This is a genomic window from Streptomyces sp. NPDC000410 (genome assembly GCF_040300305.1).
In the GTDB taxonomy this organism is placed as follows: domain Bacteria; phylum Actinomycetota; class Actinomycetes; order Streptomycetales; family Streptomycetaceae; genus Streptomyces.
The window spans coordinates 54780-110587 of record NZ_JBEPDM010000006.1 but is presented as its reverse complement, the minus strand read 5'-3'; the positions used below and the strand labels follow the sequence as shown (position 1 = coordinate 110587).

At 72.0% G+C, this 55808-nt stretch carries 53 protein-coding genes (2 of these 53 cut by a window edge); 30 read left to right on the top strand and 23 right to left on the bottom strand.

All coding sequences use genetic code 11. The features are described 5' to 3' along the window. The 5 genes from ABT342_RS10370 to ABT342_RS10350 form a co-directional block, all read right to left on the bottom strand. A protein-coding gene (locus tag ABT342_RS10370; protein ID WP_502965506.1) for a threonine aldolase family protein crosses the window boundary here: on the bottom strand, window positions 1-982 show its 5' portion. It extends 89 nt beyond the left edge of the window; 982 of the gene's 1071 nt are visible here — the first part of the coding sequence; its start codon is at window positions 980-982; the stop codon falls past the left edge of the window. Further along, the gene (locus ABT342_RS10365; RefSeq protein WP_351570344.1) at window positions 979-1734 is read right to left on the bottom strand and encodes an SDR family NAD(P)-dependent oxidoreductase; all 756 of its coding nucleotides are present in this window, start codon (window positions 1732-1734) and stop codon (window positions 979-981) included. The genes ABT342_RS10370 and ABT342_RS10365 overlap by 4 nt, the downstream gene beginning before the upstream one ends. A 26-nt stretch (window positions 1735-1760) precedes the next feature. Continuing rightward, window positions 1761-3146: a DUF6421 family protein gene (locus ABT342_RS10360; protein WP_351569942.1), complete on the bottom strand. Its 1386-nt coding sequence runs from the start codon at window positions 3144-3146 to the stop codon at window positions 1761-1763. Window positions 3147-3227: 81 nt separating this feature from the next. Continuing rightward, entirely contained in the window at window positions 3228-4214 is a 987-nt protein-coding gene (locus ABT342_RS10355; RefSeq protein ID WP_351569939.1) for an alpha/beta hydrolase, read from the bottom strand. Next, window positions 4211-5344, bottom strand: a complete 1134-nt coding sequence (locus tag ABT342_RS10350; protein ID WP_351569936.1) for an LLM class flavin-dependent oxidoreductase — start codon at window positions 5342-5344, stop codon at window positions 4211-4213. Before ABT342_RS10350 ends, ABT342_RS10355 begins: the two co-directional genes overlap by 4 nt. 57 nt (window positions 5345-5401) lie before the next feature. Between ABT342_RS10350 and ABT342_RS10345 the strand changes: the two genes are divergently transcribed. Continuing rightward, window positions 5402-6040 carry a PadR family transcriptional regulator gene (locus ABT342_RS10345; RefSeq protein ID WP_351569933.1) on the top strand — a complete coding sequence of 213 codons (639 nt, stop codon included), beginning with the start codon at window positions 5402-5404 and terminating at the stop codon, window positions 6038-6040. A 238-nt stretch (window positions 6041-6278) separates the two neighbouring features. Beyond that, window positions 6279-6962 carry a glycerophosphodiester phosphodiesterase gene (locus ABT342_RS10340; protein WP_351569930.1) on the top strand — a complete coding sequence of 228 codons (684 nt, stop codon included), beginning with the start codon at window positions 6279-6281 and terminating at the stop codon, window positions 6960-6962. Window positions 6963-7069: 107 nt separating this feature from the next. Here the strand turns inward: ABT342_RS10340 and ABT342_RS10335 are convergent, their stop codons facing one another. Then, on the bottom strand, window positions 7070-7621 hold the full coding sequence (locus ABT342_RS10335; RefSeq protein ID WP_351570341.1) for a GNAT family N-acetyltransferase: 552 nt from the start codon (window positions 7619-7621) through the stop codon (window positions 7070-7072). Between the two features lie 46 nt (window positions 7622-7667). Between ABT342_RS10335 and ABT342_RS10330 the strand changes: the two genes are divergently transcribed. From ABT342_RS10330 to ABT342_RS10305, 6 genes are all read left to right on the top strand, one after another. Then, on the top strand, window positions 7668-8054 hold the full coding sequence (locus tag ABT342_RS10330; RefSeq protein ID WP_351569927.1) for a VOC family protein: 387 nt from the start codon (window positions 7668-7670) through the stop codon (window positions 8052-8054). A 118-nt stretch (window positions 8055-8172) separates the two neighbouring features. Next, entirely contained in the window at window positions 8173-8793 is a 621-nt protein-coding gene (locus ABT342_RS10325; RefSeq protein WP_351569925.1) for a DUF5134 domain-containing protein, read from the top strand. An 85-nt stretch (window positions 8794-8878) separates the two neighbouring features. Beyond that, window positions 8879-9814: a M56 family metallopeptidase gene (locus ABT342_RS10320; RefSeq protein ID WP_351569922.1), complete on the top strand. Its 936-nt coding sequence runs from the start codon at window positions 8879-8881 to the stop codon at window positions 9812-9814. Window positions 9815-9847: 33 nt separating this feature from the next. Next, window positions 9848-10525 (top strand): phosphatase PAP2 family protein, encoded by a 678-nt coding sequence (locus tag ABT342_RS10315; protein ID WP_351569919.1) that lies wholly within the window; start codon window positions 9848-9850, stop codon window positions 10523-10525. A gap of 18 nt (window positions 10526-10543) precedes the next feature. Then, complete coding sequence (locus ABT342_RS10310; RefSeq protein WP_351569916.1) at window positions 10544-11242, top strand: HAD family hydrolase; 699 nt, start codon at window positions 10544-10546, stop codon at window positions 11240-11242. A gap of 187 nt (window positions 11243-11429) precedes the next feature. Next, window positions 11430-12098 carry a TetR/AcrR family transcriptional regulator gene (locus ABT342_RS10305; protein ID WP_351569913.1) on the top strand — a complete coding sequence of 223 codons (669 nt, stop codon included), beginning with the start codon at window positions 11430-11432 and terminating at the stop codon, window positions 12096-12098. On the opposite strand, the gene ABT342_RS10300 is transcribed toward ABT342_RS10305, so the two are convergent. Continuing rightward, complete coding sequence (locus ABT342_RS10300) at window positions 12071-13585, bottom strand: LVIVD repeat-containing protein (RefSeq protein ID WP_351569910.1); 1515 nt, start codon at window positions 13583-13585, stop codon at window positions 12071-12073. The genes ABT342_RS10305 and ABT342_RS10300 overlap by 28 nt on opposite strands. A 176-nt stretch (window positions 13586-13761) precedes the next feature. Here ABT342_RS10300 and ABT342_RS10295 point away from each other — a divergent pair, with 176 nt between their 5' ends. Together ABT342_RS10295 and ABT342_RS10290 are read left to right on the top strand one after the other, a co-directional pair. Beyond that, window positions 13762-14436, top strand: coding sequence for a DUF305 domain-containing protein (locus ABT342_RS10295; RefSeq protein ID WP_502965503.1), 675 nt, complete (start codon window positions 13762-13764; stop codon window positions 14434-14436). Between the two features lie 61 nt (window positions 14437-14497). Beyond that, on the top strand, window positions 14498-15859 hold the full coding sequence (locus tag ABT342_RS10290; RefSeq protein WP_351569904.1) for an FAD-dependent oxidoreductase: 1362 nt from the start codon (window positions 14498-14500) through the stop codon (window positions 15857-15859). 26 nt (window positions 15860-15885) lie between these two features. Here ABT342_RS10290 and ABT342_RS10285 read toward each other — a convergent pair whose 3' ends face one another. Together ABT342_RS10285 and ABT342_RS10280 are read right to left on the bottom strand one after the other, a co-directional pair. Beyond that, entirely contained in the window at window positions 15886-16272 is a 387-nt protein-coding gene (locus ABT342_RS10285; RefSeq protein ID WP_502965502.1) for an ArsR/SmtB family transcription factor, read from the bottom strand. Window positions 16273-16319: 47 nt separating this feature from the next. After that, complete coding sequence (locus ABT342_RS10280) at window positions 16320-16733, bottom strand: organic hydroperoxide resistance protein (RefSeq protein WP_351569898.1); 414 nt, start codon at window positions 16731-16733, stop codon at window positions 16320-16322. A 124-nt stretch (window positions 16734-16857) separates the two neighbouring features. Here ABT342_RS10280 and ABT342_RS10275 point away from each other — a divergent pair, with 124 nt between their 5' ends. The 6 genes from ABT342_RS10275 (at window position 16858) to ABT342_RS10250 (ending at window position 22509) form a co-directional block, all read left to right on the top strand. Further along, window positions 16858-17355 (top strand): MarR family winged helix-turn-helix transcriptional regulator, encoded by a 498-nt coding sequence (locus tag ABT342_RS10275; protein WP_351569895.1) that lies wholly within the window; start codon window positions 16858-16860, stop codon window positions 17353-17355. 94 nt (window positions 17356-17449) lie between these two features. After that, window positions 17450-18544, top strand: a complete 1095-nt coding sequence (locus ABT342_RS10270; RefSeq protein WP_351569892.1) for an NADH:flavin oxidoreductase/NADH oxidase — start codon at window positions 17450-17452, stop codon at window positions 18542-18544. Between the two features lie 122 nt (window positions 18545-18666). Beyond that, a complete protein-coding gene (locus ABT342_RS10265; RefSeq protein ID WP_351569889.1) occupies window positions 18667-19752 on the top strand; it encodes a WD40/YVTN/BNR-like repeat-containing protein in 1086 nt (361 codons plus the stop codon). 19 nt (window positions 19753-19771) lie between these two features. Next, window positions 19772-20446: a uracil-DNA glycosylase gene (locus ABT342_RS10260; RefSeq protein ID WP_351569886.1), complete on the top strand. Its 675-nt coding sequence runs from the start codon at window positions 19772-19774 to the stop codon at window positions 20444-20446. After that, window positions 20443-21489, top strand: coding sequence for an N-acetylglucosamine kinase (locus ABT342_RS10255; RefSeq protein ID WP_351569883.1), 1047 nt, complete (start codon window positions 20443-20445; stop codon window positions 21487-21489). Before ABT342_RS10260 ends, ABT342_RS10255 begins: the two co-directional genes overlap by 4 nt. 96 nt (window positions 21490-21585) lie before the next feature. Beyond that, window positions 21586-22509 carry a sirohydrochlorin chelatase gene (locus ABT342_RS10250; protein WP_351569879.1) on the top strand — a complete coding sequence of 308 codons (924 nt, stop codon included), beginning with the start codon at window positions 21586-21588 and terminating at the stop codon, window positions 22507-22509. 233 nt (window positions 22510-22742) lie between these two features. On the opposite strand, the gene ABT342_RS10245 is transcribed toward ABT342_RS10250, so the two are convergent. The 3 genes from ABT342_RS10245 to ABT342_RS10235 are packed head-to-tail and all read right to left on the bottom strand — an operon-like array spanning window position 22743 to window position 25483. Beyond that, the gene (locus ABT342_RS10245) at window positions 22743-23798 is read right to left on the bottom strand and encodes a lactonase family protein (RefSeq protein ID WP_351569877.1); all 1056 of its coding nucleotides are present in this window, start codon (window positions 23796-23798) and stop codon (window positions 22743-22745) included. Window positions 23799-23852: 54 nt separating this feature from the next. Then, the gene (locus ABT342_RS10240; RefSeq protein ID WP_351569875.1) at window positions 23853-23981 is read right to left on the bottom strand and encodes a hypothetical protein; all 129 of its coding nucleotides are present in this window, start codon (window positions 23979-23981) and stop codon (window positions 23853-23855) included. Beyond that, window positions 23978-25483 carry an FUSC family protein gene (locus ABT342_RS10235; protein WP_351570339.1) on the bottom strand — a complete coding sequence of 502 codons (1506 nt, stop codon included), beginning with the start codon at window positions 25481-25483 and terminating at the stop codon, window positions 23978-23980. Before ABT342_RS10235 ends, ABT342_RS10240 begins: the two co-directional genes overlap by 4 nt. Before the next feature lie 261 nt (window positions 25484-25744). On the opposite strand from ABT342_RS10235, the gene ABT342_RS10230 reads away from it, so the two are divergent. Next, the gene (locus ABT342_RS10230) at window positions 25745-26230 is read left to right on the top strand and encodes an Lrp/AsnC family transcriptional regulator (RefSeq protein ID WP_351569872.1); all 486 of its coding nucleotides are present in this window, start codon (window positions 25745-25747) and stop codon (window positions 26228-26230) included. Window positions 26231-26360: 130 nt separating this feature from the next. Here the strand turns inward: ABT342_RS10230 and ABT342_RS10225 are convergent, their stop codons facing one another. Both ABT342_RS10225 and ABT342_RS10220 read right to left on the bottom strand, forming a co-directional pair. Then, window positions 26361-28652: an ABC transporter permease gene (locus ABT342_RS10225; RefSeq protein WP_351569869.1), complete on the bottom strand. Its 2292-nt coding sequence runs from the start codon at window positions 28650-28652 to the stop codon at window positions 26361-26363. A 101-nt stretch (window positions 28653-28753) separates the two neighbouring features. Continuing rightward, window positions 28754-29443 carry an ABC transporter ATP-binding protein gene (locus tag ABT342_RS10220; RefSeq protein ID WP_351569866.1) on the bottom strand — a complete coding sequence of 230 codons (690 nt, stop codon included), beginning with the start codon at window positions 29441-29443 and terminating at the stop codon, window positions 28754-28756. A gap of 220 nt (window positions 29444-29663) precedes the next feature. Between ABT342_RS10220 and ABT342_RS10215 the strand changes: the two genes are divergently transcribed. Together ABT342_RS10215 and ABT342_RS10210 are read left to right on the top strand one after the other, a co-directional pair. After that, window positions 29664-31034 carry a sensor histidine kinase gene (locus ABT342_RS10215; RefSeq protein WP_351569863.1) on the top strand — a complete coding sequence of 457 codons (1371 nt, stop codon included), beginning with the start codon at window positions 29664-29666 and terminating at the stop codon, window positions 31032-31034. After that, window positions 31031-31714, top strand: a complete 684-nt coding sequence (locus ABT342_RS10210) for a response regulator (RefSeq protein ID WP_351569860.1) — start codon at window positions 31031-31033, stop codon at window positions 31712-31714. The genes ABT342_RS10215 and ABT342_RS10210 overlap by 4 nt, the downstream gene beginning before the upstream one ends. A 196-nt stretch (window positions 31715-31910) precedes the next feature. Here ABT342_RS10210 and ABT342_RS10205 read toward each other — a convergent pair whose 3' ends face one another. The 4 genes from ABT342_RS10205 to ABT342_RS10190 form a co-directional block, all read right to left on the bottom strand. Further along, complete coding sequence (locus ABT342_RS10205) at window positions 31911-32177, bottom strand: hypothetical protein (protein WP_351569858.1); 267 nt, start codon at window positions 32175-32177, stop codon at window positions 31911-31913. Continuing rightward, window positions 32174-32518 carry a DUF6247 family protein gene (locus ABT342_RS10200; protein WP_351569856.1) on the bottom strand — a complete coding sequence of 115 codons (345 nt, stop codon included), beginning with the start codon at window positions 32516-32518 and terminating at the stop codon, window positions 32174-32176. The genes ABT342_RS10205 and ABT342_RS10200 overlap by 4 nt, the downstream gene beginning before the upstream one ends. 18 nt (window positions 32519-32536) lie before the next feature. Next, window positions 32537-32971, bottom strand: a complete 435-nt coding sequence (locus ABT342_RS10195; RefSeq protein WP_351569853.1) for a hypothetical protein — start codon at window positions 32969-32971, stop codon at window positions 32537-32539. A gap of 525 nt (window positions 32972-33496) precedes the next feature. Then, the gene (locus ABT342_RS10190) at window positions 33497-33625 is read right to left on the bottom strand and encodes a hypothetical protein (protein ID WP_351569850.1); all 129 of its coding nucleotides are present in this window, start codon (window positions 33623-33625) and stop codon (window positions 33497-33499) included. Between the two features lie 5 nt (window positions 33626-33630). Between ABT342_RS10190 and ABT342_RS10185 the strand changes: the two genes are divergently transcribed. Both ABT342_RS10185 and ABT342_RS10180 read left to right on the top strand, forming a co-directional pair. After that, complete coding sequence (locus ABT342_RS10185; protein WP_351569847.1) at window positions 33631-34215, top strand: DinB family protein; 585 nt, start codon at window positions 33631-33633, stop codon at window positions 34213-34215. Between the two features lie 151 nt (window positions 34216-34366). Continuing rightward, window positions 34367-34768: a transposase gene (locus tag ABT342_RS10180; protein ID WP_351569844.1), complete on the top strand. Its 402-nt coding sequence runs from the start codon at window positions 34367-34369 to the stop codon at window positions 34766-34768. A gap of 344 nt (window positions 34769-35112) precedes the next feature. On the opposite strand, the gene ABT342_RS10175 is transcribed toward ABT342_RS10180, so the two are convergent. From ABT342_RS10175 to ABT342_RS10165, 3 genes are all read right to left on the bottom strand, one after another. Next, the gene (locus tag ABT342_RS10175; RefSeq protein ID WP_351569841.1) at window positions 35113-38130 is read right to left on the bottom strand and encodes a tetratricopeptide repeat protein; all 3018 of its coding nucleotides are present in this window, start codon (window positions 38128-38130) and stop codon (window positions 35113-35115) included. After that, on the bottom strand, window positions 38130-39992 hold the full coding sequence (locus tag ABT342_RS10170; protein ID WP_351569838.1) for an HSP90 family protein: 1863 nt from the start codon (window positions 39990-39992) through the stop codon (window positions 38130-38132). Before ABT342_RS10170 ends, ABT342_RS10175 begins: the two co-directional genes overlap by 1 nt. Before the next feature lie 115 nt (window positions 39993-40107). Beyond that, window positions 40108-41085, bottom strand: coding sequence for a hypothetical protein (locus tag ABT342_RS10165; protein ID WP_351569836.1), 978 nt, complete (start codon window positions 41083-41085; stop codon window positions 40108-40110). 915 nt (window positions 41086-42000) lie between these two features. On the opposite strand from ABT342_RS10165, the gene ABT342_RS10160 reads away from it, so the two are divergent. Beyond that, window positions 42001-43101, top strand: a complete 1101-nt coding sequence (locus ABT342_RS10160; RefSeq protein ID WP_351569833.1) for a hypothetical protein — start codon at window positions 42001-42003, stop codon at window positions 43099-43101. 325 nt (window positions 43102-43426) lie between these two features. On the opposite strand, the gene ABT342_RS10155 is transcribed toward ABT342_RS10160, so the two are convergent. Then, complete coding sequence (locus ABT342_RS10155) at window positions 43427-43849, bottom strand: secondary thiamine-phosphate synthase enzyme YjbQ (protein ID WP_351569830.1); 423 nt, start codon at window positions 43847-43849, stop codon at window positions 43427-43429. Window positions 43850-44290: 441 nt separating this feature from the next. Between ABT342_RS10155 and ABT342_RS10150 the strand changes: the two genes are divergently transcribed. From ABT342_RS10150 to ABT342_RS10135, 4 genes are all read left to right on the top strand, one after another. Continuing rightward, window positions 44291-45463, top strand: a complete 1173-nt coding sequence (locus ABT342_RS10150) for an NAD(P)/FAD-dependent oxidoreductase (protein ID WP_351569828.1) — start codon at window positions 44291-44293, stop codon at window positions 45461-45463. A 21-nt stretch (window positions 45464-45484) separates the two neighbouring features. Next, window positions 45485-46840, top strand: coding sequence for a 2-oxoadipate dioxygenase/decarboxylase (hglS, locus tag ABT342_RS10145; protein WP_502965501.1), 1356 nt, complete (start codon window positions 45485-45487; stop codon window positions 46838-46840). Continuing rightward, complete coding sequence (gene amaB / locus ABT342_RS10140; protein ID WP_351569825.1) at window positions 46837-48369, top strand: L-piperidine-6-carboxylate dehydrogenase; 1533 nt, start codon at window positions 46837-46839, stop codon at window positions 48367-48369. Before hglS ends, amaB begins: the two co-directional genes overlap by 4 nt. Window positions 48370-48435: 66 nt before the next feature. Continuing rightward, window positions 48436-49608, top strand: a complete 1173-nt coding sequence (locus ABT342_RS10135; RefSeq protein ID WP_351569822.1) for an NAD(P)-binding domain-containing protein — start codon at window positions 48436-48438, stop codon at window positions 49606-49608. Between the two features lie 22 nt (window positions 49609-49630). On the opposite strand, the gene ABT342_RS10130 is transcribed toward ABT342_RS10135, so the two are convergent. Beyond that, complete coding sequence (locus ABT342_RS10130; RefSeq protein ID WP_351569821.1) at window positions 49631-51466, bottom strand: ABC transporter ATP-binding protein; 1836 nt, start codon at window positions 51464-51466, stop codon at window positions 49631-49633. Window positions 51467-51572: 106 nt separating this feature from the next. Here ABT342_RS10130 and ABT342_RS10125 point away from each other — a divergent pair, with 106 nt between their 5' ends. The 4 genes from ABT342_RS10125 to ABT342_RS10110 all read left to right on the top strand — a co-directional run. Beyond that, entirely contained in the window at window positions 51573-52031 is a 459-nt protein-coding gene (locus ABT342_RS10125) for a MarR family winged helix-turn-helix transcriptional regulator (protein WP_351569819.1), read from the top strand. Window positions 52032-52197: 166 nt separating this feature from the next. Beyond that, entirely contained in the window at window positions 52198-53403 is a 1206-nt protein-coding gene (locus tag ABT342_RS10120; protein ID WP_351569816.1) for a glycosyltransferase, read from the top strand. A 388-nt stretch (window positions 53404-53791) separates the two neighbouring features. Then, the gene (locus tag ABT342_RS10115) at window positions 53792-55258 is read left to right on the top strand and encodes a Gfo/Idh/MocA family protein (protein ID WP_502965500.1); all 1467 of its coding nucleotides are present in this window, start codon (window positions 53792-53794) and stop codon (window positions 55256-55258) included. 192 nt (window positions 55259-55450) lie between these two features. After that, a protein-coding gene (locus ABT342_RS10110; RefSeq protein WP_351569814.1) for an ABC transporter transmembrane domain-containing protein crosses the window boundary here: on the top strand, window positions 55451-55808 show its beginning. It continues 1496 nt past the right edge of the window; only the first 358 of its 1854 coding nucleotides appear in the window; its start codon is at window positions 55451-55453; the stop codon falls past the right edge of the window.

Genomic DNA, 55808 nt, shown 5'->3' with positions numbered 1-55808 from the left:
CGGCCGCCTCGTCCCAGAAGTAGAAGCGGAAGCGCTGCTGCAGCCGCCTGCTCACCTCGTGCGGAAGGCGCGCGAAGACCGCGTTGGCCTGGACCGGGTAGAGGATCTCCACCCCGTCCACCGACCGCACGCCGTCGGCGAGCCGCCGCGCCATGGCGTTGGAGTGCCGGGCGTTGCGCAGCCACAGGTCCTTGGCGAGCAGCGCCTCCAGCTGGACGGAGACGAAGCGCATCTTGGACGCGAGCTGCATGGAGAGCTTGCGCAGATGCTTCATATGGCTGACGGCGTCCGGGTTGAGGACGACGACGGCCTCGCCGAAGAGCATCCCGTTCTTGGTGCCGCCGTACGAGAGGACGTCCACGCCGACCGCGTTGGTGAACGCGCGCATCGGCACGTCCAGCGACGCGGCGGCGTTGGCTATCCGGGCGCCGTCGAGGTGCACCTTCATTCCGAGGCCGTGCGCGTGCTCGACGATCGCGCGGATCTCGTCCACCGTGTAGACCGTGCCCAGCTCGGTGTTCTGGGTGATCGAGACGACCTGCGGCATGGCGCGGTGCTCGTCCTCCCAGCCCCACGCCTGCCGGTCGATCAGCTCGGGCGTGAGCTTCCCGTCCGGCGTCGGTACGGTCAGCAGCTTGAGGCCGCCCATCCGCTCGGGCGCGCCGCCCTCGTCCACGTTGATGTGCGCGGTCTCGGCACACACCACCGCGCCCCAGCGGTCCGTCAGCGCCTGGAGCGCGACGACGTTGGCTCCCGTTCCGTTGAAGACCGGGAAGGCCTCGGCGGACGAGCCGAAATGGCTGTGCATGATCCGCTGTAGATGGTCCGTGTACGCGTCCTCGCCGTAGGAGACGTCGTGGCCTCCGTTGGCGACGGCGAGCGCGGCCAGCACTTCCGGATGCGCGCCCGCGTAGTTGTCGCTGGCGAAGCCCCGGACGGCGGGGTCGTGGTGCCTGCGGGCATCGGTCTTCGAGGGGATCACGGCTTGGGGGTCAGCCACAGACGCTGTCCATTCACTTCCGAGGCGGGCCGGTCCCAGACTCCGGCAATGGCCTCGGCCAGTTCCTTGGCGTCCGTGAAGCCCGCGAACTTCGCATTCGGGCGCTCGGCGCGCATGGCGTCGTGCACCAGTGCCTTGATGATCAGGATGGCGGCCGCGGCGTTCGGGCCCTGATCGCCTCCAGCCTTGCGGAACGCGTCGGCGAGCGCCAGGGTCCAGGCCTCGGCGGCCGCCTTGGCCGCGGCGTACGCGGCGTTGCCCTCGGTGGGCTTGCTGGCACCGGACTGGCTGACCAGCACATAGCGTCCCTTGTCGCTGCGCCTGAGCGCCTCGTGGAAGGCGAGCGAGGTGTGCTGGACCGTGCGGATCAGCAGTTTCTCCAGCAGGTTCCAGTCGGCCAGGTCGGTCTCGGCGAAGGTCGCGCTGCCGCGCCAGCCGCCGACGAGATGGACCAGGCCGTCGATCCGGCCGAACTCCTTCTCGGTCTGGGCGGCCCATTCGCGGGTGGCGTTCAGGTCGAGCAGGTCGACCGTGTCTCCGGTGACGGTCGCGCCGCCGTGCGCGTACCGGGCGGCGTCGACGGCTTCGGCGAGACGCTCGGTGTCCGCGTCGGCCGCCACGACGGTCGCTCCGGCCTCGGCGAGGCGCAGCAGCGTCGCACGGCCCGCCGGGCCGGCGGCACCGGCCACCGCGATCACGGCACCGTCCAGCACCCCGTTGTTGTTCAGGTTCATCTTGGTGGTCTCCTCCGTACGAGAGCTCACGCGGCGGCGCCCGCGGTGATCCCCTTGGTGGAGGCGATCACGTCCTTGAGCTTCTTGGAGAGCGCCTCATAGAACATGCTGAGCGGAAACTCGTCCGGAAGCACGTCGTCCACGAGCTTGCGCGGCGGCAGGGAGAGGTCCAGGGCGTCCGGGCCCTTGGCCCAGCGCGAGCCCGGGTGCGGCGCGAGGTAGGTGGAGACCAGGTCGTACGCCTTGAACCAGTGGACGAGCTTCGGGCGGTCGATGCCCTCGCGGTACAGGGTCTCGATCTCGGCGCAGAGCTGGTTGGTGACCTGCGGGGCCCGGTCCCAGTCGATCTTCAGCGTGTTGTCGGTCCAGCGGACGACATCGTGCTTGTGGAGGTACGCGAAGAGCAGCTGGCCGCCGAGGCCGTCGTAGTTGCGCACCCGGTCGCCGGTGAGGGGGAAGCGGAACATCCGGTCGAACAGCACCGCGTACTGGACGTCGCGGCCGTGCGCGTTGCCCTCGGCCTCCAGCTTCACGGCCTCCTTGAAGGCGGTGAGGTCGCAGCGCAGCTCCTCCAGGCCGTACATCCAGAACGGCTGGCGCTGCTTGATCATGAACGGGTCGAAGGGCAGGTCGCCGCGGCTGTGGGTGCGGTCGTGGACCATGTCCCAGAGCACGAAGGCCTTCTCGCAGCGCTCCTGGTCGTGGACCATCGCGGCGATGTCCTCGGGAAGCTCGACGCCGAGGGTCTCCACGGCCGCCTCGGTGACGCGGCGGAAGCGGGCGGCCTCGCGGTCGCAGAAGATGCCGCCCCAGCTGAACCGCTCGGGGGCCTCGCGCACGGCTATGGTCTCCGGGAAGAGCACGGCCGAGTTGGTGTCGTAGCCCGCGGTGAAGTCCTCGAAGGTGATGCCGCAGAAGAGCGGGTTGTCGTAGCGGGTGGCCTCCAGCTCGGCGAGCCACTCCGGCCAGACCATGCGCAGGACGACCGCTTCGAAGTTGCGGTCGGGGTTGCCGTTCTGCGTGTACATCGGGAAGACGACCAGGTGCTGGAGGCCGTCCACGCGGTTCGCGGCGGGCTGGAAGGCGAGCAGCGAGTCCAGGAAGTCGGGCACGCCGAAGCCGCCGTCCGCCCACTTCTTCAGGTCGCCGACGAGCGCACGGTGGTACGGGGCGTCGTGCGGCAGCAGCGGGGAGAGCTCCTCGACCGCCGAGGTCAGCTGCTCGACCGCGTAGGCGGCCGTGGCGGGCACCGGGGCGTCCTCGGCGTCGAAGTCGATCGAGCCGTCCTTGGACTGCCAGGGCCTGATGTCCTCGACGGCACTCTTGAGCGTCAGCCAGGCGGGGTGCTCGACCACCCGCACGGCAGTAGTGATGTCCCTGCCGGCAGCGTCCTGCACAAGAATTTCCGTCATGTCACTTCCTCCACGGGAGAACCTCGCGTCAAGACACCGTATCCATGCGAGGTTCTTCCGTACAAGTGCGACCGTGGGAAATTATCCTGCGCAACCCCCTTGGTCACCGCAGATTTTGCTGTCACGTACGGCTGTTGAGGCGATAGCTGTGGCCAGTCCGTCCAGTGCGCGACGGGCGTCAGGGAGTGCACCGCTCAGTGACAGAAAGCCATGGAACATCTGCGGAAAGTGTCCCTCGCTCACCCGGACCCCCGCATCCCGCAGCCGCGCGGCGTACGCCCGGCCCTCGTCGCAGAGGGGATCGCAGCCGGCCGTGACGATGTGCGCGGGCGGCAGACCGTGCGGGCGGGCCCGCAGCGGCGAGACGAGCGGGTCGAGCGGATCGCCGTCCGGGCCGAGGTACTGGGCCCAGAACCACCTCAGGTGGGCGGCGGTGAGGTAGTAGCCGCGCGCGTTCCTCCGGTACGAGCCGGTGTCCATGGCGGCGTCCGTGGCCGGGTAGACCAGCGCCTGGAGTGCGAGCGCGGGGCCACCCCGCTCCCTCGCCAGCAGGGCGCAGCCGGCGGCCAGCGTGCCGCCGGAGCTGTCTCCCGCCACGACCAGCGCCGCCGGGTCGCCGCCGAGCTCCCCGACGTGGAACGCGGCCCAGCGCAGGGCCGCGTACGCGTCCTGGAGCGGGGCGGGGAAGCGTGCCTCGGGGGCGAGCCGGTAGCCGACGGAGACGATCACGGCCCCCGCGGCGGCGCACAGGGTGCGGCAGGTCCGCTCGTACGTGTCGAGGCCGCACAGGGTGAAGCCCCCGCCGTGCAGGAAGACGACGGTGGGACACGACGCGGCCCGGGACACGGGCTCGTAGATCCGTACCGGGACGTCCGGTGCGCCCGGCGGACCGGGGACCGTCCGGTCCGTCACGGCGCCGACCGGCGGCAGCGGCGCGGGCGGGACCGGGGCGGCGGCGAGGATGCGCCGGGCCTCGACGGCGTCGGTGACCGTGCCGCCGACATCGGGGAAGACGGCGCTCATCGCGTCCACGTACGGGCGGGCTTCGGGCGCGAGGCGATCGGTCATCCCCGGGCCTCCTCGCGCGCGAAGTGCGGGATGACCTTCTCGCCCCACTGCCGCAGCGTCTCCAGGCAGGCCTCCTGCGGCACCGTGCCCATCTGGATCAGGCACATGATCTCGTCGGCACCCGCGTCGCGCAGCCGCTCCACGTAGGCGATCGCGTCGTCCGCGGTGCCGTAGGCGTGGTCGGCGTTGAAGGTGGCGGTGGAGGTGGGACGCACGGGGATGTCGTGCTCGTGCAGACGGGCGACGACCTGCTCGGCGGCCCTGCGCATCTCGGCGGCCTCGTCCGCCCCCTCGCCCACCGCCTCGTCGGGTATGCCCGCGCCGCCGTACCAGTGCCCGATGGACTGGGCGAAGAACCGCTGCCCGCGGATGCCGACGCGCCGCGCCTCCTCCCGGTCGTCCAGCACGATCGTCGGACAGAGGACGGAGAAGTGGTCGTTGACCTCGGTGGAGACGAAGCGGGAGCCGTCGCGGGCGGCGACGGCGGCGTCGTACGCGGTACGCATCCCGGCGATCGCCTCGGGCCCGGCGAAGCCCATGACCAGGGCACCGATGCCGAGATCCGCGGCCTGGGTGAGGGTCTCGGTGCGGCTGCAGGCGAGGAAGAGCGGCGGATGCGGCAGCTGGCGGGGGCGGGGCAGGATCGGATGCGGATCGATCCTGATCAGCTCGCCGTGGTACTCGAGCTCGTCCTCCTGCCAGGCCTTGCCGATGATCCGCAGCGCTTCCTCCACCTCCCGCGTCGTCCGGCTCTTGTCGACGCCGCACAACGAGGTCTCCTGGTCGGTGCCGCCACGTCCGGCCCCGAGGTCGAGCCGCCCGCCGGAGAGCAGGTCGAGCATCGCGGCCCGCTCGGCGACCCGGGCGGGATGGTTGAAGTTGAAGGGCATGCAGACGACGCCGTGCCCGACGCGGATGGTCGTGGTCTTCGCCGCCACCCAGGTGAGAAAGATCTCGGGGGCGGACATGTGGGCGTACCACTTGAGAGAGTGGTGCTCGACGGCCCAGATCCGGTCGAAGCCCATCTGCTCGGCGAGTACGGCCTGTTCGACGCAGTCGCGGATGACCTGGTGCTCGCGTTCGACGGTGGGATCGGCGAGCTGGGCCTCGAAAATGACGGAGAACTGCATGACGGGGCCTCCCAGGGGGCTTGCGTCCTGTGCGCTGCCGTTATTTCAATTCGCTATATGACTAGTCGTCAGGTCCCGAAGAAGCAAGACGTACGACAGCACCCGTCCGGAGCGGAGCTTCCCGCGACGGCCTGGGCCGTGCTCGGGCTGCTCTCGTTCCCCGGTGAGCGCACCGGTTACGAGCTGAAGAAGTGGGCGGACGCCTCCCTGCGGTTCTTCTACTGGTCCCCGGCCATCAGCCAGATCTACGCGGAGCTGCGCCGCCTGGAGGGCCTCGGTTACGTCACCTCGCAGCGCTCGGGCCCCGAGGAGCCCCGCGCCAAGCGGCGGTACGCGATCACCGAGGCGGGCCGCACGGCACTCGCGGAGTGGGCCGGTGGCGGCGGGGACGCGGGGCCGCCCGTCCTCAAGCACCCCCTGGTGCTGCGGGTCTGGCTCGGCCATCTGGCGGCGCCGGAACGGCTGCGCGCGCTCGTCGGTGACCACATCGACCGCACGGAGGCGGAGCTCGCGGAGGTGCGGGCCGCACTCGCACGGGCCGAAGGCGTGGACGAGTGGGCGCATCCGCAGGTGGCGCTGCGCTGGAGCGAGCGGCACCACCTCGCCGAGCTGGAGCTGGCACAGGCGCTGCTGCACGATCTGGACCGGCTCGAGCAGCGGCGTCAAGGCCCGGGGGACGCGCCCACGGACGAGTGATCCGATCCGCCGCCCCAACGCCGGAACCGCCCGTTCCCACGGGCCTGGCGGCCTGCTGCACGACCCGTTACACCTTGGAGGTGGGCCATTAGGCTGCGGCCGTGCCGCGCGGGGCGAGCGAGCCGAAGGGGCGCGCGGGCGTCGACGCACTTCCCCCTAGGACTTCGTCCTGGGAGGACCCCAAGAAGCGCCCCGGAGGCGAGCCGAGCCCCAAAAATACGACGGAAGCGAGAAGATCTTGAGTTTCCTCACCATCGGTCATCGCGGAGTCATGGGTGTCGAGCCGGAGAACACCCTCCGTTCCTTCGTCCGCGCCGAGCGCGTCGGCATGGACGCCATCGAGCTGGATCTTCATCTGAGCAAGGACGGCGCCCTGGTCGTCATGCACGACGCGGAGGTGGACCGGACGACCGACGGGACCGGCCCGATCGCCGACAAGACCCTCGCCGAGCTGCGGGAGCTCGACGCCGGTCAGGGCGAGCGCGTCCCTGTCTTCGAGGAGGTCCTGGACGCGGTGGGCGCGCCGCTCCAGGCGGAGATCAAGGACGTCGCCGCTGCGCGGGCGCTCGCCGCGGTGATGCGCAAGCGCGATCTCGTGGGGCGGGTGGAGGTCTCGTCCTTCCAGGACGAGGCGATCGCGGAGATCACCTCGCTGGTCCCGGGCGTACGCACGGCTCTGATCGCGAGCCGCTGGGGCAGCGACATCGTGGACCGGGCGCGGGCGGTGGGCGCCGCCACCCTCGCGCTGAACATCCGCAGGCTCACGCTGGAGACCGTGGAGCACGCGCACGGCGAGGGCCTGAAGGTCATCGGCTGGGTGGTCAACACCCAGGACCATCTGCGGCTCGTGCGCGCGCTCGAACTGGACGGCGCGACCACCGACTTCCCGGAGATCCGCCGCACCGGCCGCTTCACGGCCTGACCGGCCCAGGGGGTGTCTTCTGGATCTTGCCGGGCTCGGCCTGATCCACAAGACACCCCCGAGGGCTTGTCTTCTGGATCAGCCCGGCAAGATCCGAAAGACAGGCCCTAGACGAGCTCCTTCACGAGCAGCTCGAACTGCAGGTCGTCGCGCTGCGGCAGGCCGAAGCGCTCGTCGCCGTACGGGAAGGGCGTCATCTTTCCCGTACGGCGGTAGCCACGCCGCTCGTACCAGGCGATCAGGTCGTCGCGTACGGAGATCACGGTCATGTGCATCTCGGACACGCCCCAGGAGGCGCGGGCGACGCGCTCGGCCTCGGCGATGATCCGCCGGCCGAGGCCGCCGCCCTGGAGTCCGGGGCGGACGGCGAACATGCCGAAGTAGGCGGCCTCGCCACGGTCCTCCAGCTGGCAGCAGGCGATCAGTTCACCCTCGCGCTCCACGGCGAGCAGCCTGCTCCCGTCCGCGGTGATGACGTCCCGCACACCGTCCGGGTCGGTCCGCTGCCCCCGGAGGATGTCCGCCTCCGTGGTCCAGCCGGCCCGGCTCGATTCCCCCCGGTAGGCGGACTCGATCAGCTCGACGAGCGCGTCCACATCGGCGTCGGTGGCGTCGCGGTAGGTCAGGCGGGCCTCGTCCCGCGGCGGGGCGGTGTCCATGGCGTGGATCTCCGATCTCTCCTGCGTGCCGTCTACTGTGCTGACCATGATGCACGTGCTCAGCAGCCGCACTCTGCTGCGTCCCACCGACCCCGAGCGGTCCCGGCGCTTCTACGAGGACGTACTCGGCCTGCAGATCTACCGCGAGTTCGGCACCGGGCCCGAGCGCGGGACGGTCTACTTCCTGGGCGGCGGATTTCTGGAGCTCTCCGGGCGCTCGGACACCCCGCCCGCGCCCGGCCTCGCGCTCTGGCTCCAGGTCTCCGACGTGAAGGCGGCGTACGGCCATGTGACGGCGCGCGGGGCGACGGTGGAGCGGCCGCCGCGCAAGGAGCCCTGGGGGCTGATCGAGATGTGGGTGAGCGATCCGGACGGGGTGCGCATCGCCGTCGTCGAGGTGCCCGAGGACCATCCGCTGCGTTACCGGCCCTGAACACCCCCGCCGCATACGAGCGCCCCGCGCACGCCTGTACGTACACCTGTGCGCTCGTATGCGCCGTGCCGGGCACGGGAATCCTCCACCCGACACCGTCGAGCGGGGGAGGTGCGCGGTGCACGGACCCGCGGGGCCCGGCTGGTTGCTCGTGGCGCTGTGCGCGGCGTCCGGCGCGTACTGCCTGCTGCGGGTGCGCAGCTGCGTGGGCGCGGCGCGCGCGGCGGCGCGCGGTGAGGCGGTGATGGGGCTCGGGATGGCCGCGATGGCCGTGCCGGCCGCCGTCGTACCGCCGCCGGCGTGGGCCTGGCTGCTGTACGCCGCCGTGTTCGGCGCGGCGGGGCTGCACGCCCTGTGGGCCGCGCGCGGGGGTGCGCTCAGGACTCCGGGAAGGACTCCGGGAAGGGCTACGGGATCGGCTGCGGGCGCGCCTGTGGGCGCGGCGCATCATCTGCATCATCTGGTCGGGTCGCTGGCCATGGTGTACATGGCGGTGGCGATGGCTCCGGGCGCCGACGGGGCGCACACGGGGCACGCCGGGCCCGGTGGAGTGCCGCTGCTCACCGGGGCGTTGCTCGTCTACTTCACCGTGTTCGTGCTGCGTGCGGGGGCCAGGCTGGTGCCGGTGGCCGGGCCCGCGGGCGGCGCGGCCGTGGCGTGGGGGGCGCGCCCGGAGCTGGCTCTGGCCTGCCGGTTGTCGATGGGGGTGGCCATGGTCGCCATGCTGCTCACGGTGTGAGACGCGGCCGGTGAAACCGTGGCGTACGTCACTTGCCGTGCGCGTCCATACCCGGGGGTAGCGCCGCGCTCATAGGGTGGAGACCATGATGGTCTCCCTCGCGCTGCTGTCGCTCGGCGCACTGGCCGCCGTCGTGGCCCCGCGGCTCATGTCGCGGGCCGACTGGCCGGAGCGCGAGCCGGTGGTGGCGTTGTGGGTGTGGCAGTGCGTGGTGGCGTCGGTGCTGTTGAGCTTCGCGCTCTCGATGACGCTCAGCGCGGCGGCGGCCTGGCAGGCGGTCCGGGGCCATGTGTTCGCGCCCGCGCCGCGCGCTGTGGTGGAGGCGTACGCCCTCGGCGCGTACGGGCCCTGGTCGGCGGTGCTGGCCGTGCTGCTGGCCTGCGGCGGGCTGTGGACGGGCGCGATGCTGACCCGGGAGATCCGCCGGGCGAGCGTACGGCGCAAGCGGCGGCGTGACGAACTCCTCGTGCGCTCCCCGGTGTTGCCGGGCGAGGACCCGGGCAGCGAGCCGCTGATCGTCCTGGAGGGTGAGCGACCGGACGCGTGGTGGATGCCGGGCGCGGCCCCGCAGCTGGTCATCACGACAGCCGCGCTGCGCCGCTTGAAGGGCCGTCAGCTCGACGCGGTGCTCGCCCATGAGCAGGGGCACGCGCGGGCCCGCCACGACTGGCTGCTGCACTGCTCGGCGGCGCTGGCCAACGGCTTTCCGCAGGTCCCGGTGTTCGCCGCGTTCCGCGACGAGATGCACCGACTGGTCGAACTGGCGGCCGACGATGTGGCCTCGCGCCGGTTCGGCCGGCTGACCATCGCGCTGGCGCTGGTCGAACTCAACGAGGACCGGGGCGTGTTCGGCCCGGGACCGGCTCCGGACGCCCAGCTGCCGCAGCGGGTGAACCGGCTGCTGGCCCCGGTTCCCCGGCTCACGCCGGCCCGCCGGCTGCGGCTGACGGCGGCGGCCGCGCTGGTCCCGGTCGTTCCTCTGCTCGTGGCGTTTGTGCCGGGACTGCGCGCCCTGGGATAGCCCGGGCCGCTCATGGTCGGCAAGATCTCCCTCATGCCCCCACCCACAGGTGCTCCCCGGCCGCGCAGTCCCCTCCCCTCCCCCGCGGGTACCGCCGCGGTGACGGCCGTGCTCTCGGCGCTGCTGCTGGTCCTGGTCGCGGTGAGGCTGGGACCGCTGGTGTCCTTCGACCGCGCGGTCGCGGACGGGCTGCACCGCTCCGCGCTCGCCGAGCCCGGGTTCACCCGGGTCAACCGGGTGTTCAGCGACTGGGTGTGGGACCCGTGGACGATGCGTCTGGTGGCGGCAGCGACCGTCGTCCTGCTGCTGTGGCGGGGCCTCGGTCTCCTCGCGGTGTGGGTGGCGGCGGCCAGCGCGCTGGGCACAGGCCTCCAGCAGGCGCTGAAGTCGCTGGTGGGCCGCGAGCGGCCGGTCTGGCCGGACCCGGTGGACTCCGCGCAGTACGCCGCGTTCCCGTCCGGGCACGCGATGACGGCGGCCGTCACCTGCGGGCTGCTGCTCTGGCTGCTGGGGCGGCGGGGCGTGGGGCCGCGCCTGTGGTGGGCGGCGGTGCTGTGTGCCGCCGTCTCGGTGCTCGGTGTGGGCTTCACCCGGGTCTATCTCGGGGTGCACTGGCCCACGGACGTGGTGGCCGGCTGGCTGCTCGGGGTCTGTCTGGTGGCGTGCGCGATCGCGTCGTACGGCCGGGTGGCCTTGAACCGGGAGGGCTGAGCCCGCGAGGATCGCCGTATGGCCATCAAAGGCGTGCTCTTCGACTTCTCAGGAACGCTCTTCCGGATCGAACCCGTCACGTCGTGGCTGCGGGCGGCCCTGGACGAGACGGGCGTATCGGTCGGCCGGGCCGACTTCGAACGGTACGCGCGCGAGCTGGACGCGGCCGGCGCCCTGCCCGGCGGGTCCACCCCGCAGGGGATCCCCCGGTCCCTGGCCGGGCTGTGGTCCACCCGGGACGAGGACGCGGCGGGGCACCGCGCCGCCTACACGGGGCTCGCCCGCCGCGTCGACCTGCCGGATCCACGGCTGTACGACGCGCTCTACGAGCGCCACATGGCGCCGTCGGCGTGGCGGCCGTACCCGGACGCGGCGGAGGTCCTGGGTGCGCTGCGGCGGCACGGGGCAGGTGTCGCGGTGGTGAGCAACATCGGCTGGGATCCCCGGCCGGTCTTCCGCGCGCACGGGCTCGACGCGTTCGTGGAGGCGTACGTGCTCTCGTACCGCCTCGGCGTCCAGAAGCCCGACCCCCGGCTGTTCCGGGCGGGCTGCGAGGCGCTGGGGCACGATCCGCGGGAGGTCCTGATGGTCGGTGACGACCGGCGCGCGGACGGCGGGGCGGCGGAGCTGGGCTGCGCCGTGCACTTCGTCGACCATCTGCCGGTGGAGGAGCGGCCGGAGGGGCTGCGTCCGGTGCTCGGGCTCGTCGGCGTGTGAGTCACCGCTCGCCGGCGTGTGAATCACCGCGCGCACAGCCCGGCACGGCGGGGAACGCCTCCTTGGCCGGGCGATCCCCCGCGTCGCCCGGACAAGTCGGCCACCCCCGCTGACCAGGCACGGAAGCGCCCCGCAGCGGGTCGCGCTGAGTATACTGGCCGAGAGCCAGTCAACGCAGGAGTCAAGCATGTCCCCCCGGAGCGCGTCGGTCAATGAAGAGCTCCGTCGCCGTTCGCGGGAGCGGCTGTTGCAGGCGACCGTGGAGCTCGTCGCGGAGCGGGGTTACGAGGCGACGACCCTCGCGGACATCGCGGACCGGGCGGGGTCGGCGCGGGGGCTGGTCTCGTACTACTTCGCCGGGAAGCGGCAGCTCTTCCAGTCGGCCGTGCACCGTCTGATGCATCTGACGCTCGAAGCGGCACTGGAGCGCGAGCCGCGCTCGGACGACGGCCGGGAGCGCCTCGCGCGGGCGATCGACGCGATCCTCGGGCTCGCCGTGGAGCGGCCGGTACTGATGCGCGCGCACATGGCGGGCATCCTGCAGGCGGAAGGTTTCGTGCAGTGCGGTGAGCAGCAGCGGCTGGCGTTCCTGCTGCGCGACACGATCGAGCGGTACGGGTCGACGAACCCCGACGCCGACTATCCGCTGCTGCGCGCGCTGCTGATGGGCGCGGTGGTCGCGGTGCTGCTGCCGGGAGCGCCGATGCCGCCGGCCCGGCTGCGGGCGGAGCTCTTCCAGCGGTACGGGCTGGACTGGGAGCTCGGCGTCCCGCCGGGCGGAGAGCCGCCCGGCGGGACGCGTCACGACGCGTGGACCGGTGACGCCGATCAGTCGTCGTCGAAGTCGTCGAAGTAGTCCGGCTGTGTCTGGACGTTGAGCTCGTCCATCCGGATCCGCTTCGCCGGGTCCGTGCGACGGTCGTCGAGCTTCAGCACGTCGAAGCCCTTGGCGATGTCGTTGGAGTAGATGTAGCCGTTGTAGTAGTAGGCCGACCAGGAGCCGCCGGTCGAGATCTGGGTGGCGGAGAGGGGACCGCGCTCGAAGTAGGCGATCTCCTTCGGCTTGGCGGAGTCGGTGAAGTCCCAGACCGAGACGCCGCCCTGGTACCAGGCCTGGACCATGAGGTCGCGGCCCTTGACCGGGATCAGCGAGCCGTTGTGGGCCACGCAGTTCTCGGTGTCCGCCTGGTGGCGGGGGATCTTGAAGTAGCTGCGGAAGACCAGCTTGCGCTTGTCGCCCTTGCCGACGATGTCGTAGATGCCGTCGGCGCCGCGGTTGGGTCCGATCGCCGCGTTGCAGGTGGCCGCGCCGCCGCCGCCGAGCTCGTCGGTGAAGACGACCTTGTTGGCCTTCTGGTTGAACGTCGCCGAGTGCCAGAACGCGAAGTTGACGTTGTCCTGGACCTGGTCGATGACCTTCGGGTTTTCGGGGTCCTCGATGTCGAACAGGATGCCGTCACCCATGCAGGCGCCCGCGGCGAGGTCCTTGGAGGGCAGCACGGTGATGTCGTGGCAGCCGGTCGTCTTGGAGACACCCGGGTTGGCGGGGGCGCCCGGGTTGCCGCCGCCGTCCGGGCCCTCGCCCGGGAAGAGCACCGGGAAACCGACGATCGCGGCCTTCTCGGGTGCCTTGCGCGGCACCTTGATGACGGTGATCCCGTCGTGCGGCGGCTGGCAGTCCGGGAAGGCGGCGTTCGGCGAGTACGAGGAGACGTACACGTACACGTTGCGGCGCTCGGGCACCAGGGTGTGGGTGTGCGAACCGCACGCGGTCTCGACGGCGGCGACGTACTTCGGGTTGCGCTTGTCGCTGATGTCGAAGATCTTCATGCCCTCCCAGGAGGACTTCTCCGTCGCCGGCTGCGTGGTGCTGGCGCAGGAGTTGTCGCTCCGCGAGGAGTCGGTCGAGAGGAAGAGCAGGTTCCCGGAGACCGAGACGTCGTTCTGCGATCCCGGACACAGGACCTGGGCGACGGTCTTCGGGGCCTTCGGGTCGCTGACGTCGAAGATTCGGAAACCGTCGTAATTGCCCGCGTAGGCGTACTTGCCCTGGAAGGCCAGATCGGAGTTGGTCCCCTGGAGGGCGTCCTTGGGGATGTTGGTCAGGTGCTCGATGTTGTCGCTGTGGACGACCTCGTCCACGCCGGGTATCTCACCGTTGGCTATCGCGGCCGCGGCGTCGGCCTTCTGCGCCGAGGAGACGGTCCCCTGGTTCGGGGCGTCTCCCGGGTCGGGCGTGGCGGCCGCGGGTCCGGCCGCCAGCAGTGTGGCCAGCAGACCGGCCGCGGCTGCCGCCACGACCGGACGTCTGCGCCGCACGCGGGTGGTGTGCAACGAGATCACTGCGTCCTCCCTTGTATCCGTTCGCAGTTGAACGGTTCACGGACCCCGGCAGTATCGTCCTTTGCATGCCCATTCCAACAGATGGAAACGGAGCTGTAATGAAAGATTTTGATCACTAGGCCTTCCAACCGTGCTAGTACGGTCACCGACGACCCCAAGTAGTGCAGGAGGTTGCTGTGTTGCCGCACCGTAGATCCCGTTCCGTCCGCGGGTACGCCGTCGCCGCCGCGACCGTCGCCGCCGTACTCGCCCTGGGTGCCTGCGAGTCGGGGTCCGGCACCAAGGCCGCGGCCGACGGCGGGCCCTCCGTGGTGGCGCCCGGCAAGCCGGGCGAGCCCGCGAAGACGCTGTCGGCCGAGGAGGCCAGGAAAGCGGCGCCGGACGACACTCCGAACTCGGCGGACTTCGGCTACACCCGGATGATGATCACGCACCACGGCCAGGCCCTGGAGATGACCGCCCTCGTGCCGGACCGGGCCGGCACGCCGCAGATCAAGCGGCTCGCGGAGCGGATCGCCGCCGCGCAGGCGCCCGAGATCGGTGCGATGCAGGGCTGGCTGAAAGCGCACGGCGGCGGGAGGCAGCAGGGCGGCCAGGGCGCGCACGACCACGGCGACGGCCACGGCGCGATGCCCGGGATGGCCACCAAGGAGCAGCTCGCCCAGCTGCGTGCCGCCAAGGGCAAGGCGTTCGACGAGTTGTTCCTCAAGCTGATGATCACCCATCACCAAGGGGCGCTGACGATGGCCGCGGACGTCCTCTCGGAGGGCAACAACGTCCTGGTGGAGGAAATGGCCAACGATGTGATCGCGCAGCAGACGGCGGAGATCAACCGGATGCGCGGGATGTGAGCCTCCCCGGCCGCCCCCGCTGGTGCCATGCTGGAAGCACCCTGCGGGAAGGAGCGCGGCCGTGCTTCGTGTCGCCGTTGTCGGATCCGGCCCGAGCGGGGTCTACACCGCTCAGGCCCTCGTCCAGCAGTCCCTGGTCCCCGATGTCCATGTCGACGTACTGGACCGGCTCCCCTGCCCCTTCGGGCTGGTGAGGTACGGAGTCGCGCCCGACCACGAGAAGATCAAGTCCCTGCAGAACAATCTCCGCGCCGTCCTGGAGGAGGAGCGGATCCGCTTCGTCGGCAATGTGGAGGTCGGGACGAGGGGGCTGGCGCCCGCCCGGCTGCGGGAGCTGTACCACGCGGTCGTCTACTGCGTCGGCGCCGCGAAGGACCGCAGGCTCGGTGTGCCCGGCGAGGACCTGCCCGGCAGCTACTCGGCCACCGACTTCGTGTCCTGGTACAGCGCCCATCCGGACGCCGCGGGCAACGGGTTCGCGCTCGCCGCCCGGTCCGCGGTGGTGATCGGCGTCGGCAACGTGGCCGTCGACGTCACCCGGATCCTCGCCCGCGGGGCGGCGGAGCTGCACCCGACCGACGTGCCGCACACCGCGCTCGGCGCGCTGGCGGACAGCCGGGTGCGCGAGGTGCACATGGTGGGCAGGCGGGGCCCCTCGCAGGCGAAGTTCACCACCAAGGAACTGCGGGAGCTCGGCGCGCTCCCGGACGCCGCGGTCGGCGTGGACCCGTCCGATCTGGAGCTGGACCCCGGGTACGCCGATCCGGCCGGTCTGCCCGCCGTGAACCGGCGCAATGTCGAGGTCGTACGGGCCTGGGCGGCGGCGTCCGGCACTCCACCCGGCCGTTCACGCCTCATCCGGCTGCGGTTCTTCCTGCGCCCGGTGGAGCTGCTGGCGGACGGCGGACGGGTCGGGGCCGTACGTTTCGAGCGGACCGCGCCCGACGGCACGGGTGGGGTGCGCGGCACCGGGACGTACGAGGACATCGAGGCACAGCTGGTGCTGCGGGCGGTCGGCTACCGCGGAGTCCCCCTGGACGGGCTGCCGTTCGACCCCCAGCGCGGGACGGTGCCCCACTCCGCGGGGCGGGTGCTGCGGGAGGGCGCGCCGTCGCCTGGCGAGTACGTGGCGGGCTGGATCAAGCGCGGGCCCACCGGGGTGATCGGCAGCAACCGGGCGTGCGCCAAGGAGACGGTGACGTCCCTGCTCGCGGACGCTCCCGAGCTGCTGTCGGCACACCGGATCGAGGGTGAACCACTCGCCCTGCTGCGGGAGTTGGGCCACCACCCGGTGGAGTGGCCCGGCTGGCTGGCGATCGAGCAGGCGGAATCGACCCTCGGCCGCTCCCTGGGCCGCCGCTCGGTCAAGATCCCGGACTGGGCGGGCCTGCTGTCGGCGGCGCGGGGGGAGGCGGTGGCGTAGGGGGTGGGGGCGCCCCCACCCCCGGGTCAGACCGCGCCCAGGCGCTCCGCCTCCGACCGCGCCGCGGCCAGGAGGCTGTCCAGGAGGCCCGGGTACAGCGCGTCCAGGTCCGCGCGGCGCAGGCCGTTCATCTTCGCCGTGCCCCGGTACACCTGCTCGATCACCCCGCTCTCGCGCAGCACCCGGAAGTGGTGCGTGGTCGTCGACTTGGTGACGGGCAGGGCGAAGTGGGAGCAGGACAGTTCTTCCCGCACCGCCGCCAGTTCGCGCACGATCCGCAGCCGCATCGGGTCGGCGAGCGCGTGGAGCACGCCCTCGAGACGGATCTCGTCACGCGTGGGATGCGCGAGCTCGCGGGGGTTGGTCGCGGTCGTCTCGGTGGTCACGGTGGCTCCACTTCTCGGGGCTTCCATGGTACGAGATCCGTCGTATTTTGACGCACCCCGTACGAGGCGGGCGACTACTCGACGATCAGCTCGACGGCGATGTTGCCCCGGGTCGCCTTGGAGTACGGGCACACCTGGTGGGCCTGCTTCACGAGCAGCTCGCCCTGCTCGCCCTCGAGCGCGGCGGGCAGCTCGATCCGCAGCGTGACCGCGAGGCCGAAGCCGCCGTCCTCGTCCTTGCCGATGCCGACCTCGGCGGTCACCGAGATCTCGCTCGTGTCGACCTTCGCCTGGCGCCCGACCAGGCCGAGGGCGCTCGCGAAGCACGCCGCGTAACCGGCCGCGAACAGCTGCTCGGGGTTGGTGCCCTCTCCGTTGCCGCCGAGGGCGGTCGGCGCGGCGAGCGGCAGGTCCAGGCGGCCGTCGGAGCTGACGGCGCGGCCCTCGCGGCCGTTGGCGGTGGCGACGGCGGTGTACAGCGCGTTCATGGGTTCCATCCCTCTGTCGATCGGTCCTGCTGGCAGTCCTGCCGTGGGCCGGACAGCAGTAACTACAGCACACAATTAAGTTGTGCACAACTCAATCGCCCAAGAGGTAGGTACGCTGGACCCCATGGAAACGACACCGGACGCCATGCCGAGCGAGGAGATCCTCCGCCTCGACCACCAGATCTGCTTCTCGCTGCACGCGGCCTCGCGCGCCTTCAACGGTGTCTACCGGGCGGTCCTGAAGGACCTGGAACTCACCTACCCGCAGTACCTGGTGATGCTGGTCCTCTGGGAGCACGGCGAGCTGCCCGTCAAAACGATCGGCACCCGCCTCCGCCTGGACTCGGGCACCCTTTCGCCGCTGCTCAAGCGCCTGGAGGCGACCGGCCACGTGGAGCGCCGGCGCAGCACCGAGGACGAGCGCTCCGTCACCGTACGGCCGACACCGAAGGGCGCGTCCCTGCGCGAACAGGCCGCCCTCGTCCCGCGCCGGATCGCCGCGGCTACCGGACTGACCCTGGAGGAGCTCGGCGACCTGCAGTCCCGGCTGGCCGCGCTCACGGCGAAGCTGGACGCCGCCGACCTGGACTTCGACCCGGCGGCGGGCTGCGGAGGCGCGTAGCGGAGCTTGGCCACTTGTACGAGAACCATCGTAGTTTGACATCTACCATACTACGACGAGTATCGTACGAGCATCCGCTTCAGCACCGCCCCGAATGGAGTCCGCCGTGAGCGTCGCCTTGTTCGAGCCGTACACCCTGCGTTCCCTGACCATCCCCAACCGCGTCTGGATGGCGCCGATGTGCCAGTACAGCGCGGAGGCGTTCGGTCCGAACGCCGGCGTCCCGCACGACTGGCACTTCGCCCACTACGCCGCTCGCGCCGCCGGCGGCACCGGGCTGATCCTGGCGGAGGCCACCGCGGTCTCCCCGGAGGGCCGGATCAGCCCCTACGACCTCGGCATCTGGAACGACACCCAGGTGGCGGCCTTCCGCAGGATCGTGCGCTTCCTCAAGGACCAGGGCACGGTCCCCGGCATCCAGCTCGCCCACGCCGGACGCAAGGCCTCCACGGACCGGCCCTGGAAGGGCGGCGGCCCGGTCGGCCCCGACGCACACGGCTGGCAGCCGGTCGCGCCCAGTCCGGTGCCGTTCGACGACGGCCACCCCGTGCCGGACGATCTGACCACGGATCAGATCGCCGACATCGTGGCCAAGTTCGCCGCCGCGGCGCGCCGCGCCCTGGACGCGGGCTTCGAGGTCGCCGAGGTCCACGGCGCGCACGGCTACCTGATCGGCGAGTTCCTCTCGCCGCACAGCAACCACCGCACGGACGAGTACGGAGGTTCGTTCGAGAACCGCACCCGGTTCGCTCTCGAAGTCGTCGACGCCGTACGGGCGGTGTGGCCGGACGAGCTGCCGCTCTTCTTCCGGATCTCGGCCACCGACTGGCTCGACGAGAACGGCTGGACCGCCGACGAAACGGTGCGCTTCGCCGCCCTCCTCAAGGAGCACGGCGTCGACCTGCTCGACGTCTCCAGCGGCGGCAACGCCCCGCGGGTGCGCATCCCGACCGGCCCCGGCTACCAGGTTCCGTTCGCCGCCCGGGTCCGGGCGGCGACGGGCCTGCCCGTCGCCGCCGTCGGCCTCATCACCGAACCCGAGCAGGCGCAGAAGATCGTCGCCAACGGCGAGGCCGACGCGGTCCTCCTCGGACGCGAGCTGCTGCGCAACCCGTCGTGGGCGAGGAGCGCGGCGCGTGAGCTGGGCGGCGAGATCCGGGTGCCGGACCAGTACCACCGCTCCGTCTGATCGTCCCGATCGCCTCACGCGGCCGGGCCGACCTGCGCAAAGGCCCGGCCCGGGGGCCGCTGTCAGTGGGCGGGTGCAGACTGGCCCGTATCCGCGACAACGGCGTCCTGGAGGTGTCGGCGATGACCGGCGTTCTGCTTGCTGTAGGCACACGCAAAGGGCTCTTCATCGGCCGCGGGCGCGGCGGCCGATGGGATTTCGACGGTCCGCACTTCAACGCGCAGGCGGTGTATTCGATCGGGATCGACACGCGCCGTCCGGTGCCACGGCTGCTCGTCGGAGGGGACAGCTCGCACTGGGGCCCTTCGGTGTTCCACTCCGAGGACATGGGGGCGAGCTGGATCGAGCCGAAGCGGCCCGCGGTCATGTTCCCCAAGGACACCGGCGCGTCCCTCGAGCGGGTCTGGCAGCTGCACCCGGCGGGCCCCGCGGCCCCGGACGTGGTGTACGCGGGGACGGAGCCCGCCGCGCTGTTCCGCTCCGAGGACGCCGGTGAGACGTTCGAGCTGGTGCGGCCGCTGTGGGAGCACCCGACCCGGTCGCAGTGGGAGCCGGGCGGCGGCGGCGAGGCCGTGCACACGGTGGTCACCGACCGGCGGGACGCCGACGCCGTGACGGTCGCCGTCTCCGCGGCCGGGGTGTTCCGCTCCCGCGACGGCGGCGCCGACTGGGCTCCGTCGAACCAGGGCGTGTCGGCGGTCTTCCTGCCCGATCCGCATCCCGAGTTCGGCCAGTGCGTCCACAAGATCGCGCAGGACGCGGACGATCCTGACCGGCTGTACCTCCAGAACCACTGGGGGGTGTACCGGAGCGACGACGCGGGCGCCCGGTGGACCGACATCGGCGACGGCCTCCCGTCCGACTTCGGGTTCACGGTCGCGGCGCACCCGCACCGGGCGGACACGGCGTACGTCTTCCCCATCAACGCCGACGAGGACCGGGTGCCCGCCGGCCGCCGCTGCCGGGTCTACCGGACGAGCGACGCGGGCGGCAGCTGGGAGCCGCTGTCGGACGGCCTGCCGGAGGGCGACCACTACGGCACGGTCCTGCGCGACGCACTGTGCACGGACGACGCCGACCCGGCGGGGGTGTACTTCGGCAACCGGAACGGCGAGTTGTTCGCGAGCGCCGACGACGGGGACAGCTGGCAGCAGCTCGCCGCGCATCTGCCGGACGTGCTCTGCGTCAGGGCGGCGGTGGTGGACTGAGCCAGTAGAGTGACGCTCCGTGGCACGACCCTTGAAAGAAATCGTAGAGGCGGGGTGGGCGGACGCCCTCGGCCCCGTGGCCGAACGCATCGCCGCGATGGGCGACTTCCTCCGTGCGGAGATCGCCGCAGGACGCACCTACCTGCCGGCGGGAGCGAACGTACTGCGCGCGTTCCAGCAGCCGTTCGACGAGGTCCGCGTCCTGATCGTCGGCCAGGATCCGTACCCCACGCCGGGGCACGCGGTGGGACTGAGCTTCTCGGTGGCGCCCGATGTCCGCCCGGTTCCGGGCAGCCTGGAGAACATCTTCCGGGAGCTGGGCTCCGACCTCGGACTGCCCCGGCCGTCCAACGGTGACCTCACACCGTGGACCCGGCAGGGAGTGCTGCTGCTCAACAGGGCGCTGACCACGGCTCCCCGCAAACCGGCGGCACACCGCGGCAAGGGCTGGGAGGAAGTGACCGAGCAGGCGATCCGGGCACTCGTCGCGCGGGGCAAGCCGCTGGTGTCCGTGCTGTGGGGGCGCGACGCGCGCAATCTGCGGCCGCTGCTCGGTGATCTGCCCGCGATCGAGTCGGCGCATCCGTCGCCGATGTCCGCGGACCGCGGGTTCTTCGGCTCCCGCCCCTTCAGCAGGACGAACGAGCTGCTGGCCCGTCAGGGGGCAGTGCCGGTGGACTGGCGACTGCCATGACCGGCGGTCCGGGGCCGGACTGGGTGCTGGGGGTCGACTCCGGGGGCTCCGGGCTGCGCGTCGCCCTCGCCCGCGCCGGGGCTCCGTCCCGCGCCACGACGACGGCGTCCCGGGAGCCCGTCCGCACCGGCCCCGGCGGAATCGATGCCGCGCATCTGCTGGAGCAGCTGCTGCCGATGGCACGCGCGCTGCTGGAGCGGGCCGGGGAGGCCGGCCCGGGCGGGGAAGCTGCCCCGGGCGGCTCCTTCGGCCTCGCCGCCGTCGCCATCGGGGCCGCCGGAATGGCGACGCTCGGGGACGAGCTGCGGGCCGTGCTGCCCACGGCGCTGGAAGAGGCGCTCGGGGTGCGGCGGGTGGCGCTCGCCGCCGACGCCGTCACCGCGTACGCAGGGGCGCTCGACGGGCGTCCCGGAGCGGTCGTCGCCGCCGGGACGGGGATGATCGCGCTCGGCACGGACCTGGTGAGCTGGCGTCGCGCGGACGGCTGGGGGCATCTCCTCGGCGACTGCGGCGGCGGGGCCTGGATCGGCCGGGCGGGCCTGGAGGCGGCGATGCGCGCCCATGACGGGCGCGCGGGCGGTTCGGCCGCGCTGCTGGAGCGGCTGGAGGCGGTGTTCGGCCCGGCCGGTGAGCTGCCGGGGCTGCTCTACCCGCGCTCCGACCGGCCCGCCGTGCTGGCCTCCTTCGCGCCCGAGGTGGCCCGCTGCGCGGCGCACGATCCCGTCGCGGAAGCGATCCTCGCCGAGGCCGCGGGCCATATCGCCGCCGCGGCGGCCGCGGTGTGCCCGCCGCCCTCGGCCGGGCACTGCGAAGTCGCCCTGACCGGCGGCCTGTTCAAGACCGGCGACCCCCTTCTCGTACCGCTGCGCGAGGCCCTCTCCGTACAACTCCCGCACGCCCGGCTCGTGTCCGCGGCGGGCGATCCGCTCGCCGGCTCACTGACGATCGCCGCCGCGCTCGCCACCGGTTCGCTGACGCTGCCCCGGGACCCCCGCATGCTCCATGTGACGGCGCCGCCGCCTGGTCCAGACCGGGACAGCTGACCGGGTAACGAACTCATCGGATAAATACGGACAGATACCGCTCGACCGCCCCCTCCCCGAACAGCCGAGGTGGCAAAACCAGTAGCATGCGGCGCCATGAGCTCCCCCACTGGGCCCGCATCCGGCCTGCCCGTACGAATGCCGCGACCCCGCCAGCCCGGTCGGCACCGCCGCCCGGAGCCCGTGGCGGCTCCCGAAGGCGCGCCCGCGCTGATTCTCGCGGTGCCCGGCACTCCTTCGCCCTCGATACGCGGTCTCGCCGAGGAAGTCGTCAGCATTGCCCGGTCCGAGCTGCCCGGCCTCGACGCCTTGATCGGCTACCTCGACGGTGACGACGCCGAGTACCCCACGCTCGGGAGCGTCCTGGCCCATGCGTCCGCGCTGCGGACCGAGCGGTACGAGCTGGCCAGGGCCGCGGGCCGCGAGGTCGCCGAGCCCGAAGGTCCCGCCTCCGTCGTGGTGCCGCTGCTCGCGGGCCCGGACAGCTCTCTGACCCGCCGGATCCGCCAGGCCGTCATGGACAGCCGTACGACCGCGGAGCTGACCGACGTCCTCGGTCCGCACCCGCTGCTCGCCGAGGCCCTGCACGTACGGCTGTCGGAGGCCGGTCTCGCCCGCGCCGACCGCGCCCGGCTGTTCACGGTCGCCACGGCCGCCGACGGCATCGTGCTGGCCACGGTCGGCGGCGACGAGGCCGTGCAGGCCGCCGGGATCACCGGCATGCTGCTGGCCGCCCGGCTCGCCGTGCCGGTCATGGCCGCCGCGCTGGACCAGGAGGGCGCCATCGCCGCGACCGCGGACGAGCTGCGCGCTTCCGGCTCCGCCAACCTGGCAGTCGCCCCCTACCTGGTCGGCCCGGAGCTGCCGGATGGCCTGCTCGCCGCGGCCGCCGCCGAGGCGGGCTGCGCGGCGGCCGAGCCGCTGGGCGCGTACCCGGCGATCGGCAAGCTCGTGCTGTCGAAGTACACGACCGCGCTGGGCATCCCGGCGCAGCCGCAGCACGGGGCGCAGACCGGCTGAGCCGGTCGCGTCCGTACGACCGGCCGTAACACGGAAGGGCCCGCGCCTCGGTGGCGCGGGCCCTTCCGTGTCACGGCCGTGGGCGGATGCGTCACGACAGTGCGCAAGGTGTCGCGGTCGTGGGCGGTGCGTCACGGCCGTGGGCGAGCCCGCCGAGCGAGTACGCGTGCGTCACCGTCGTGGGCGGGTGCGTCACCGTCGTGGGCAAGTGCGTCACGGCCGTACGCGAGGAGTCAGGCGAAGATCACGCAGGACGCCGCCGGGGCCTCGATCGACCCCGATCTGCGCGGCACCCCTGTCACCGGGTCGACAGCGAACCAGGTGACGTCCCCCGAGCGTTCGTTGGCGGCGTACAGCCTGCTCCCCGTGGGGTCGAGGGCGAGATCGCGGGGCCAGTGACCGCCGCAGGGCACGGTGGTGACCAGCTCGGCCCGCTCCCCGCCCGCGCTCAGCGCGAGGACCGCGAGGGAGTCGTGCCCCCGGATGGCGACCCACAGGAACCGTCCGTCGGGTGCCACGACCACCGCGGAGGGGTAGGCGGAGCCGGTGTACCCCTCGGGCAGGACCGGGGTCACGCCGAGCGGTTCGAGCACACCCGCACCGGAGTCCCACCGGCAGACGGTGACGGCCGGTTCCAGTTCCCCCAGCACGTACGCGTACCGGCCCGACGGGTGGAAGGCGAGCTGACGCGGGCCCGTACCCGGGCGCAGCGCGGTCTGCCCGTGCTCGACCAGCCCTCCCGTGTCCGGGTCGAGCGCGCAGACGTGCACGGAGTCGGTGCCGAGGTCGGTGACGAGGATCCAGCGCCCGGTGGGGTCGGGCAGGACCTGGTGGGCGTGGGGTTCGCGCTGCCGCTCGGGATGGGGTCCGCGGCCCTCCTGCCGCAGTACGCGGGCGGGGGCTACCGGCTCCCCCGTGGGGCCGACGGGGAGCACACTGACGCTGCCGGAGGTGTAGTTGGCGGTGAGCAGACGGCCGGCCGCGACGGCCAGGTGCGTCGGCCCTGCCCCGCCCACCGCCACGGGTGCGCCGATGAGCCGGGGCGGCTGCTTGTCGTCGCTGACGCGCAGGGCGCCGACCGCTCCTTCGTCCTGCTCCGAGACTGCGTAGAGGACCGGTCCTCCATCGGCGGCGCCGAGTGCGAGATACGAGGGATTCGCGACGGCCCCGGTCTCCGCGGTCTCCGTGAGGGCCCCGGTCCGGGCGTCCACGGCGGCGGTGATGATCCCCCGCCCGCCCGCCGAGGTGAACGATCCGATGAAGGCCGACCCGGCGCGTGTGTCGCCCACAGCGCTTCCCCTTTCGACGGCTGCTCTCCGTTGCCGCCGACGGTAGCAGCCGGTCTAGACCAACCAGGGGCGGTCCGCTGTCACGAGCCGTATCAGCCCCATGTGCCTCATGTGCCTCATGTGCCCCATGAGCTGCACGAGCTTCATGAGCTCCACGAGCCGCACCAGCTTCACGAGCTTCATGAGCCGACCAGCGGGGAGCGGCGCGGGGTGGCGCGCAGGGGCAGGTCGAGTTCCGCGAGCAGCCCCTCCAGGCCGTGCAGATGCGCCAGCGCCCGCTCGGCGACGAGCGGCACGGGGCCGACAGCCGCCGACGTGCCGCGCCCGGCCCCCCGCGCGCCGCCTGGCGAGGTCAGAGCCTCCACCGCCGCCTCGACGCGCCAGCAGGCGGCGGCGAGCCGGGCGTCGTGGCCGGCCTCGGGGTCGGCGGCCACGGATGCCAGACCGCGTACTTCGCGGGCGCATTCGTCGAGGAGTTCGAGCACGCGCAGCGCGCGGGCCTTACGGGCACGGAACGGGCTGAGCGGATGGACCAGCGGCCCCAGCGACAGCCGCACGCGCGCGAGCAGCAGCTCCAGTTCGGCCACCCTCGGGGTGGGGTCGGCGAGGGGGGATCCGGCCAGACGTGCGGCGGCCTCGGCCGTGCACGCGTGCACGCAGCGCAGGGCCCGCTGGATCCAGGCGTCGTTCGTGGCGTGGGTGGTGACGGGCAGCACGAGTGTCACCGCCAGTGCCGCGCACAGCGCTCCGACGCCGGTCTCGGCGAGCCGCAGCACGAGCAGGCTCGGGTCCAGAACGCCCAGCAGGCCGTAGAGCAGCCCCGCCATCAGCGTCACCGCGAGCATCATCCAGCTGTAGGAGACCGGGGCCGTGTAGAAGATCCCGAAGACGCACAGGGCGACCAGGGCTGCGGTGGGCAGGGGCGCGCCGTGCAGCGGGATAGCGATCAGCAGTCCGGCGGCGATGCCGGTGAGGGTGCCGAGGACACGGCGGAATCCGCGGACGAGCGTCTCGCCGCGCGAGGTGGTGTTGACGAAGATCCACCAGGCCGTGCCGACGGCCCAGTACCACCGCTCCTCGGACAGGAGCTGTCCGATCGTGAGGGCCAGGGCGCAGGCAGCCGTGGCCTGGAAGGCCTGCCGGGTGGTGGGTCGGGCCAGGCCCTGCCCCGGCAGCGGCGGGGGCGCCGCGGCCGGCGGGACGCGCCGTTCGAGGGGCCACAGCAGAAAGCGCACGGCTCCGGCGGCGGCCAGCGCCAGGCCCACGGCGGCGTAGAGCTCGGGCAGCTGCCCGGGTACCGCGTGCAGGAACTGGGTCACGAAGAAGTTCATGAACGCGAAGATCCCGAGCGCGTGCCCGCGCGGGCCCCAGCGCCGGGCGTAGACCCCGCAGAAGACGACGAGAAGGAATGCCCCGTCGCGGGCGAGGTTCACGCCGTGCAGGGTGGTGGCCAGGGCGAGGACGGGGAAGCCGGCGGCGGGGAGCAGGGCGGTGGTCGCCGCCTGGCCCCGAACGGTGGCGTCGGTGACGGTGAAGAGGGCGAGCAGGGCGGCGAGGCCTCCGGTGATGGAGGCGGTCAGCGAGAACCCGGCGATTTCCGCCACGGCCACGGCGAGGCCGACACCAATGACGGCACGGAGCGCGTTCCTCAGCCGCACTCGCCCCGGGTCCGGAGCCACGAACATCCTCTTCACGGCGGTCGGCCGCCCCCTTGTCGGTTCCCACGCCGGCAGCGGCCGCCCGGGGTGGTGGGCGCGCCGAGGCACGACGAAGGCGCCGCGCTCCGGATCCGGCTTCGTTGCCGTCCGGCGCTGCGCGGCGCCGTTGTACATGGATACTGCACAGATAAGCATCCGGAGAGGTACTGGCTCAACCAGAGCCTCGTCGAGTGAGCCATTGGTACAGTCGAGGGAGAAGCAATCGGGCCGGGAGGAGGCCGATGGACGATGGCGGTCGATGAGCTCGACACACGTATCCTGCGGCTGCTGCTCGAGCAGCCCCGCACCAGCGTGCGCGAGTACGCGCGGATCCTCGGCATCGCCCGCGGCACGCTCCAGGCCAGGATCGACCGGCTGGAACGGGACGGTGTGATCACCGGGACCGGCCCGTTCCTGTCGCCCGCCGCGCTCGGCCATCCGGTGCTGGCCTTCGTCCATATCGAGGTGACCCAGGGACATCTGGACGAGGTGGGCGACGCGCTGGCCGAGGTGCCCGAGATCGTCGAGGCGTTCTCGATCACCGGTGGCGGGGATCTGCTGACCCGGGTGGTGGCGCGGGACAACGGTCACCTGGAGGACGTGATCCAGCGCCTGATCAACCTGCCGGGCGTGGTGCGTACGCGTACGGAGATGGCGCTGCGCGAACGCGTGCCGCACCGGATGCTGCCGCTGGTCGAGTCGCTGGGCCGGGCGGCCCGGCGCGGTACGCGCTGACGTCCGCGCCGCGACCGGCTCAGTCCGTACGCCTCAGCCCTCAGTCCGCGCACCTCACTCCGGACGCCTCAGTCCGCACACCTCGTTCCGTACGTACGCCTCACTCCGCGCCTCATTCCGTACGTCCACCTCACTCCGCCCGCAGCGCCCGCGCCGTGTCCGTCCGCGCCGCCCAGCCCGCCGGCAGCAGCGCGCCCGCCATCGCGATCACCACCCCTGCGGGCGCCAGCAGCGCCAGCAGCGGCGCTCCGTACACGTCCAGGGCCACCGGCGGGATCGTGGTCCCGATCGCGTCGCCCATCGCCGGAGTCACCCAGTGGTGCAGCGCGACGCCCAGCGGGACGCCGATCGCCCCCGCGACCAGTCCGATGACGCCCACCGCGGTGAGGACCTGCGCGACCGTCTGCCGCGGAGTCATCCCCAGGGCCTTGAACACCCCCAGGTCGCGGACCCGGTCACGGGTGTCCAGCACCACCGTGTTGAGCACACCCAGGCAGGCCACGGCCGTGAGCATCAGGGTGAGCATCGTGATCAGCGCCTGCATCGCCAGGATCACGCTCGACTTGCCGCTCTCGGTGACCGCCGCCTCCGCGCCGAGCGGTTCCAGGGCGGTGTTCAGCTCCTCGGCGAAGCGCTCCCCGTCCGTACCGGACGTGAGCTCCACGCTGAAGTCGCCCGGCAGGAACCGGGGCTTCAGCTCCGCGATCGACGAGGTGTCGGTGCGTATCGCCATACCCTGGTCGCCCAGGTCGAAGATCTCGCCGACGATCCGCAGGCGGACCGTACGCCCCTGTTCGGACACGGCGACCGTCTCGCCCACCCGCACGCCCGCGGTGCGCAGGAAGCGCGTGGGCGCGACCGCCTCGCCGCGGGCGGTGAACCAGCGGCCGGACACCATCGTGCAGCGGCAGCCGGAGGCGTCCCCCTCGTACGCCACCAGGGTTGCGCCGCCCTTCAGACCCGCCACCGCCACCTGGGTCTCCGCGATCCAGTAGAAGGACTCGGTCTCCGGACGGGCTTCGATCACCGATTTCACCGCCGCCGGGTCGGCCGGCTCGCGAGGTGCCGCCGGTGCCGCCCCGCCCGGTCCCTCCCCGGGCGCGGCCAGCGTCCGCACCGTGACATCGCCGCCCCGGCTCGGGGACCCCTCGGTCTTGACCGTGACCAGCGTGCTGCCGAGGCCCACCGCGAACGTCACCGCCAGGGCGCCGAACGCGATCGCCGCGGCCATCGTCGCCGAGCGTGCCGGGCGGCCGAGGGGGCTCGCCAGGCCCAGGGTGACCGGACGCGGCAGCGGCAGCCGGCCCAGCAGGTTCCGCACCCGGCGGCCCCGTGCGCCGCCCGGGGCCCGGCCCATGCCGATCACCTCCGCGGTGCGCATGCGCGCCGCCCGCAGGGCGGGGCCGAACGCGGCGGCGGCCACGACCAGCAGCGCGCCGGCCGGCACCGCGACGTCCACCCAGACGGGGATCAGCACCGCCGCCGTCCCGTACGTCTCCGCCACCTCCGCCATCAGCGGCACGGCCAGCACATTGCCGAGAGCCGTGCCGAGCACCGCGCCCACCGCCGCGGGGATGAGCGCCTGGGCCATGTAGGCCCGTCCGACCTGCCGCGGCGTGAAACCGAGGGACTTCAGGATGCCGATCCGCCGGGTCGCGGCGCCGACCGCGCCGCTGACCACGATGCCGATCACCAGGACCGACAACACCAGACCCAGCACGGCGAAGGCGGTGACGAAGGGGATGTACGCCGCGGTGTCCTCCTGGGCCGTCTGCCGGACGTCGAGATACGACTGGGTACCGGCGATCGCGCCCGGCGGCAGGAGGGCGGCGATCGCGTCACGCCCTGCCTCGACATCGGCGCCGGTGGCGGCGTCGTCGAGCCGGTAGAGCATCTGGTGGCCGGGCCGCGTCGCGGACAGCGCGGCCACCTGGGCGGGTACCACCCAGGCGTCGGCGCTCGCGCCCGCGGACTCGGCGATCCCGACCACGGTGAGCTCGTTGTCACCGGTCACCATGCGTGTCCCGGGCCCCACACCGGGCCCGCGGGAGCCCGCCTCCAGGACGATCTCGCCGGGCGAGCCCGCCCATCGGCCCTCGACCAGGCTCACCTCGTCCACGGGGCCGCCGGGCGACGCCCGCCCGACCACCGTCAGCGGCGGCGGTGCGAAGCCGGGCGGTTCGCCCTCCGTCGCGTTCAGGCGTACGGAGGCGATGGCGAACGGCCCTGCCGCGGCGGCCACTTCGGGTGCCCGCGCGGTGGCCGCCAACCGGTCCACGCTCACCGCCGAGCCGCCGAACTCCACCGTCAGGTGCGCCCCCCGCTGCTGGGCGAAGGCCCGGTCGAACGGCGCCTGGGAGACGACCAGGAGCCCGACCGCCAGCACGGAGGCGGCCACCGACAGCAGCGTCGTGAGGACCATCGCCACACTCTGCAGCCGACGGCGCCCGACCCCGGCACGCACCACCCGGCCCAGGGCACCGCGTGACGCCACGGACCGCCCGCTCATCCCGCTCGTCCCGCTCATCGGGTCACCGCCGGGACGTCCCGCGCGATGCGCCCGTCGACGACCTCGATCGTGCGCGTCGCGCACGACTCGGCCAGCGCCAGGTCATGGGTGACCAGCACGATCGTCTGCCCGTCGGAGTTCAGCTCACGCAGCAGGTCGCGTACGTCCGCGCCGGACACGGTGTCCAGCGCGCCCGTCGGCTCGTCGGCGAGCAGCAGCGGCGGACGGTTCATCAGGGCCCGTGCGATCGCGACGCGCTGCCGCTCGCCGCCGGACAGCCGTCCCGGATACGCCCGGGAGTGCCGGTCGATGCCGAGATACGCGAGCAACTCGGCGGCGCGGGCGGCTGCCTGGGCACGCGGCATGCCGGAAAGCTGGGCCGGCAGCAGCACGTTGTCAGTGACCGTCAGGTCGTCGAGGAGGTTGAAGAACTGGAAGACCATCCCGATGCGGGATCGCCGGTACTTCGCGGAAGCGCTCTCGCTCAGCCCGTCGACACGCAGTCCGTCGACGGTCACGCTGCCCCTGCTCGGCCTGTCGAGGCCGGCGATCAGGTTGAGCAGCGTCGACTTGCCGCTGCCGGAAGCGCCCAGGACGGCGAGCGCCTCCCCGGCGCGCACCTGGAGCGTGAGCCCCTTCAGCACGGCCGCGCCCTCGTCGTACTCCTTGGTCACGTCGCGTATGTCGATAAGGGGTTCGGGCATGGGTGCTCCAAGAGTCGGGTCGGGTCGTCTCAGATCGGATCGGATCGGTGCCCCGACGCTAGGAGCGAGCGCGCCGGGCCCGCGTCGGCCACGGTGCGGAAGATCCGTACCGCGCGCGGACGAGGCGCCGGTCCGTCATCCCTGCGACGTACGCCCGTGGTTCACGGCGCTGCGTCCCGGGGCTGATCCGGCGCGTCCCACCGCTTGGCACACTGATCCGATGCTCAGGAGAGAGGCAGTCATCCGCTGGGCCCGTGGCCTGCTCACGCGGGGTGTACCCGTCCTGCCGGCCCGCTGGTCGTGGGCGGCGGACGCGGCGATCGCCCTGGTGTTCGCCGTGGGCACGGTCGTCGGCGATCTGAACCGGTCGTACGTGGAGGTGCGGCCGGCAGGCGATGCCCCGATACCGGCTCCCGCTCCGATCCCGCCGCCTCCCCCGATACCCGGTCCCGGTGAGATCCCTCCGCCTCCCCCGATACCGGCCCCCGGCGAGATCCCGCCACCTCCCCCACTGCCGTATCCGGTATCCGCCGTCGAGCACACGCTGCCCCCTGTCGAGCCCTGGGAGCTGGCGGTCGCGGTCCTGACGGCCCTGCCGCTGGTACTGCGCCGCCGGCACCCTCTCGCCGTCCTCTGGGTCGTGATGGGCTCGACGGTGCTGCTGCACCAGTGGGGTGACGCCGCCGCGGACGCGACCGCGTTCACGTTCGCCTCCGGACTGATCGCGGCGTACAGCGCGGCCGTGCACAGCCCGCACCGGAGGGCCGTCGCCGCCTCGCTGTTCGCCGGAGTGGTGCTGTATGCGGTCTTCCCGCTGGTCCCCGAAGTGGACCAGGGTCTGATCCCCCTCCTCGTGCTGCTCCCGATCAGCCTGGCCTCGCACGGCTTTCACACCTGGCGGCAGCGTGTGCGGACACTGGAGGAGGAACAACGGGCGGCACTGCGGAGGGCCGTGGAACAGGAGCGCGCGCGGATCGCCCGGGAACTGCACGACGTGGTCACCCACAACGTGAGCATGATGACGATCCAGGCCGGTGCCGCGCGCAAGGTTCTGGACACGGCCCCCGAGCAGGCCCGGGAGGCGATGCTGGCGGTGGAGAGCGCCGGGAGGTCGGCGATGTCCGAACTGCGCCATGTGATGGGCCTGCTCACCATGGCCGCCGACGGCCCCGGCCCGGCCACCGACGTGAACCTGGCCCCGCAGCCGGGTCTGGACCGGCTGGAGGAGCTGGCCGACCGGACGCGGAGCGCCGGCGTACCGGTGGAGCTGACCGTGCGGGGCACCCCGGTCGAGCTGCCGGCCGGGGTGGACCTCGCGGGCTACCGGGTGGTGCAGGAAGCGCTGACGAACGCGGTGAAGCACGCGGCGGGGGCGAGCGTGTCGATCGTCGTGGAGTACGCGCCGGGCGAGCTGCGGGTGGAGGTGTCCGACACCGGTGGACCGCCTCAGGCGCCCGCGGGTTCGGGCAGCGGACGCGGGCTGATCGGCCTGCGCGAACGGCTCACGATCTACGGCGGTACGCTGCGGACGGGCAGACGTCCGCACGGGGGCTTCGGCGTCCGCGCGGTGATTCCGGTGGAGGAACCGTGACCGACACACCCAGAGTGGTGATCGTCGACGACCAGGCCTTGGTGCGCACCGGCTTCCGGATGATCCTCGCCGCCGACGGCATCGAGGTGGTCGCGGAGGCGTCCGACGGGGACGAGGCGATCGCCGCGGTCCGCCGCACCCGGCCCGACGTGGTCCTGATGGACATCCGGATGCCGGGCACCGACGGTCTGGAGGCCACACGCCGCATCCTTCAGGACGACGGAACACCGCCGCGCGTCATCATCCTCACCACCTACGACCTGGACCGGTACGTCTACGCCGCCCTCAGCGCGGGCGCGAGCGGTTTCCTGCTGAAGGACGTCACCCCCGAGCAACTGGCCGCGTCGGTCCGCCTGATCCGGACCGGCGACGCACTGCTGGCCCCGGCCGTCACCCGCCGCCTGGTCGAGCGGTTCGCCTCGGCCGGCGACCGCACGGCGCCGCTCCACCGTGACCTGTCCACGCTCACCCCGCGCGAGCTGGAAGTCCTCGAGGCCCTGGCCCGCGGCCACAGCAACGCCGAGCTGGCCGCCCGCTTCCACATCGGCGAGGCCACGGTGAAGACGCATGTCGCCCGCATCCTCTCGAAGCTCCGGCTCCGCGACCGCGCGCAAGCGGTGATCGCCGCGTACGAGACGGGCCTGATCACTGCGGGTTCCGGCGGCACCCCGCCCTCCTAGCGGCCTCCCCGCCCTCCTGGCCGAGGAACGAGAGGCGCACCTGCCGCTGCGGGTTGTCCCTGTTCGTGTCAGCAAACCTCCGCAAAGACAACCCACAGCGTACGCCTTCGCATCTCGCCTCACCCGGTCTCTCCGCGAAGGGCTGGGCTCCTGGCGCGCGACGCCCCCGTGGCTCTGCTCGGGGTCAGGTGTCGAGTTACTGCGCTCCGAAGTGCTGTGCGCGGAGGACCAGGACGACATCGTCGCGGTAGTCCTCCTGGTACCAGACCATCACGGCGCCCTCTGCGAACGTCCTGACGCCGGATGCCGACTCGGTGATGTCGAAGGGCTTACCGATGCGACGGACTCCCACGGCGTCGGCGATCCGCTGCGCGATCGCCTCGACCTCCAGCCGCTGGGCCATGTCCAGGCCGCCGACGACGTTCTCGGCGTCGGGTTCGTACTCCCAGGTCCAGTCACTCACGCGGCGACAGCCTCGGCGAGGATCGAAGCCAGCTCACTCGCGGCAGCGCGGCGCTCGGCGCGGTCGCCCGACTGGCTGACGATGCGCTCGCACTCACGGAAGCGGGCAAGGCGTTGCGGGTAGCGGGCGACTCCGACCCATGACCACCAGTGCTCGACGAAGGCGCGGGGCGGTGTGAGGGTGTACTCGTCGCGGGCCTGGCGCATCGCTTCGTCCCACTGCTGATCGAACGTGGCGAGGACACCCGGGTCGAGGCGTCCGACGGCAACGCGGAGCGCGGCCGGGGTCTTCTCGGGCATGGGGATGAGGGGGCCGGTGGGCTCTGCGGCACGCTCGGTCATGACGGACTCCGTGAGGTGTCAGGCGGCGGAGTGGAGCAGGGACGGGGTGACGGCGCCCGCGGCTTCGTCGCGCGGCTCGGTCCGCTGCTGGGCGCGTGGCGCGGCGTCGAGACCGGCCGAGACACGTCCGGCGACGGTCTCACGCAGCAGCAGTTCGCAAAGGACGCTCATTGACTGGATGCCCTCCTGCGCTCGGCGCTCGTCGGCGTGGGCCCAGGCGGCGTCTCCGATGGCGGCAAGGTGCCCACTGCGTCCACCCGCGCGAACGTCCCCCTCCGGAAGGGGAACGTCGACGACGCCGGCGGCATACCGGTCCAGAAGGACAGTGAGCAGGTGACCGACGGTCAGGGCATCGCCGGCGGCGATGTCGTCGGCGCTGTCCCAGGTGGCGTCATCCACATAGGGGCGACGAGTTGTGCGGGCCAGTGTGGCCCGCTTCCTGCGGGGTGGCATACCCGGCCTCCGTAGGTGTCCTTCAACGGCTCGTAGGCCACCCTAGCGCGACCATGGCTGTTTCTCAGACCCAGTCTAGAATTATGACCACATCTGAACTTCAGTTCCACACGTCCGCACCTGCGACGCCCCGAACCCTCGACTGCGGGCTGGAGCAGGCCCGACTGGACCTGCACGCCACGCTCGGCGAGCCCGACGACAAGAGCACGCCGAAAAGCAACATCGAGACCTGCACGACGCCGGAGTCCGGGTCGGCGAACTGGCGGAGTCCACGGAAGAGCCCCTCCTGCCGTGGCACCTGGAGAAGACCGACGCCCTCTCGCGGATCGCAGCGGAGGTGCGACACCTGTCCCGATTGCCCGATTCCGGTGACGTCTGCCGGCTCACCGTGCCGTGACGCACCCGAGCACGCCCGGACCGTCAGTTGGTGCGGCCGCAGATCCGGCCTGCACCGAGGAACGACAGCCGCACCTGCCGCTGCGGGTTGTCCCTGTTCGTATCCGCCAACCTCCTTTGGAGGTTGTCTCACGTGGCAAGTTTCGCGAGCTTCTTGTAGCAGGTCAGGGCGGCGGTCATGGCCAGGCCTCGGCTCTGTCGGCCGTTGCGGACCACGTACGGGATCTTGAGACCACGAGCAGCCCATGGCAGGCTCATGCCGCATGATCGATGCATTCGCGAAGGACAACCTGCACGGGAGACTGCGGCGGGACCGCAAGGCGCTGCTCTGGAAACTCGACGGTTTGTCCGAATATGATGCCCGCCGACCTTTGACAGCGACCGGGACCAACCTCCTCGGCCTGGTCAAGCACGTGGCCACCGTCGAGGCCAGGTACTTCGGCGAGGTCTTCGACCGCCCTTCCCCGGAACCGCTGCCCCGGTGGCAGGACTCCAACGGCAGCGATCTGTGGGCGACCGAGGACGAGACCCGCGATCAGATCATCGGGTTCTACCGGCGCACGTGGGAACACTCGGACGCGACGATCAACGAGCTTCCCCTCGACGCCCCCGGCCACGTGCCGTGGTGGCCGGAGCCTTATCCCAACACGAACCTGTTCGCCATCATGGTCCATGTCCTCGGCGAGTCCATCCGGCATGCCGGGCACGCCGATATCCTGCGCGAGGGCCTCGACGGCCGGACCGGGTTGCGCGCCGAACACGAGAAGCAGATCGACGAGGAAACCCGTGCGGCCTACCGCGCGAGGATCGAGCAGGCCGCCAGGTCGGCCGCACCGATCAACGCTTAGAGGTTGTCCCACGTGACGTGATGTTCGTGCGGCATGAGGCGACCTCGACGATCGTCGACGCGGCCTCCGTTCGCGCCAGAAGGGGTATCGCCGACCGGGCCGAACCCGGTCGATCGCGGCAAGAAGGGCAGCAAGCTGCACGTGCTGTCCAATGCCCAGGACATCCCCGCTCACCGTCGCCGTGTCCGGCACGAACATGCACGACAGCCTCGCCCTCAAGCCGCTCATCCGCGGCAGACCCGCCGTCCGGTCCCGCCGGGGACCACGGCGGCGCCGACCCGTCAAACTCCGCGCGGACAAGGCGTACTTCTCCGCCGAACACCTGGCCTGGCCGCGCGAGCGCGGGCTCGTCGCGCGCATCGCGCGGCCCGGCATCGAGTCCGGCGAACGCCTCGGTCGGCACCGCTGGAAGATCGAACGGTCGATCGCTCGGCTCTTCGGCTATCGCCGCCTCACCGTCCGATACGAACGAAAGGGCTCGCACTTCCTCGCCTCCCTCGGCCTGGCCGCCGCCCTTACCTGCTACAAGAAGCTCGCGAAACCTGCCACGTGAGACACCCTCGAAGGACAACTCAACGCGTAAGCTCCGCCCGGACGTCGGTCGACCGCGGCTCTGAGGAGAAGACACTCCCGCCTTCGGGGAGACGGTGTCCTACCGCGTGCTGTGGCGTCGGCCAAACACCCGCCCCTCGATGTCCTCCAGGACACGGACGATGTTGCACCTCGCCGACCTCGTGATGTGCCACTTCCTGCACAGTTGCGGCCTCTCGTGATCGTTCGCGATCGATCCACCGGACAAGGCACGCTGTCCGCGGGCTCTGACATCGGCCGCAACCGCCCCCGGGGCCCGGCCGTAGTGCACGGCCGGGCCCCGGGGGCGGTTGGCGCGACGCCGGCTCAACGGCCTTCCGTCAGCCGCGACATGTAGTCCTGCCGCAGCGCGTCGAGGATCTGCGCTGCCTCCGAGAGGCCAGCCTTCTGGCAGCGTGCCGCCGCCGTCGTCAGCCGGGCGATGGCCTCCTTGAACCGGCGCAGCGCGTTGCCCTCGATCAGCGCGGCGATCCGGACCGCCTCGGCACGCGCCGACTCGCCCTCCTCGCCGCCCTGTTCGTGGGCGGCGACGGCGGCCTCGGTCTCGGCCAGGGCCTCCTCGAACCGCTCCGCCTCCGCCAGGACGCGGCCCCGGCGGTAGTGCACGGTGCCCCGCTCGAACCAGGGCACGAAGCCCTCCGTGCCCTCCGGCACGGATGCCGCCAGCGCGTCCGCCTCGGCGAGATGCTTCAGCGCCGTCTCCAGGCCCTCCAAGCCCTGCGTGTTCATGACCAGACGCGCAAACTCGCGCATCATGTGCATGAGCAGGGACGGGTTCGGCGCCTGCGCGTGCGCCGCCAAGGCCCGCTCGTACGCCGTGCCCGCCGCGTCCCAGCGGTCCGCCAGAGCCAGCGCGATGGCCGTGTCAGCGGTCACCATGGTCTGGATGGGGGCGTCGTCCTCCCAGCCGGAGACAGCGTCCGCCAGCCGCAGAAACTCCTCGGCCGACGGCAGGAACTCCTCCAGTTCCCGCAACCCGCGCGCCAGCATGAGCCGAGCCTGGGCGACCGTCCGCTCGTCGAGCGCGGCCGCCGCTTCCTCGGCGACCAGCGACTCCAGGACCGCGACCGCGTCGGCCTGCTGGCCCGTCCGCGTCAGAACGTCGACCAGCTGCAGCCGCACGTCCGCCGCCTCCTCGGACACTCCGGACTGGTCGAACCGCGCGGCCGCCTCCGACAGGTGGCGCACCGCGCCCGCGTGGTCGCCCAGGTGCGAGACCGCGTGGCCGAGCATCGCGTACGCCGGCGCTATCGGGAAGTCCGCGTCGTCGTACCGCACCGCGTCCGCGATCGCCTGGTGCAGCAGCTCCACCGCCTCCTGCGGTCGCTGCTGTGCCATCAGGATCTGGGCGAGCAGGGCACGCGGGCGCGAACCGCGCCACGGCCGGTCGGCGGCTTCCAGGTCCTTCAGCGCGGCGCGCAGCCCCTCCTCGGCGCGCACGAGGTCGCCGTGGCGGCCGGCCACGTCCGCGGCGAACTGCCGTGCGTTGGCGACCTGGTGAGGGACGGACAGCCGCTCCGCCTCGGTGTGCAGGGCCTGGACGCACGCCTCGAAGCGCTCGACGGCGCCTGGGGAGGCCTCCGGACCACCGCGGCCCAGCTCCCGGTAGGCCGCGTACGTGCGCGCGTAGTACACCGTGAGGTACGCCAGCTTGCGCTCCTGCTCCAGGTCGTCGCAGGCCGCCGCCTCCGCCGCCCCGAGGGCCTCGCCCGTGAACGGAACCTCGGTGCACAGCCGTTCGGCCTCGCGGAGGAGTTCGTCGAGGGCATCCTGGATCCCGTCGGAGTCCAGCCGCTCGGCTCCCCCGGCCGGCTCGGCGCCCCCGTCGGCCGACGGGTTCGTCCAGGCCAGGGCGCGGGCCCGCGTGGACAGCGCCTGCCACGGCATGCCGAGCCGCTCGTACAGCTCCGCGGCCTTGCGCGCCTCCACGGTGGCCTCGTCGTCGCGGTCCGCCATCGTCAGCTCGCCCGCCCGTTGCTCGGCGAGTTCCGCCCGCAGCAGCTCCTGCGGGCCGAGCACGTCGTCGTGCACCGCGCTGCCGTCGGCCAGACGCTCGGCGATCCGGGTCCACAGCCGGGCGTCCCCGGGGTGACCCGCGCTCGCCATCCGCCGTGCCTCGCGCACCAGAGTCACGAAGTCCTCGGGGATCGCGACGGCGGCGGGAGCCGCGGTGGCGAGAGCCGTCACCGGCGCAGCCGCGGCCGTCGCCGGGCGGGCGACGGCCGTCCTCAGGCCCAGCGGCAGCGGCGCGTCGAGCAGCGGACGCTGCGACAGACGCTCGCGGCGACGGTCCCCGACCGCCGTCGTGCCGTTGCGGGCGTTGAACGCCGCCGTCAGCCGGTCCGCCTCGGCGCGGACGTGCGCGAGCAGTTCGTCCGCCGTCCAGCTCCGTCCCAGCGGGCCCGCGACGACCGTGTCGGCGTGCCCGTCCTCGACGATCCGGGCGAGCAGCAGCTCGATGCCGGTCAGGAAGTCCAGATGGGCCAGCGGAGCGCCGGTCGCCTCGAACAGCGCCCGGTTCTCGGCGAGGATCTCCAGGCCGCGTCCCTCGTTGCGGGACAGCACGCAGAACTCCAGGTGCCGGCCGACCCAGGCCTGCATGCCGGTGTTGCCGCGGACCCGGCGGTAGCCGGTCAGGTGGTGCGAGCGGGCCTCGTCGAGCCGGCCGAAGCGCAGTAGCGCTCCGAGCGCCAGCGCCTGGCTCATCTGCGGCTCCTCGGTGCAGCCGATCGCCTCGTCGAGGACCGGCCGCAGCGTGTCGAGCGCCCCGGCGTCGTCGCCTCCGTTCATCTGGTGCGCGGCCAGGTGCCGGGTCTCGCACGCCTCGCAGTCGCTCAGCTCGGTGCGCGGCCGGGTGACCCACAGGTCGTACGCGTCGGCGACCCCCGCGCCCGTGTGGGCCGCGACGTGGTAGCGCATCGCCGCCACGGGCTGCATGCCGTGCCCGGCCTTCTCGTACCGGCGCAGTGTCTCGTCGATCCAGCCGCGGATCGAGGCCAGCGACACCTCAGGCACGTCGAGCAGCGAGGTCGCCACCCACTTGAACCGCCAGTAGACCTGGTGGGCCTCCCCCTCGCTGAATTCCTCGGGAGACTCGTCCCACAGCTTCAGCAGCCGGCCGAAGACGACCGGCGACTTGCGGTACTCGCCGGTGAACTCGTACGCCGTCATGAGCTCCAGCAGAGCGGTGACCAGGACGTCCGGCTTCTCGAACTGACCGGCCGCTTCGACGAGTTCTTCGGCAGTGACGGTGCGCTGCGGACCGTGCGGGCGGTCGTGGTTCTCACGCAGTGCCTCGATCACGGCCTCGGGGGTGTCCAGCATCAGATGTCCTTCCGGGGCCCGGAGCCGTCCGCGTCCGTGCCGGGGTTGTGCATGGCGTGGGTGAGCAGGCCGATGAAGGCCCGGTTCAGCAGGGCGCTCTCGCTCGCCTTCAGCGGGCGGCGGCTGAGCAGCAGGGCCTGCCCGTACAGTGCCTCGGCGGTGGTGACGGCCAGACCGCGCTCGGAGATCGTGATCGCCTGGCGCACCAGCGGGTTGAGGTGGTTCAGGACCAGCTGGGCGCGCGGCGTGTCGTGCCGCAGAGAGCCCAGGATGTCGGCCCACAGACCGTCACTCTCGGCGGCGAGGCTCGACCGGGTCCGCTCGTGGCGCGCCTCCCGGTTGTCGAGCAGCAATGCCGGGGCGGTCACCGGCTGGAAGTCGCGCAGCACGACGTCGCAGTCGTGCACGCCGATCGTCTCCCGGGCGACGAGCAGGAATGCCGCCGCTCGCAGTTCGGCCGTCGGGTCCACCGCGTCCAGATGGGCGGTGACCGTGGCCGGGTCGAGGTCGCTCACGGAGGTGCCGGGACGGATCTCCGGCAGCCGGTGCACGAGATCGCGGTCGTAGGTGTAGCCGCCGTTGACCACGCCCAGGCCGGCCGCCGCGGCGATCGGGGCGACCTGCCGGAACTCCTCCACACTGCGGGTGACCAGCAGCGTCGCGTGCGTGCGTGCGAACTCCTCGAGCGTGACGTTGCCGTCGGTGGTCTCGAACGGCAGCCACGGCAGCACCACCCGCAGCAGCTCGTCGTCGTAGCGCGCCAGCGCCTTCACCGCGAGATGGTGGGTGTCGATGAACCGGTGCAGCAGCGCCGGGTCGCTGGCCGCGAGCCCCGTGAGCCAGTCCCGGATCCGGTCGCCCAGGGCGTCCCGTACGGCAGACAGCGTGCCGTCCTCGTACAGCGACTCGCGCGAGGCCGTCGGTCGCAGGCTCGTGGTGTCGACCACGCAGCGCACGAAGAACGCCCAGTCCGGCAGCAGCTCGGGCGCCTGGTCGGTGAGCAGCATGCCCTTCAGGTGCACCCTGTGACCGGCGCGCTGCGCCGGGCTCACGGCCGTCGGCAGCACGTACGCGACACCGCGCAGCCCGGCCGCCGGAAGGTCCAGCTCGATGGTGTCGAGCGGGGTGAAGTCGAACCGGTCGCGGCAGTACGCGGTCAGCGCCTCGCGGTGGGCGAGCGGGGAGCGGTGGGTCCGCTCCCACGGCGGCGTGTCGTTGATCCGCTCCTTCTCGCCGTGCGGGCCCACGACAGTGACCTCGTACCGCAGCAGGCTGCCGTAGTGCCGGGCCAGGTCGACGACCCGCCGCGGGCTCGTCCACTCGGCGTTGTCGGCCCGGGGGACGAGCCGCACGGTGGTGCCCGGCTCCGGCACGGCCGAGGATGGCAGCGTACGGATCGTGTACCGGCCGTCGGAGTGACCGCGCCACTCGACCGCGGGCGCCGCGGGGTCGGCCGCGGACCGGCTGAGCACGGTGATCTCGTCGGCGACGACGAAGCACGCCAGCAGGCCGATGCCGAACTGGCCGATGAACTCGCCGCGGGCGGACTCGAGTCCGGCGCCGTCCAGGGCGCCTTCGGCAGTCCGCTTGGAGCTGCGGCCGATGGTGGCGAGGAATCGGTGGACGTCGGCCTCGGTCAGTCCGATGCCGGTGTCCGTGACGGTGAGCGTGTCACCGGTGCGCACGGTGATCGTGCGGGGCGCATCCGGGGCGACGGCCTGACGGGCGGTGATGGCGTCCACGGCGTTCTGCAGCAGCTCGCGCAGATAGACGCGGGGACTCGAGTAGAGGTGGTGGGAGAGCAGGTCGACCAGGCCGCGCAGGTCGACCTGGAAGGTGTGGGCGGTCTCGGAAGAGGACACCGGACGGAATCCTTCACTGGGGCGCCCGCGCCGGCGAACGGCACGGACGGGAAGATGGGCGAAAGAGAGGGCAGGGGCGGGCGCGGCGCTCGTCTCGGCGTACACGCCCTGCGGGTCAGCGCCCGGCGGCCGAGCGGTGCTTGCGGTAGGCCGCGACGGGGTCGGAGCCGTTCAGGTAGTCCCACGGGGACTCCGTGACCCGCCCCTGCGTGGCCTGGAAGCACTCCCGGGCGGACACCCGGTCCCCGGCCAGCGAGAAGGCCATCGCGAAGCTGTTCAGCAGCTCCAGCCAGGAACCCTCCCGCACGAAGTCCGCATGCCGGTACGAGTGGTCCGCCGCCTGCCTCAGCGACTCCGCCACCTCGGGCCGGCGCATGTACGCGGCGTCCGGGCCCGAGTCGAGGGACAGCCACTCCTCGATGTGCGCGTCCGGCACCAGCCGGCCCAGCGGCGTGCCGCCGGGAGCCTTGAACGCGGACTCGCGGGCGAAGGCGTGCATCTCCTCGTGCGACCCGCCCCACTTCTTGCAGATCTGCTGCAACCGCTGCGTGTGCGCCCCCAGGTGGTAGGGGTCCCGGCGCACGGTCGCCTCGAACCGGCGGCGCGCCGTGACCTGCCCGACCTGCAGACCGCGGCCAGTGACTTGGAGGACGTACCAGGGCGAGGTCCAGCCCGGCTCCAGCTCGGCAGCCTCGTACAGCCACTCCTCGGCCTGGCGCAGCCGGGAGTGGAAGACCTCGAACTGTTCGCGCGAGACGTCCTTCGCGCGCGCCGAGGTCCGGGCCTCCCAGCCCCAGTTGACGTAGCGGATGCCCGCGACGGTCAGCGCCAGCGCCGACTCGGGCTCCGTCTTCAGCACGTCGCCGATCCACCGCTCGACGCCGGCCGTGTCGCCGACGGCCCACAAGAGCCCCGTACGGTCCTGGCTCTCCGGTCGCGCCTCCAACTGGCCCCGCACGGCGGCCCAGTCCGCCGCGGCGGCCGCCTCGCGCACCCTCGCCACGTCCGGATCGCTGGCGTCCTTCTCCAGCCGCGCCCCGGGCCGGCCGGTCCACCGTCCCAGCGTGGGCCCCCAATCTCGGAGCAACGCCATTGTCCCCACCCCTTGGTGTCTCTCACAGGGAGGCAAGTGACCACCCCCCTCGTGGAGGTAGTGACTATCACGCGCGACTGACATTCGCACATCCGTTTAGTGACGCCTGGCCGTTCGCCGATCCAGAAGAGGTGGCCGGCGCCGAGGAACCCACCGGGACGCTTGTGCCATGGGCCACCACGTCCGCGGTCGGCGCGATGCCGGCGGTACGGACGAGTGTGGCGCAGACCGGCCCCACGCCGACCGCCATGCCGGACAGGATGGACCGGGCCCGGTTGCGCGGTTGCCGGTGGGCGCGCCGGTACGGGGACGCGGCGCGCCTCCTGGTACCGGCGCGCCAGGTGGTTTCCCGCTACGTCCCCCCGCCGGCCAGGAGGGTTCAGGGAGGAGGGTGGGCGAGTGGACCCGGAACAGTGTCGCGCCGACCTTCCAGCCCGCGGGCATGCTCTCCAGGTCCAGAACCGACTTTGAGTGGGGACACGCTGAGCGGCGCCGCAAGGTCAGGAGTCGCCGTGGGAGTGTCATGCCTCCTGCCTGCCGGACCCGTTCCGCTGCCGCCGCGTCCACCAGCCACAAGCACCAATGCGATCACCATCGCCGACGTCCACACGCCCGTCACCGATCGATTGCAGTGCACTCGCTGCTCGTCCCACGTACGACACTTGCTCCCAGAGCCTGTGACCTGTCGGGGCGGTCAAGGCGTCGATGGCGAAGAATGCCTGCGACTGCGGGCAGTTGGTTCAGCTGAACCGGCTGCTGCCGATCGGGGTACGGCCGGCACGCGGAGCGTCGGCACCGGCTCGTCACCGGTCCACGAGCCCGACCAGGGCAGGGCCCTGTGCACCCCTTTGACCTCGCCTTATCGTTGGCCTTGACCGTTGCGGAAGGTAACGGGCTCGGGAATGATCCCCCGGTGTGACCATCTTCCTCGCCGTCGTACTCGGCGTGTTCCTCGTCGTGCTCTACCGGCTCTTCATCGTCCCTCGCCGCGTCGGAGAGCACTTCGTGGCGTCCGAGTACGGCCTTCCGCCCCGTGAGCAGCTCGACTCGCGGCGCCCCGGCCCGCCCCCGCCGGCACACCGCACGGAGCAGCGGCAGGCCGTCGCCAATGCTGCGTGGGGAGGGGATTGGCAGTCCGCCGAGCGGTACGTCCGGGCGGCGGGCGAGGACTGGGACGAGCGCTGGAACCGGCTGGAGCTCCTGCAACAGGTCGCCCGGGAGGACGACGCCTGGCTCGACGCCTGGCGCGCCGCCGAGCCCCGGAACTGCGACGCAGCCACCCTCCACGCGAGCATCATGGTCCACCGCGCCTGGGAGATCCGGGGCAGCGGGTATGCCCACGAGGTCATGACCTCGGACATGAACCGCTTCCGCGCCATGCTCCCGGCCGCGATCGAGGAGGCGCGGCAGGCCGCCCTGCTCGACCCCGCGAACCCGGGCCCCTGGGTCGTGATGGTCACGGCGGCGCGCGGAGCGCAGTACCGCCACGCACAGTTCAAGCCGCTGTGGGAAGGGCTCATCGCCCGCGCTCCCCACCACTATGAGGGGCACTGGCAGGCCCTCCAGTACTGGTGCGCAAAGTGGTTCGGCAGCGACCGGCGGATGATGCGGTTTGCCCGCCAGGCGGTCCGCAAGGCCCCGCCCGGAAGCGCGCTGGCCGGGATCTATCTCCACGCGCTGAACGAGCTCACCGAGCGGTCCGCCACCGGCACGCTGGCCGTCACGCCGATGGCGAGGAGCGTGCTGAAGCAGATTGCAGCCTCGCTCGACGGGGTCGCGCCCGACGACGAGCGCCTGCCGGTCCTGCGCCACCTGCTGGCCCACTACATGCTCCGGTCGATGATGTACGCGTCCGCCTTGGAGCAGTTCCGCCTGATCGGACCGTGGTGCGGCGCCCAGCCCTGGCGCGAGGACGGGAACCCGGTCATGGCCTTCGAAAGGGCCCGCGGCACGGCCGCGAAGCTGTCCCGGACACGTCCCGCCCCGCAGCCGCCGGTCTGCAAGATGGGCCGCTAGCCTCGATCTTTCGTGACGGTCTGCCGACGGAGTCGGCAGACAGTTTCACGTTCTGTGGCTGGGTGGTGGGCAGGCTGGTGGCCCGTCTGTCGCGTCGGGTGGGCGCCGAGTTCCACTGCTCCGGGTCGCGTCGCGCTGTCGCGGGTACGGGGAGAGCTGCTGGTCAGCCCGGGTTCGGTAGGTGGACGAGCCGGTCGATGGCCGTCGAGATGTCGGCGGTGCGAGCGGCCCTCCCTGCTCGTAGTGGGTCACAGCTGGTACCGCCCGTCTCAGGGGCCGTCAGGTGCGGCCGGAAATCAGTCCTACAGCCCTGAACACATCAGGGCTATCCGAGAAACGACAACCGCACCTGCCGCTGCGGGTTGTCCCTGTTGGTGTCGACGAGACAGACCGACTGCCAGGTGCCGAGCTCCAGGCGGCCACCGATGACCGGCAGGGTGGCGTGCGGCGGCACCAGCGCCGGCAGGACGTGGTCGCGGCCGTGGCCCGGGCTGCCGTGGCGGTGCTGGTAGCGGTCGTCGGCCGGAAGCAGCACGTGCAGCGCGGACAGCAGGTCGTGGTCGCTGCCGGCGCCGGTCTCGATGACGGCGATGCCCGCCGTCGCGTGCGGCACGAAGACATGGAGCAGACCGTCGCGGCCTGCGGCGGCCTCCTCCAGGAACTTCTCGCACTCACGGGTCAGATCGGTCACGGTCTCGGCCGCGCCGGTGGCCACGTCGAGGACTTTCGTGGTGAAGGCATGAGGCATACGTCCATCCTGGCGCCCCCGCCGCGGGATCGCGCGGGCGGTCGTGCTCGACCCGGTCCGGGTCGGGTGCCGTCTGGGGCCGCTCTGGGGCTCGTATCCGGGACGGCATGCTGTGTCTTCTGGGGGACACCCCCAGACCCCCGTACGGCGCGTGCGGGGCCTCGTAAAGAGCACCCTGAGTCATGCGCCACAAATCACGCTTCAGTGTCCCGGACACGACCCCGCCTCGTCCCCCTCCGCGCGCCTGGCCGGGGTGGCTCGCCCTGGTGGTTCATGGGCAGTCGTTCCGCCGATGGTTTGTGGGCAGGGGGAGGAGGAACGGGTGGGCACAAACCACCCACCGGGCCGCACCCGGCCGACAGACCGCGCACCCCACCGGAGGTAGCCGTGGCAGGTCAGGCCTCATGGACGCAGAGAGTGCGCAGCCGTCACCATGGCCTCATGGATCACGGTACGAGCACGGACACCGCACAGGTGGTGATCATCGGCGGTGGGGTCATGGGCGCGAGCATCGCGTTCCACCTCGCCGAGGCCGGCGTACGCGACATCCTGCTGCTGGAACGCGACGATCCGGCCTCCGGATCCTCGGGCAAGCCGATCGGTGGCGTACGCGCCCAGTTCTCCGATCCGCTCAACATCCGCCTCGGGCAGCGCAGCCTGCGCGCATGGCGCTCGTTCGCGGCGCGGCCGGGGGCCGACGTGGGGCTGCGGAGTGTCGGCTACCTCTTCCTGCTGACCCGGGACAAGGACGTGGCGGCCTTCCGCGAGGCATCCCTCACCCAGCGGGAACTGGGCGTCGACAGCCGCATCATCGGGCCCCGCGAGGCCCACGCCCTGTGCCCGTACGTCGATCCGGCCTCGATCGTCGCCGCCGCCTACTCCCCCGACGACGGCTACGCCCTGCCGAAGGCGGCCGTCGACGGCTATCTGCGGGCGGCCCGCGGGCTCGGCGTGACGGTGCGTACGCACTGCGCGGTCACGGCGATCGAGACCGACGGCGGGGCGGTGCGGGCCGTGCGCACCACGGCGGGCACGGTGCGCACGGGGAGCGTGATCTGTGCCGCCGGGGCGTGGTCCGGCGCGATCGGCGCGATGGCCGGGGTGCGTCTGCCGGTCACCCCGCTGCGTCGGCAGATCGCCCTCACCGGCCCGCTCACGCCGCCACCGCCGCGCATCCCCTTCACCCTCGACTTCGACTCGACGCTGTACTTCCACGACGACGGCGCGGGCGGACTGGTGCTCGGACTCTCCGACCCCCGTCAGGAGCCGGGTTTCGGACGGGAGTTCAGCAAGGAGTGGCTGGAGCCGTTCCGCGCGGCCGCCGCCCGCCTCGCGCCGGCGCTCGCGGACCTCGAACCGGCGAGCGGCGGCTGGGCGGGGCTGTACGAGATGACGCCGGACCGCAACGCCCTGATCGGTGAGGCACCCGATGTCGGCCGGTTCCTCTACGCCACGGGTTTCTCCGGGCACGGTTTCCTCCAGGCGCCCGCGGTCGGCGAGATCGTGCGCGATCTGTGGCTCGGCAGGGAACCGTTCATCGATGTGGGCCCGCTCGCGGCGACCCGCTTCGAGAAGGCCGCCGCGGCGGTGCGCCCCGAGGCCCACATCATCTGACCGGCCCTTCAGGAGGTTCGCATGGCTGGCCTGGTTCCCGCGTGGCGGCTGCGTGCCGCGTTCGCCCGACGGCTGTCCACGATGTACGGGACCGAAGTGCCCGCGTACACCACGCTGGTGGAGGTGGCGGGCAAGGTCAACGACGACGTACTGCGCAAGGGCGGGGAGAGCGCCCAGCGGCTGGGCAGCATCGAGCGGGTCACGGCGGAGCGGCACGGGGCGATCCGGGTCGGCACACCGCGCGAGCTGCGGCAGGCGGCGCAGGTCTTCGCCGCGCTCGGCATGGAACCGGTCGGTTTCTACGATCTGCGTGATGCGGCGGCCAGCGCGGTGCCGGTGGTGTCGACGGCGTTCCGGCCGGTGCTGCCCGAGGAGCTGGACCGCAATCCGTTCCGGGTCTTCACCTCGATGCTCACTCCGGCCGACCGCCGTTTCTTCGACGCCGATCTGCGGGAGCGGCTGGAGGCGTTCCTGGCTCGCCGCGAGCTGTTCCCGCCACAGCTGCTGGAGCTCGCGGCGCTCGCCGAGCGGGAGGGCGGGCTCGACGAGGAGCGGGCCGAGCGGTTCCTCGGCCTCGCGGTCGGCGCGTTCGAACTGTCGCCGGAGCCGGTGGACCGGGCCTGGTACAGCGAGCTGGAGAAGGTCTCCGCCGTCGCCGCGGACATCGGCGGGGTCGGCAGCACCCACATCAACCACCTCACCCCGCGCGTCCTCGACATCGACGACCTGTACCGGCGGATGGAGGACCGCGGCATCACGATGATCGACCGGATCCAGGGGCCGCCCCGCTGGGACGGACCGGACGTCCTGCTGCGTCAGACCTCGTTCCGGGCGCTGGCCGAACCGCGCACCTTCCGGGAGCCCGACGGCACGGTCTCCACCGGGGCGCTGCGCGTCCGCTTCGGGGAGGTCGAGGCACGCGGCATCGCGCTCACGAGAAAGGGGCGGGAGCTGTACGACCGGCTCGTCGAGGGCCCGGTCGAGGAGTGGGCCGCGGCCTTCCCGCGCACCGAACGCCGACTGGCGGTGGAGGGCGTCGGGTTCTTCACGTACGAGGCCGTGCGGGAGCGTCCGCGTGACGGCCGGCGTCCGCCGGGCGACCTCGCCGGCCTGCTCGACGGCGGCTGGCTGTCGGCGCGCCCCATCGTCTACGAGGACTTCCTGCCGCGTTCGGCGGCGGGGATCTTCCAGTCCAATCTCACCGACCCGGGCGCCCGTGACTCCGCGCAGGCGGGCGCCCATTACGACCAGCACGGATTGTCGGAGGCGATCGAGCGGCCCGTACACGATCCCTTCGACCTCTACGCCGCACAGCAGGACGTCTCGCTGGGCCGAGCGCGACAGATCCTGGCACCGACCGAGGAGAGCGACGCATGACCACCATCACCGCACTTCCCGACACCGACGCGCTGCGGGTGCGGGCCGAGGAAGCCCTGCGCCGCTGCGGGGCGCGCGTGCCGACGGGCGAGGGGCTGACCGCCCGTACTCCGCTGACCGGCGGCACGCTCTTCACGCTGCCCGTCGCCACTCCCGAGGAGGCGGACGCGGCCGTCACGGCGGCCGAGGCCGCGTTCCGTGAGTGGCGTACGGTCCCGGCGCCCCGGCGCGGGGCGCTGGTCAAACGGCTCGGGGAGCTCCTGACCGCGCACAAGGAGGATCTCGCCGAACTGGTGACCATAGAGGCCGGGAAGATCCACTCCGAGGCCCTCGGCGAAGTGCAGGAAATGATCGACATCTGTGACTTCGCGGTCGGGCTTTCGCGCCAGCTGTACGGCCGCACGATGGCGTCCGAGCGGCCCGGCCACCGGCTCTCCGAGAGCTGGCATCCGCTGGGCGTGGTCGGGGTCATCTCCGCGTTCAACTTCCCGGTCGCCGTCTGGTCGTGGAACACGGCGATCGCGCTGGTCTGCGGCGACTCCGTGGTCTGGAAGCCGTCGGAGCTGACCCCGCTCACCGCTCTGGCCTGCGACGCCCTGCTGCGGCAGGCGGCCGCGGACAGCGACGCGCCGGGCGATGTGCACCGTCTGGTGCTCGGCGAGCGCGAGGCGGGGCAGCGCCTGGTCGACGACGCGCGGGTGGCGCTGGTCAGCGCGACCGGGTCGGTGCGGATGGGGCGGGAGGTCGCGCCGCGTGTCGCCGCCCGCTTCGGCCGCTGTCTGCTGGAGCTGGGCGGGAACAACGCGGCGGTCGTCACTCCGTCCGCCGATCTCGACCTGGCCGTGCGCGGCATCGTCTTCTCGGCGGCCGGGACCGCCGGGCAGCGCTGCACCACCCTGCGCCGGCTGATCGTCCACGAGGACGTCGCCGACGAGCTGACCGAGCGCATCGTCCACGCCTACGCGTCGCTGCCGGTCGGCGACCCCTTCCGGGCCGGCACGCTGGTCGGCCCGCTGATCTCGACGGCGTCGTACGAGGGGATGGCGCGCGCGCTCGACGCCGCGCAGGCGGACGGCGGGAAGGTGCTGACGGGCGGTGACCGGCGGCTGCGCGAGGAGGCTCCGCATGCCGCGTACGTCGCTCCGGCGGTGGTCCGGATGCCCGCGCAGACGGAGATCGTGCGCGCGGAGACCTTCGCGCCGATTCTCTACGTACTCACCTACCGGACGCTGCAGGAGGCGATCGAGCTGCACAACGGCGTACCGCAGGGGCTGTCGTCGTCGATCTTCACGCAGAGCCAGCGCGAGGCGGAGCGGTTCCTGGCCGCCGACGGCTCGGACTGCGGGATCGCGAACGTCAACATCGGGACGTCGGGCGCCGAGATCGGCGGCGCGTTCGGCGGCGAGAAGGAGACGGGCGGCGGGCGTGAGTCCGGGTCGGACGCGTGGCGCGCGTACATGCGCCGGGCGACGAACACCGTGAACTACTCGGACGAGCTTCCGCTCGCGCAGGGCGTCAACTTCCTCTGATCCCCTCGGGCGATTCCGTCGGGCGCGCCCGGGAAGATCCACCACATCACGGGTGTTAGTAGAAACGTGAACAACTTCGGGGGTGTGGACGTGGTCGTCATCGGCGCCGGACAGGCGGGTCTGTCCGGCGCCTACCATCTGCGGCGCGTGGGGCTGCGCCCCGATGCCGACTTCGTGGTCCTCGACCACGCGCCACGGCCGGGCGGCGCCTGGCAGTTCCGCTGGCCCTCGCTGACATACGGCAAGGTCCACGGCATGCACGCGCTGCCCGGGATGGAGCTGACCGGCGCCGACGACAACCGGCCGTCGTCCGAGGTGATCGGTGAGTACTTCACCACGTACGAGGACGCCTTCGATCTGCGGGTGCACCGGCCCGTCGATGTCCGCGCGGTGCGGGAGGGCGCGGGCGGGCGGCTGCTGGTGGAGACGTCGGAGGGGACGTACGCCACCCGTGCGCTGATCAACGCCACCGGCACCTGGGACCGGCCGTTCTGGCCGCGCTACCCGGGGCAGGAGACCTTCCTCGGGCGTCAGTTGCACACCGCGGACTACGCCGGGCCGGACGCGTTCGCCGGGCAGCGGGTGATCGTCGTGGGGGGCGGGGCGTCGGGCACGCAGCATCTGATGGAGATCGCGGAGGTGGCGGCGGACACCACCTGGGTGACGCGCCGTCCTCCGGTCTTCCGCGAAGGCCCGTTCGGGGAGGAGCAGGGGCGGTCGGCGGTCGCCCTGGTGGAGGAGCGCGTCCGGCGCGGACTGCCGCCGCTGAGCGTGGTGTCCGTGACAGGCCTGCCCTTGAACGATGCGATACGCCGCGCGCTCGCGGAGGGCGTGCTCGACCGGCTGCCGATGTTCGACCGCGTCACTCCGACCGGGGTGGCCTGGGACGACGGCCGGACGGTCGACGCGGACGTGATCCTCTGGGCCACGGGCTTTCGCGCCGCGATCGACCACCTGGCGCCGCTGAAGCTGCGCGAGCCGGGCGGCGGCATCGCGCTGGAAGGCACCCGCGCGATCCGGGACGCGCGCGTCCACCTCGTCGGCTACGGCCCCTCGGCCTCGACGATCGGCGCCAACCGGGCCGGTCGTGCCGCGGTCCGCGAGATCCAGCGCCTCCTGAAGGGCGCGCCGGAGCCGGTGGACGAGGCGGCCGCGCCGGAGTCCGCAGAAGAGGCGGCCCTGTCCACCGCGTCAGCAACGGCTGCGGCTGCGCCGACGCTCGCGGGCGTGACCGCCTGAGGCGGCCCAGGGTCCGCCCCCGTCAGGGAGCGACCGGCACCTCCAGCGGCGTCGGCTCGGCGTCGCGGCGGACCAGGGCGGCATAGCGGCCGTCCCGGTCGAGCAGCTCCGCGTGGCGGCCGCGCTCGGCTATACGGCCGCCGTCCAGGACCATGATCTGGTCCGCCTCACGCACCGTGGAGAGCCTGTGGGCGATGGTGATCGTGGTGCGGCCCGCCGACAGGGCGTCGATGGCCTGCTGCACCGCATGCTCCGTGCGGGTGTCGAGGGCGCTGGTCGCCTCGTCCAGGATGAGCACCGGCGGATCGCGCAGGATCGTCCTGGCGATGGCGAGGCGCTGCTTCTCCCCGCCCGAGAACCGGTAACCGCGCTCGCCGACCAGGGTTTCGTAGCCGTCGGGCAGGGACGCGATGTGGTCGTGGATCTGCGCGGCCCGCGCCGCCGCCTCTATCTCAGCGTCGGTCGCGTCGGGTTTGGCGAAGCGCAGATTGTCGGCGACGGAGGCATGGAAGAGGTAGGTCTCCTGGGAGACCACGCCCACGGCCCTGGCGAGGGTGTCGAAGTCCAGCTCGCGTACGTCGACGCCGTCGAGGGTGACCCGGCCGCCCGTGACGTCGTAGAGCCGGGGCACCAGATAGCTGAGCGTGGACTTGCCGGAGCCGGTGGGGCCGACGACGGCCAGGCTGCCGCCCGCCGGGACGGTGAGGTCGATCCCCTGGAGCGTCGGACCGCTCTTCTCGTCGTAGCTGAAGTCCACGTCCTCGAAGCGCACCTCGCCGCGGATCTTCTCCAGGGGCACCGGCTTCTCCGGCTCGGTGATCTCGACCGGCAGGTCCAGATACTCGAAGATCCGCTGGAACAGGGCGAGCGAGGTCTGAATCTGCACTCCGGTGGAGAGCAGGCTCACGGCGGGGCGGAAAAGGCCCTGCTGGAGAGAGACGAAGGCGACGAGCGTACCGATCGAGATCGCCGGTCCACCGGACTGGAGCGTGAGGCCCGCGGCCCAGTAGAGCATCGCGGGCATGGCGGCCATGACGATGCCGATGACGGCCATCCGCCATCGCCCGGCCATGCTGGAACGCACCTCCAGATCGACCAGCCGTTCCGACTCGTCGGCGAAGGAGCGGGTGAGCGAGTCGGCGCGGCCCATCGTGCGGCCGAGAAGGATGCCGCTGACGGAGAGCGACTCGGTCACCGTGGCCGCCATCGCGGCCATCTGCTTCTGCCGCTGTGTCGTGATCGTCTTGCGCTCGCGGCCGACGCGGCGGCTGACCCAGACGAACACCGGGAGCAGGAGCAACGAGACGACGGTGAGCCGCCAGTCCAGTGCCAGCATCGCGACGATCGTGGCGACGACGGCCGTCAGGTTCGAGACCAGGGAGGTCGCGGTGGAGGTCACGGTCGCCTGCATGCCGCCGATGTCATTGGCGATGCGCGACTGGACCTCGCCGGTGCGGGTCCTGGTGAAGAAGGCGAGCGGCATGCGCTGCAGTTGGGCGTAGACGCCGGTGCGCAGATCGTGCATGACGCGCTGGCCGACGGTGGTGGAGATGAGCGTCTGCAGCACGCCGAAGACACTCGTCATCACGGCGGTGAGGATCATGCCGAGCGCGAGCAGCGACAGCAGGCCGGTGCGGCCCTGCGGGATCGCGGTGTCGAGGATCTCGCGGAGCATGAACGGCGAGGCGACGGAGACGAGTGAAGCCGCTCCGACGAGCAGCCCGACCAGGGCGAGACGGCCCCGGTAGGGGCGGAAGAGCCGGAGAATGCGCCGCACCTGGGCGGGCGGCTCCGGTCGCGTGGGGTCGAGCGGGCGTGTGGGTGGTGTCCAGGACGGACCTTCGTCGTGAGGGCGCATGGGCTCCTTCTGAGAGGTGAGACAGCCGGGCGAAGATGCCGGTTTGAGGATCATAGCTCACTGTTACCTATACTCACAATGAATAAGGTCCTGATATTGTTCCCGTATGACCACCCCCGCGCCCGTCCCCGACGCCGACGGTCTGCTGGCCGAGCAGTTGCTGCGGCTGACCCGCCGTCTCCACCGCATCCAGAAGCGCCACCTGGAGCCGGTCGGCATCACGCCCGCGCAGTCCCGGCTGCTGCGTGTCGTCGCGCACTACGACGGGGCGCCCCGGATGGCCGATCTCGCCGACCGCCTCGAAGTCGTACCGCGTGCCGTGACCAGCCTCGTCGACGGGCTGGAGGCGAGCGGCCGGGTGCGCCGGGTGCCGGATCCGGCCAACCGCAGGGTGATCCGCATCGAGCTGACCGACAGCGGCCGGACCACGCTGCGCCAGTTGCGCAGCGCGCGCCGTGCGGCCGCGGAGGACATCCTCGCTCCGCTGAGCACCGATCAGCGCGAGGTGCTCGGCGGGCTGCTGTCCGCCCTGGTCGACGGCGGCCCTGAGCCGGGGCGCTGTTAGTACGGCATCCTGACCGCGCCCTTGACCGACGGCAACCGCGAGGACGACTCGGGCGCCGGCGCCGGGTTGGCGTACGGCGCACCCAGGGGCTTGCGGCACGACCCCGGTCGTGCCGCAGAATCGCCGAGCGAGGCCGGCCGGATCCTGGGGAAGCGAGAGTCACGAAATGCGCGTGTTGATGTCGACGTACGGGGCGCGCGGGAGCGTCCAACCGATGGTGGGACTCGCGGTGCGGCTGCAGGAACTCGGCGCCGAGGTGCGGGTGTGCGCGCCTCCGGACGAGGAGTTCGCTGAGCTGTTCGCCGAGGTCGGAGTGCCGCTGGTGCCGACCGGTCGGCCGGTGCGCCCGATGGTGGCCACGGTGGCGCCGGGATCGGCGGAGGGACTGGCGCAGCGTGCGGCCGAGTTGATGACCGCTCAGTTCGACACTGTCGCCGAGGCGGCCGAGGGCTGTGACGCGCTGGTGGCGACGGGCCCCTTGCCGGTCACGGCCGGCGCGCGGTCGGTGGCCGAGAAACTGGGCATCCGCTACGTGCACGTGAGCCACCAGCCGGTCGTCCTGCCGTCGCCGTACCGCCGGCCGCCCGCGCGGCGGGGGCAGCCGTTGCCATCGGACGCGACCGACAACCGGGCGCTGTGGGACCTGGACGCCCGGATCGCGAACACGATGTTCGGCGAGATGCTCAACACCCGGCGGGCGTCGTTCGGCCTGCCGCCGGTGGACAACGTCCGCGACTACGCCTTCACCGACCGCCCTTGGCTGGCCACGGATCCGGTCCTGGACCCGTGGCGGCCGACGAACCTCGACGTCGTCCAGACCGGCGCGTGGATCCAGGCCGACGAACGCCCGCTCCCGCCCGAGTTGGTGGCGTTCCTGGACGCCGGTACACCACCGGTGTACGTGGGCTTCGGCAGCATGCCGAGCGCCCCGGAGGACTTCGCCCGGGTGGCCATCGAGGCGATCCGCGCACAGGGCCGCCGCGCACTCGTCTCCCGCGGCTGGGCAGAGCTGGCCCTGGTCGACGACCAGGACGACTGCTTCGCCGTCGGCGAGGTCAACCAGCAGGCACTGTTCCACCGGATGGCTGCCGTCGTGCACCACGGCAGCGCGGGCACGACGACGACCGCCACCCTGGCCGGGGCGCCTCACGTGGTGGTCCCTCAGGGGGCGGACCAGCCGTACTGGGCCGGCCGGGTGGCCGACCTGGGCATCGGCACGGCCCACGACGCTTCGGCCCCGACCACCGAGTCCCTGTCGGCCGCGCTCAGGACGGCCCTGGCCCCCGAGACCCGCGCGCGGGCGACCGCCGTGGCCGGCACGATCCGCACCGACGGGGCGACGGTGGCCGCGAAGCTGCTGCTCGACGCGTAGCACCGGCGGGCCGGTGAGCCGGTGGAATGGCGCGTACGGCCGGAGCCCGGCCCGCTTTCCTCGGGGGCCGGGCTCCGGTGCTCTGCGCGTCAGCGGACGCTGGTGAACGACTTCCAGCCGGTGCCGATGCCGTTCTAGCGGTAGAGGTCGCCGGTCTTGGTGCGGCCGAGGATGTCGTCCTTGCCCTGGCCGGAGATCCGCCGCGTGTACGAAGGGTTTTACCGCGCGGACGTATGCGGCGCACTGCGGAGTCGTCGCCCAGACGTCTTGTCCAAGGACTCGCTTCAAGAGTCCAAACCGTCCTCTTGCGTACCACCGGCCTCAACGGCGATGGTCCTTGGCGAGGTTCACGTACCGGCCGCGCACCGTCAGCTCTCGTGGAGGCTCCATGAACGACGCAGCAAGGCAGAACGACGGCACCGAGGAACACAGCGAAGGGCGCAGCGAGGAAAGCGGCAACGGCGGCTCCATGAGCCGCCGTTCTGTTTTGTGGTCCACGGCGGGTGTCGCCGGGGCGGGGCTCGGGCTCGGGGCTCTCGGTGGTACCGGCACCGCTGCCGCGGACTCCTCGGCCGACTCCGGAGCGGACATGGCCCCGCCCGAGCGCCAGGGCCGCACCATGGCGGGCGTTCCGTTCGAACGGCGCAGCACCGTCCGGGTCGGGATCGTCGGCCTCGGCAACCGCGGTGGCTCGATGATCGACCTTTTTCTCGTCCTCCCCGGCGTCCGGGTCGTCGCCGTCTGCGACCCGGTGAAGGCCAAGGCCGAGGCCGCCGCCGCCAAGGTGGTGAAGGCCGGTCAGCCGGCCCCCGCCGTGTACACCAACGGCGAGGACGACTACGAGAATCTCTGCGCACGCGGTGACATCGATTTCGTGTACGTCGCCACGCCCTGGGAGCTCCACTTCGCGATGGCCAGGACGGCGATGCTGAACGGCAAGCACGTCGGCGTGGAGTGTCCGATCGCGATGCGCCTGGACGAGCTGTGGGCGCTGGTGGATCTCTCCGAGCGCACCAGACGCCACTGCATGCAGCTGGAGAACTGCTGTTACGGCAGGAACGAGATGCGGGTCCTGCGGATGGCGCACGCCGGTAAGTTCGGCGAACTCCTCCATGGCGCGGGCGCGTACAACCACGATCTGCGGGAGCTGATGTTCTCGCCGACGTACTACGAGGGTCCGTGGCGACGGCTGTGGCACACGCGGCTGCGCGGCGATCTGTACCCCAACCACGGCTTCGGTCCGGTCGCCAACTACATGGACGTCAACCGCGGCGACCGCGTGGTGAGCATCAGCAGTTTCGGCACCCCGGCGCTCGGCCTCGCAGAGTACCGCGCGGCGCACATGCCGCCGGGCGACCCGAGCTGGAAGGAGACGTACATCGAGAGCGACCGCACGATCAGCATGGTGCGGACGGCCAAGGGGCGGGTGATCCGCCTGGAGCACGATGTGTCGACACCACACCCGTACAGCCGGATCAACAGCCTCGGCGGAACCAAGGGTGTGTTCGAGGACTACCCGGGCCGCATCTATATAGAGCCGGACCACAAGGGCCATCAGTGGGGCGACTTCGCTCAGTACACCGAATGGGACCACTGGCTGTGGAAGGAGCACGCCAACCCGCCCGGTGGGCACGGCGGCATGGACTACATCATGGTGTTCCGGCTGATGCAGTGCATGCGGCTGGGGCTCGTCCCCGACTTCGACGTCTACGACGCCGCGACCTGGACGGCTCCGGTGCCGCTGAGCAATCTTTCGGTGAAGGCGAAGGGCGCTCCGCAGGAGATCCCGGACTTCACCAGGGGTGAGTGGAGGAAGGCCCGGTCCGGTATGGACTCGGAGAAGCCCAGGGAGTGAACCGTGAGCGGGGCGGGGCCCGACCGACCGTACCGGGCCCCGCGCGCCGACGTACTGGATGTCGCTCCAGGCCCGTCCCACGATGCGGGCCTGTACGCGGCGCCGCACCGGCCAGAAAATCGTTTGCGGCGACCGCCGTCGAAGAGCGAACCTTGCGTATCCGGGCCTCTCTTCCGAACGATCTGGGATGCCATGCAGATTCGCGATCTTCCGTATCTCGATCCCGGTGTACCGGACGTCCGGTCGGGACTCAGGTTCCTGCTCTGGCTCGGACGTCGGCAGCTGGGAGGCCAAATCGCCTCACTGGCCTGGGGGGTGCTGCACTTCGCGTCCGTCATGGCCCTTCCGTACGGCGTCGGTTTCGCCGTGCAGGCCGTCGTGGAGCGTTCGGGCACCCGGCTGGCGCTGGCGGGCGGGCTGATCGCGCTGGCCACGGTCGGTATCGCGGTCGGCGACACGATGCTGCACCGTACGGCCGTGACCAACTGGATCACCACCGCCGCGCGGGTGCAGCAGCTGCTGGCCCGCAGGACGGCCGAGCTGGGCTCCG

Bases quoted from the DNA above. Each gene is read 5' to 3' on its own strand.
- ABT342_RS10355 (WP_351569939.1), bottom strand. From the start codon at position 4,214: ATGACCGATCGCCTCGCGCCCGAAGCCCGCCCGTACGTGGACGCGATG.
- ABT342_RS10215 (WP_351569863.1), top strand. From the start codon at position 29,664: ATGCTCAGGAGAGAGGCAGTCATCCGCTGGGCCCGTGGCCTGCTCACG.
- ABT342_RS10155 (WP_351569830.1), bottom strand. From the start codon at position 43,849: ATGCCTCATGCCTTCACCACGAAAGTCCTCGACGTGGCCACCGGCGCG.
- ABT342_RS10365 (WP_351570344.1), bottom strand. From the start codon at position 1,734: ATGAACCTGAACAACAACGGGGTGCTGGACGGTGCCGTGATCGCGGTG.
- ABT342_RS10175 (WP_351569841.1), bottom strand. From the start codon at position 38,130: ATGCTGGACACCCCCGAGGCCGTGATCGAGGCACTGCGTGAGAACCAC.
- ABT342_RS10230 (WP_351569872.1), top strand. From the start codon at position 25,745: ATGGCGGTCGATGAGCTCGACACACGTATCCTGCGGCTGCTGCTCGAG.
- ABT342_RS10270 (WP_351569892.1), top strand. From the start codon at position 17,450: ATGGAGTCCGCCGTGAGCGTCGCCTTGTTCGAGCCGTACACCCTGCGT.
- ABT342_RS10285 (WP_502965502.1), bottom strand. From the start codon at position 16,272: ATGGAAGCCCCGAGAAGTGGAGCCACCGTGACCACCGAGACGACCGCG.
- ABT342_RS10315 (WP_351569919.1), top strand. From the start codon at position 9,848: ATGCCCCCACCCACAGGTGCTCCCCGGCCGCGCAGTCCCCTCCCCTCC.
- ABT342_RS10305 (WP_351569913.1), top strand. From the start codon at position 11,430: ATGTCCCCCCGGAGCGCGTCGGTCAATGAAGAGCTCCGTCGCCGTTCG.
- ABT342_RS10240 (WP_351569875.1), bottom strand. From the start codon at position 23,981: ATGAAGCTCGTGAAGCTGGTGCGGCTCGTGGAGCTCATGAAGCTCGTG.
- ABT342_RS10115 (WP_502965500.1), top strand. From the start codon at position 53,792: ATGAACGACGCAGCAAGGCAGAACGACGGCACCGAGGAACACAGCGAA.
- ABT342_RS10320 (WP_351569922.1), top strand. From the start codon at position 8,879: ATGATGGTCTCCCTCGCGCTGCTGTCGCTCGGCGCACTGGCCGCCGTC.
- ABT342_RS10220 (WP_351569866.1), bottom strand. From the start codon at position 29,443: ATGCCCGAACCCCTTATCGACATACGCGACGTGACCAAGGAGTACGAC.
- ABT342_RS10350 (WP_351569936.1), bottom strand. From the start codon at position 5,344: ATGCAGTTCTCCGTCATTTTCGAGGCCCAGCTCGCCGATCCCACCGTC.
- ABT342_RS10165 (WP_351569836.1), bottom strand. From the start codon at position 41,085: ATGGCGTTGCTCCGAGATTGGGGGCCCACGCTGGGACGGTGGACCGGC.
- ABT342_RS10310 (WP_351569916.1), top strand. From the start codon at position 10,544: ATGGCCATCAAAGGCGTGCTCTTCGACTTCTCAGGAACGCTCTTCCGG.
- hglS (WP_502965501.1), top strand. From the start codon at position 45,485: ATGGCTGGCCTGGTTCCCGCGTGGCGGCTGCGTGCCGCGTTCGCCCGA.
- ABT342_RS10330 (WP_351569927.1), top strand. From the start codon at position 7,668: ATGATGCACGTGCTCAGCAGCCGCACTCTGCTGCGTCCCACCGACCCC.
- ABT342_RS10180 (WP_351569844.1), top strand. From the start codon at position 34,367: ATGCCCAGGACATCCCCGCTCACCGTCGCCGTGTCCGGCACGAACATG.
- ABT342_RS10235 (WP_351570339.1), bottom strand. From the start codon at position 25,483: ATGTTCGTGGCTCCGGACCCGGGGCGAGTGCGGCTGAGGAACGCGCTC.
- ABT342_RS10125 (WP_351569819.1), top strand. From the start codon at position 51,573: ATGACCACCCCCGCGCCCGTCCCCGACGCCGACGGTCTGCTGGCCGAG.
- ABT342_RS10150 (WP_351569828.1), top strand. From the start codon at position 44,291: ATGGATCACGGTACGAGCACGGACACCGCACAGGTGGTGATCATCGGC.
- ABT342_RS10195 (WP_351569853.1), bottom strand. From the start codon at position 32,971: ATGCCACCCCGCAGGAAGCGGGCCACACTGGCCCGCACAACTCGTCGC.
- ABT342_RS10190 (WP_351569850.1), bottom strand. From the start codon at position 33,625: ATGAGCCTGCCATGGGCTGCTCGTGGTCTCAAGATCCCGTACGTGGTC.
- ABT342_RS10345 (WP_351569933.1), top strand. From the start codon at position 5,402: ATGACTAGTCGTCAGGTCCCGAAGAAGCAAGACGTACGACAGCACCCG.
- ABT342_RS10280 (WP_351569898.1), bottom strand. From the start codon at position 16,733: ATGAACGCGCTGTACACCGCCGTCGCCACCGCCAACGGCCGCGAGGGC.
- amaB (WP_351569825.1), top strand. From the start codon at position 46,837: ATGACCACCATCACCGCACTTCCCGACACCGACGCGCTGCGGGTGCGG.
- ABT342_RS10130 (WP_351569821.1), bottom strand. From the start codon at position 51,466: ATGCGCCCTCACGACGAAGGTCCGTCCTGGACACCACCCACACGCCCG.
- ABT342_RS10265 (WP_351569889.1), top strand. From the start codon at position 18,667: ATGACCGGCGTTCTGCTTGCTGTAGGCACACGCAAAGGGCTCTTCATC.
- ABT342_RS10360 (WP_351569942.1), bottom strand. From the start codon at position 3,146: ATGACGGAAATTCTTGTGCAGGACGCTGCCGGCAGGGACATCACTACT.
- ABT342_RS10200 (WP_351569856.1), bottom strand. From the start codon at position 32,518: ATGACCGAGCGTGCCGCAGAGCCCACCGGCCCCCTCATCCCCATGCCC.
- ABT342_RS10250 (WP_351569879.1), top strand. From the start codon at position 21,586: ATGAGCTCCCCCACTGGGCCCGCATCCGGCCTGCCCGTACGAATGCCG.
- ABT342_RS10185 (WP_351569847.1), top strand. From the start codon at position 33,631: ATGATCGATGCATTCGCGAAGGACAACCTGCACGGGAGACTGCGGCGG.
- ABT342_RS10225 (WP_351569869.1), bottom strand. From the start codon at position 28,652: ATGGTCCTCACGACGCTGCTGTCGGTGGCCGCCTCCGTGCTGGCGGTC.
- ABT342_RS10275 (WP_351569895.1), top strand. From the start codon at position 16,858: ATGGAAACGACACCGGACGCCATGCCGAGCGAGGAGATCCTCCGCCTC.
- ABT342_RS10120 (WP_351569816.1), top strand. From the start codon at position 52,198: ATGCGCGTGTTGATGTCGACGTACGGGGCGCGCGGGAGCGTCCAACCG.
- ABT342_RS10335 (WP_351570341.1), bottom strand. From the start codon at position 7,621: ATGGACACCGCCCCGCCGCGGGACGAGGCCCGCCTGACCTACCGCGAC.
- ABT342_RS10255 (WP_351569883.1), top strand. From the start codon at position 20,443: ATGACCGGCGGTCCGGGGCCGGACTGGGTGCTGGGGGTCGACTCCGGG.